The organism is Streptomyces sparsus, from assembly GCF_054776295.1.
On sequence record NZ_BAAHCA010000004.1, the window covers coordinates 1 to 52,915 of the forward strand.

General features: G+C 68.4%; 46 protein-coding genes and 5 pseudogenes. 10 read left to right on the plus strand and 41 right to left on the minus strand.

What is annotated here, in order from left to right; translation table 11 throughout:
- Positions 1 to 501, plus strand: a 501-nt coding sequence (locus ACYVE9_RS00825; RefSeq protein ID WP_461025711.1) for a phosphotransferase, incomplete at its 5' end; no start/stop codon positions are given.
- Between the two features lie 260 nt (positions 502 to 761).
- Positions 762 to 1,580, plus strand: a complete 819-nt coding sequence (locus tag ACYVE9_RS00830; RefSeq protein ID WP_461025751.1) for a hypothetical protein — start codon at positions 762 to 764, stop codon at positions 1,578 to 1,580.
- A 925-nt stretch (positions 1,581 to 2,505) separates the two neighbouring features.
- Here the strand turns inward: ACYVE9_RS00830 and ACYVE9_RS00835 are convergent.
- From ACYVE9_RS00835 to ACYVE9_RS00890, 12 genes and pseudogenes are all read right to left on the minus strand, one after another.
- Positions 2,506 to 3,099, minus strand: a complete 594-nt coding sequence (locus ACYVE9_RS00835; protein ID WP_461025712.1) for an isochorismatase family protein — start codon at positions 3,097 to 3,099, stop codon at positions 2,506 to 2,508.
- A gap of 103 nt (positions 3,100 to 3,202) precedes the next feature.
- Positions 3,203 to 3,884 (minus strand): annotated as a pseudogene (locus ACYVE9_RS00840) (HNH endonuclease family protein).
- A 367-nt stretch (positions 3,885 to 4,251) separates the two neighbouring features.
- Positions 4,252 to 4,812, minus strand: a complete 561-nt coding sequence (locus ACYVE9_RS00845) for a hypothetical protein (protein WP_461025713.1) — start codon at positions 4,810 to 4,812, stop codon at positions 4,252 to 4,254.
- Between the two features lie 95 nt (positions 4,813 to 4,907).
- On the minus strand, positions 4,908 to 5,777 hold the full coding sequence (locus ACYVE9_RS00850) for a terpene synthase family protein (protein WP_461025714.1): 870 nt from the start codon (positions 5,775 to 5,777) through the stop codon (positions 4,908 to 4,910).
- Positions 5,778 to 6,189: 412 nt separating this feature from the next.
- Entirely contained in the window at positions 6,190 to 6,630 is a 441-nt protein-coding gene (locus ACYVE9_RS00855) for a hypothetical protein (RefSeq protein ID WP_461025752.1), read from the minus strand.
- Positions 6,546 to 6,899, minus strand: a pseudogene (locus tag ACYVE9_RS00860) (beta-ketoacyl synthase N-terminal-like domain-containing protein); the annotation flags it as partial. The gene ACYVE9_RS00855 and the pseudogene ACYVE9_RS00860, both read right to left, overlap by 85 nt.
- Positions 6,785 to 7,057, minus strand: coding sequence for an acyl carrier protein (locus ACYVE9_RS00865; RefSeq protein WP_461025715.1), 273 nt, complete (start codon positions 7,055 to 7,057; stop codon positions 6,785 to 6,787). The pseudogene ACYVE9_RS00860 and the gene ACYVE9_RS00865, both read right to left, overlap by 115 nt.
- Positions 7,018 to 8,139 (minus strand): beta-ketoacyl-ACP synthase 3, encoded by a 1,122-nt coding sequence (locus ACYVE9_RS00870; protein ID WP_461025716.1) that lies wholly within the window; start codon positions 8,137 to 8,139, stop codon positions 7,018 to 7,020. The genes ACYVE9_RS00865 and ACYVE9_RS00870 overlap by 40 nt, the downstream gene beginning before the upstream one ends.
- 38 nt (positions 8,140 to 8,177) lie before the next feature.
- Positions 8,178 to 9,020, minus strand: coding sequence for an SDR family NAD(P)-dependent oxidoreductase (locus ACYVE9_RS00875; protein ID WP_461025717.1), 843 nt, complete (start codon positions 9,018 to 9,020; stop codon positions 8,178 to 8,180).
- A 17-nt stretch (positions 9,021 to 9,037) separates the two neighbouring features.
- On the minus strand, positions 9,038 to 10,075 hold the full coding sequence (locus tag ACYVE9_RS00880; protein WP_461025753.1) for a 3-oxoacyl-ACP synthase III family protein: 1,038 nt from the start codon (positions 10,073 to 10,075) through the stop codon (positions 9,038 to 9,040).
- 26 nt (positions 10,076 to 10,101) lie between these two features.
- Positions 10,102 to 11,625: an acyl-CoA dehydrogenase family protein gene (locus ACYVE9_RS00885; protein ID WP_461025718.1), complete on the minus strand. Its 1,524-nt coding sequence runs from the start codon at positions 11,623 to 11,625 to the stop codon at positions 10,102 to 10,104.
- A 353-nt stretch (positions 11,626 to 11,978) separates the two neighbouring features.
- On the minus strand, positions 11,979 to 12,743 hold the full coding sequence (locus ACYVE9_RS00890; RefSeq protein ID WP_461025719.1) for an acyltransferase domain-containing protein: 765 nt from the start codon (positions 12,741 to 12,743) through the stop codon (positions 11,979 to 11,981).
- A 798-nt stretch (positions 12,744 to 13,541) separates the two neighbouring features.
- On the opposite strand from ACYVE9_RS00890, the gene ACYVE9_RS00895 reads away from it, so the two are divergent.
- Both ACYVE9_RS00895 and ACYVE9_RS00900 read left to right on the plus strand, forming a co-directional pair.
- Positions 13,542 to 14,585, plus strand: coding sequence for a hypothetical protein (locus ACYVE9_RS00895; RefSeq protein WP_461025720.1), 1,044 nt, complete (start codon positions 13,542 to 13,544; stop codon positions 14,583 to 14,585).
- A gap of 541 nt (positions 14,586 to 15,126) precedes the next feature.
- On the plus strand, positions 15,127 to 15,966 hold the full coding sequence (locus tag ACYVE9_RS00900) for a hypothetical protein (protein WP_461025721.1): 840 nt from the start codon (positions 15,127 to 15,129) through the stop codon (positions 15,964 to 15,966).
- Between the two features lie 502 nt (positions 15,967 to 16,468).
- Here ACYVE9_RS00900 and ACYVE9_RS00905 read toward each other — a convergent pair.
- From ACYVE9_RS00905 to ACYVE9_RS00920, 4 genes are all read right to left on the minus strand, one after another.
- Positions 16,469 to 17,533 carry an IS3 family transposase gene (locus ACYVE9_RS00905; RefSeq protein ID WP_461025722.1) on the minus strand — a complete coding sequence of 355 codons (1,065 nt, stop codon included), beginning with the start codon at positions 17,531 to 17,533 and terminating at the stop codon, positions 16,469 to 16,471.
- 20 nt (positions 17,534 to 17,553) lie between these two features.
- Positions 17,554 to 18,267 (minus strand): HAD family hydrolase, encoded by a 714-nt coding sequence (locus ACYVE9_RS00910; RefSeq protein WP_461025723.1) that lies wholly within the window; start codon positions 18,265 to 18,267, stop codon positions 17,554 to 17,556.
- Positions 18,264 to 19,733 carry a hypothetical protein gene (locus tag ACYVE9_RS00915; protein ID WP_461025724.1) on the minus strand — a complete coding sequence of 490 codons (1,470 nt, stop codon included), beginning with the start codon at positions 19,731 to 19,733 and terminating at the stop codon, positions 18,264 to 18,266. The genes ACYVE9_RS00910 and ACYVE9_RS00915 overlap by 4 nt, the downstream gene beginning before the upstream one ends.
- Before the next feature lie 107 nt (positions 19,734 to 19,840).
- Positions 19,841 to 20,278 carry a hypothetical protein gene (locus tag ACYVE9_RS00920; protein WP_461025725.1) on the minus strand — a complete coding sequence of 146 codons (438 nt, stop codon included), beginning with the start codon at positions 20,276 to 20,278 and terminating at the stop codon, positions 19,841 to 19,843.
- 837 nt (positions 20,279 to 21,115) lie between these two features.
- Between ACYVE9_RS00920 and ACYVE9_RS00925 the strand changes: the two genes are divergently transcribed.
- Positions 21,116 to 22,474 (plus strand): tetratricopeptide repeat protein, encoded by a 1,359-nt coding sequence (locus ACYVE9_RS00925; RefSeq protein WP_461025726.1) that lies wholly within the window; start codon positions 21,116 to 21,118, stop codon positions 22,472 to 22,474.
- A gap of 969 nt (positions 22,475 to 23,443) precedes the next feature.
- Here ACYVE9_RS00925 and ACYVE9_RS00930 read toward each other — a convergent pair.
- The 9 genes from ACYVE9_RS00930 to ACYVE9_RS00970 form a co-directional block, all read right to left on the minus strand.
- Positions 23,444 to 24,547, minus strand: coding sequence for a polyprenyl synthetase family protein (locus ACYVE9_RS00930; RefSeq protein WP_461025727.1), 1,104 nt, complete (start codon positions 24,545 to 24,547; stop codon positions 23,444 to 23,446).
- Positions 24,548 to 24,634: 87 nt separating this feature from the next.
- The gene (locus tag ACYVE9_RS00935; protein WP_461025728.1) at positions 24,635 to 25,816 is read right to left on the minus strand and encodes a hydroxymethylglutaryl-CoA synthase; all 1,182 of its coding nucleotides are present in this window, start codon (positions 25,814 to 25,816) and stop codon (positions 24,635 to 24,637) included.
- Positions 25,806 to 26,894 carry a hydroxymethylglutaryl-CoA reductase gene (locus tag ACYVE9_RS00940; protein ID WP_461025754.1) on the minus strand — a complete coding sequence of 363 codons (1,089 nt, stop codon included), beginning with the start codon at positions 26,892 to 26,894 and terminating at the stop codon, positions 25,806 to 25,808. The genes ACYVE9_RS00935 and ACYVE9_RS00940 overlap by 11 nt, the downstream gene beginning before the upstream one ends.
- Before the next feature lie 2 nt (positions 26,895 to 26,896).
- Complete coding sequence (gene fni, locus ACYVE9_RS00945) at positions 26,897 to 27,967, minus strand: type 2 isopentenyl-diphosphate Delta-isomerase (RefSeq protein ID WP_461025729.1); 1,071 nt, start codon at positions 27,965 to 27,967, stop codon at positions 26,897 to 26,899.
- On the minus strand, positions 27,964 to 29,142 hold the full coding sequence (locus ACYVE9_RS00950) for a phosphomevalonate kinase (protein WP_461025730.1): 1,179 nt from the start codon (positions 29,140 to 29,142) through the stop codon (positions 27,964 to 27,966). The genes fni and ACYVE9_RS00950 overlap by 4 nt, the downstream gene beginning before the upstream one ends.
- Positions 29,139 to 30,140: a diphosphomevalonate decarboxylase gene (mvaD, locus tag ACYVE9_RS00955; protein WP_461025731.1), complete on the minus strand. Its 1,002-nt coding sequence runs from the start codon at positions 30,138 to 30,140 to the stop codon at positions 29,139 to 29,141. The genes ACYVE9_RS00950 and mvaD overlap by 4 nt, the downstream gene beginning before the upstream one ends.
- On the minus strand, positions 30,137 to 31,357 hold the full coding sequence (mvk, locus tag ACYVE9_RS00960) for a mevalonate kinase (RefSeq protein WP_461025732.1): 1,221 nt from the start codon (positions 31,355 to 31,357) through the stop codon (positions 30,137 to 30,139). The genes mvaD and mvk overlap by 4 nt, the downstream gene beginning before the upstream one ends.
- A gap of 106 nt (positions 31,358 to 31,463) precedes the next feature.
- Entirely contained in the window at positions 31,464 to 31,697 is a 234-nt protein-coding gene (locus ACYVE9_RS00965) for an acyl carrier protein (RefSeq protein ID WP_461025733.1), read from the minus strand.
- A gap of 78 nt (positions 31,698 to 31,775) precedes the next feature.
- Positions 31,776 to 32,813: a beta-ketoacyl-ACP synthase 3 gene (locus tag ACYVE9_RS00970; protein WP_461025734.1), complete on the minus strand. Its 1,038-nt coding sequence runs from the start codon at positions 32,811 to 32,813 to the stop codon at positions 31,776 to 31,778.
- Between the two features lie 630 nt (positions 32,814 to 33,443).
- Between ACYVE9_RS00970 and ACYVE9_RS00975 the strand changes: the two are divergent.
- From ACYVE9_RS00975 to ACYVE9_RS00985, 3 genes and pseudogenes are all read left to right on the plus strand, one after another.
- Positions 33,444 to 33,566: pseudogene (locus tag ACYVE9_RS00975) on the plus strand (IS5/IS1182 family transposase); the annotation flags it as partial.
- 381 nt (positions 33,567 to 33,947) lie between these two features.
- Positions 33,948 to 35,615 carry an ISAzo13 family transposase gene (locus tag ACYVE9_RS00980; protein ID WP_461025735.1) on the plus strand — a complete coding sequence of 556 codons (1,668 nt, stop codon included), beginning with the start codon at positions 33,948 to 33,950 and terminating at the stop codon, positions 35,613 to 35,615.
- A gap of 84 nt (positions 35,616 to 35,699) precedes the next feature.
- Positions 35,700 to 36,614, plus strand: a complete 915-nt coding sequence (locus ACYVE9_RS00985) for a transposase (RefSeq protein WP_461025755.1) — start codon at positions 35,700 to 35,702, stop codon at positions 36,612 to 36,614.
- A gap of 443 nt (positions 36,615 to 37,057) precedes the next feature.
- On the opposite strand, the gene ACYVE9_RS00990 is transcribed toward ACYVE9_RS00985, so the two are convergent.
- From ACYVE9_RS00990 to ACYVE9_RS01015, 6 genes are all read right to left on the minus strand, one after another.
- The gene (locus ACYVE9_RS00990) at positions 37,058 to 37,381 is read right to left on the minus strand and encodes a Tn3 family transposase (RefSeq protein WP_461025736.1); all 324 of its coding nucleotides are present in this window, start codon (positions 37,379 to 37,381) and stop codon (positions 37,058 to 37,060) included.
- Positions 37,378 to 37,578, minus strand: coding sequence for a hypothetical protein (locus ACYVE9_RS00995; RefSeq protein WP_461025737.1), 201 nt, complete (start codon positions 37,576 to 37,578; stop codon positions 37,378 to 37,380). The genes ACYVE9_RS00990 and ACYVE9_RS00995 overlap by 4 nt, the downstream gene beginning before the upstream one ends.
- Positions 37,579 to 37,601: 23 nt before the next feature.
- Positions 37,602 to 38,204 carry a hypothetical protein gene (locus ACYVE9_RS01000; RefSeq protein WP_461025738.1) on the minus strand — a complete coding sequence of 201 codons (603 nt, stop codon included), beginning with the start codon at positions 38,202 to 38,204 and terminating at the stop codon, positions 37,602 to 37,604.
- Between the two features lie 17 nt (positions 38,205 to 38,221).
- A complete protein-coding gene (locus ACYVE9_RS01005) occupies positions 38,222 to 38,476 on the minus strand; it encodes a hypothetical protein (RefSeq protein ID WP_461025739.1) in 255 nt (84 codons plus the stop codon).
- A gap of 188 nt (positions 38,477 to 38,664) precedes the next feature.
- Positions 38,665 to 38,844: a hypothetical protein gene (locus ACYVE9_RS01010; protein WP_461025740.1), complete on the minus strand. Its 180-nt coding sequence runs from the start codon at positions 38,842 to 38,844 to the stop codon at positions 38,665 to 38,667.
- 499 nt (positions 38,845 to 39,343) lie between these two features.
- Positions 39,344 to 40,330: a terpene synthase family protein gene (locus ACYVE9_RS01015; protein ID WP_461025741.1), complete on the minus strand. Its 987-nt coding sequence runs from the start codon at positions 40,328 to 40,330 to the stop codon at positions 39,344 to 39,346.
- A 241-nt stretch (positions 40,331 to 40,571) separates the two neighbouring features.
- Here ACYVE9_RS01015 and ACYVE9_RS01020 point away from each other — a divergent pair, with 241 nt between their 5' ends.
- Entirely contained in the window at positions 40,572 to 40,934 is a 363-nt protein-coding gene (locus ACYVE9_RS01020; RefSeq protein ID WP_461025742.1) for a helix-turn-helix domain-containing protein, read from the plus strand.
- 204 nt (positions 40,935 to 41,138) lie between these two features.
- On the opposite strand, the pseudogene ACYVE9_RS01025 reads toward ACYVE9_RS01020, so the two are convergent.
- The 7 genes and pseudogenes from ACYVE9_RS01025 to ACYVE9_RS01055 all read right to left on the minus strand — a co-directional run.
- Positions 41,139 to 41,378 (minus strand): annotated as a pseudogene (locus tag ACYVE9_RS01025) (transposase); the annotation flags it as partial.
- Between the two features lie 335 nt (positions 41,379 to 41,713).
- Positions 41,714 to 42,799, minus strand: coding sequence for a DUF1295 domain-containing protein (locus ACYVE9_RS01030; RefSeq protein WP_461025743.1), 1,086 nt, complete (start codon positions 42,797 to 42,799; stop codon positions 41,714 to 41,716).
- Between the two features lie 15 nt (positions 42,800 to 42,814).
- Positions 42,815 to 43,711, minus strand: a complete 897-nt coding sequence (locus ACYVE9_RS01035) for a class I SAM-dependent methyltransferase (RefSeq protein WP_461025744.1) — start codon at positions 43,709 to 43,711, stop codon at positions 42,815 to 42,817.
- On the minus strand, positions 43,701 to 45,731 hold the full coding sequence (locus ACYVE9_RS01040) for a hypothetical protein (protein ID WP_461025745.1): 2,031 nt from the start codon (positions 45,729 to 45,731) through the stop codon (positions 43,701 to 43,703). The genes ACYVE9_RS01035 and ACYVE9_RS01040 overlap by 11 nt, the downstream gene beginning before the upstream one ends.
- 36 nt (positions 45,732 to 45,767) lie before the next feature.
- Positions 45,768 to 47,189: a cytochrome P450 gene (locus ACYVE9_RS01045; protein WP_461025746.1), complete on the minus strand. Its 1,422-nt coding sequence runs from the start codon at positions 47,187 to 47,189 to the stop codon at positions 45,768 to 45,770.
- Positions 47,180 to 48,442: an FAD-dependent monooxygenase gene (locus ACYVE9_RS01050; RefSeq protein ID WP_461025747.1), complete on the minus strand. Its 1,263-nt coding sequence runs from the start codon at positions 48,440 to 48,442 to the stop codon at positions 47,180 to 47,182. The genes ACYVE9_RS01045 and ACYVE9_RS01050 overlap by 10 nt, the downstream gene beginning before the upstream one ends.
- 277 nt (positions 48,443 to 48,719) lie before the next feature.
- Positions 48,720 to 49,519, minus strand: a protein-coding gene (locus ACYVE9_RS01055; protein WP_461025756.1) for an IS5 family transposase whose coding sequence is annotated in 2 segments (ribosomal slippage) — positions 48,720 to 49,181 and positions 49,184 to 49,519 — 798 coding nt in all. Because the reading frame shifts where the segments join, the coding sequence is not laid out codon by codon here.
- Positions 49,520 to 50,503: 984 nt separating this feature from the next.
- On the opposite strand from ACYVE9_RS01055, the gene ACYVE9_RS01060 reads away from it, so the two are divergent.
- Positions 50,504 to 50,779: a hypothetical protein gene (locus tag ACYVE9_RS01060; RefSeq protein WP_461025748.1), complete on the plus strand. Its 276-nt coding sequence runs from the start codon at positions 50,504 to 50,506 to the stop codon at positions 50,777 to 50,779.
- A gap of 145 nt (positions 50,780 to 50,924) precedes the next feature.
- On the opposite strand, the gene ACYVE9_RS01065 is transcribed toward ACYVE9_RS01060, so the two are convergent.
- The 3 genes and pseudogenes from ACYVE9_RS01065 to ACYVE9_RS01075 all read right to left on the minus strand — a co-directional run.
- Positions 50,925 to 51,992, minus strand: coding sequence for a terpene synthase family protein (locus ACYVE9_RS01065; protein WP_461025749.1), 1,068 nt, complete (start codon positions 51,990 to 51,992; stop codon positions 50,925 to 50,927).
- Positions 51,993 to 52,230: 238 nt separating this feature from the next.
- A complete protein-coding gene (locus ACYVE9_RS01070) occupies positions 52,231 to 52,368 on the minus strand; it encodes a hypothetical protein (RefSeq protein ID WP_461025750.1) in 138 nt (45 codons plus the stop codon).
- A gap of 259 nt (positions 52,369 to 52,627) precedes the next feature.
- Positions 52,628 to 52,915, minus strand: a pseudogene (locus ACYVE9_RS01075) (hypothetical protein); the annotation flags it as partial.

Below are 52,915 nucleotides of genomic sequence, written 5' to 3' on the forward strand. Positions count from 1 at the left end.
GCGGCGGGCGCCGCCATCCGGAAGCTGCACGACGCGCCGTTGCCGCCCCGACCCGGCCGGGCCGGGCGGAGCATGGTCGCGCTGGCGGCTGAACTCGACGAGGAGTGCGAGTCGCTCGTGGCCAACGGCCTCCTGCCCGCTGACCTGGTCACCCGCAACCGCCAGGTCGCCGAGGCCGCGCTCCGGCCGTGGACTCCGGCGTTCACCCACGGCGACCTGCAGATCGCACACGTCTTCCTCGACGGCGACGAGGTCACCGGCATCATCGACTGGTCCGAGGCGGGCCAGGGCGACGCCCAGTACGACCTCGCCACCTTCACGCTCGGACACGAGGAGCACCTCGATGACGTCATCGCCGGCTATGGCGCCGGCATCGACCTCGACGTGATCCACGCGTGGTGGTCGTTGCGAAGCCTGCTGGCAGTTCGCTGGCTGATCGAGCACGGCTTCGATCCCTTCGCGCCGGGCTGTGAGGTCGACGTGCTGAGATCCCGGATGTGAGGCTGCGCGGGCCCGACTGCTACGTATGCGTTCTGCATCGAGCAGGTCATCCCCTGGAGGGATCGCCCGCCCTCAAAAGCGAGGCACATCGAACCCCGGTGGCCGGATCTTGCCGGATTGGGTGCGGGCGTGGGCGGGGAGGCTGGCGACGGACCGGTCGTCCGTCGATTCGGGGGAGTGCCGTGGTGCGCAAGGGGTTACCGGCGACTGCACAGAAGGGCCTTCCCTTCGGCCGCAGGCCGGCGGGCGGCTTGGCTGACGTGCTGTGGGAGTGGTCGAAGTCCGGAACACGGCACGCAGCTCGCAACCGGCTGCTCAGGCGCCTCCCGGGGATCGGCTCCGATACGGCGTACCGGTTCGGGCTGGTGGAGCACCCCCACTACGCCTACGGGGTGCGCCGGGCTACCGAACTCGCCGCCCGCCTGGGACATCAGGGCGTCACCGTCATCGAGTTCGGGGTGGCCGGCGGCAACGGCCTCCTGGCGTTGGCCGAGCACGCCCGCTACTACAGCGCGGCCACCGGTGTAGCGGTGCGGGTGGTCGGTTTCGACGGCGGCCTGGGCATGCCCGCGACCGAAGATCCCAGGGATCTGCCTTACCTGTTCGGCCCCGGCTTCTACACGATGGACGAAGACCGGCTGCGCGCCCACCTCGGGGCAGCCGAGCTGGTGATCGGCGACCTCGCCGAAACCCTGCCAGGCTACCTCCGCTCCCGCGCGGAGGCGCTGCGCGAGCATCCCGTCGGCTTCGTCAGCCTCGACCTGGACTACTACTCCTCGACGACGGCCGCCCTCGACCTGTTCCGGGGGCCGGATCACGAGCACCTGCTGCCACGGGTCACCTGCTACCTCGACGACCTGCCAGGCACCATCGAGCAGATCGGCGAGGCCGCCGCGATCGCAGATCTCAACGCCGCCCACCCGGACCGGCCGACCGGGCGGGTCCTGGGCCTGCGTGCGTTCACCCCCTTCGACCCGCCGTGGGCTGACCAGATCTACGTCCACCACCGCCTGGACCACCCCGACTACGCATCTCTGGAGGTCGGCGCCACCGGCGACCAGCTACCGCTGCAAAAGTGACAGGTCTCGCTGCAGGGGAGCCCGCCGCACCGTCCCGGCTGGAGTGCGGTGCCGCTGCCGGGGGGCGTGAGCGGCGGTGGTCGCATCGTTTCGTGCGAGGGCCACTCCGACGGGAGACGCCCCATCGCCTGCACACGGCGACGGGGCGACGGGGCGAGGTCGGCTCAGCCGAGTCGGAAGTGCTGGTTGATGCCCTCCGCACAGTCCCACTGGACCAGGTAGGCGCCGTTCCGGGTGCTCGCGCCGCTCTGGCGGGAACCCGGCCAGGGCAGGGATTGGCTTGCGTGGCGCCCCCCGTTGGAGGGACGGGGTCTTCAGTCGAGAAGCTCCCGACCGGGCCCCGGCCTGCCGCTGCAACCCAAGCCCGCACGCATTCGCCACCCCGGGAACCCGCATACCGCCCGACAGATCGACCTGCGCGGGCTCCAGGTCCAGCCTCGCCCGAACGCGGAGACCGTCACTCAGGAGCCGCGATCGTCCTCAGTGCCAACTGCTGAAACGATGTGCGGGCCTACCAGCCAACCATCCGGCTGTCCTCAGCAGACGGCGCTCTTCCTGGGAAGGCCGGTGCAGCGGGAGTGTCGCAGCCGACCTCCGCCGCCCGCCCGCTGATTTCCCCATCCGCAGCGCGCCCCACCCTGGCGGACAGCCGTGCACCACGTAGTCGGACACCGCCGGGGTAGTCGGACACCGCCGGGCCGGCCCCGCCCCGCTGTCGCGTACCGCATCGGGGACCGCAGTGCCGCATTGACGGCGACCAAGCCGGCCTCAGCGACAAGACGCCAGGACCACTCACGCGCCCGCAAGCCGGCAGCATCAAAGCTGCCGGCTTGCGGGTAGGCCCCTGCGCACAATGCCCAAGGTCCCTGATCGGTTCGCTCGCCGGCGACGACGGGTGCGGCCCTTTTGCGTGCGCCGCGCCGGACTAACTCGGCACCGGAGCCTCACCGGACGTCTTGATACCTGCCTGGCGGAAGTCGTCCAGGGTGGAGGCGACGGTGTCGGAGGCGACGCCGACCGAGTAGTCCAGGCGCACCCGGGTGTTGAAGCCCGCCGCGACGGCGTCCAGCGCGGTGGCGCGCACGCAGTGGTCAATCGCGATGCCCACCACGTCGACGTCCGTGACGCCGCGGGCGCGCAGCCAGTCCGCCAGTGACGTGCCCTGCTTGTCCGCGCCTTCGAAGCCGCTCTTGGAGGCGCTGTAGGCGCCCTTGAAGAAGACGGCGTGGACCTTGCCGCCCGCGACGGTGGGGGCGAAGTTCGGGTGGAACTCGCAGCCCTTTTCCCCGGCCACGCAGTGGACGGGGAAGCTGTCCTTGAAGTCCGGGTTGCTCGAGAAGTGGCTGCCCGGGTCGATGTGGTGGTCGCGGGTGGCCACGATGTACTGGTAGTCACCGCCCGCGCTCTGCTCCACCAGGTGGGCGATCGCGGTGGCGATCTCCGCACCGCCCGGGACGGGGACGTTGCCGCCCTCGCAGAAGTCGTTCTGCACATCCACCACGATCAAGCCTCGGCTCATGACAAACACCTTTCACAATGGAACAACAAGGAGAACTGCTGGACCCGCCGGGCGGCCGAGAACGGGGCGCCCCCCGAGCACCGGTAGAGGTGGGCAGGTGCTGCTACCCGGCCGGGGTGTATTCGACGAGGGTGTCGTCGCAGGCCCCTTCGGCGAAGACCTTCAGCGCGTCGAGTTCCGCGGTGTCGGCGGTGAGTTGCCAGCGGAGTTTGGTCGCGACCCACTCGCCCAGGTACCGGCAGTGCGCGTCCGGAGCCGGCGGCAGCTACTGGGCCGGGTCCTGATCGGTTTTCTGCCGGTTCGTGCGGGCCGTCACCGCGACCAGCGAGGCCCCGCGCCTGGTCGTTTGCGTACGCCTTACGTCGGGCGGCTGTCCAGGTGCTGGCGCCGGAGTCCCAGGCTTCGGCGAGGGGGATCATGTGGTCGATGTCCAGGGCGCCGGGGTCGGTGACTTCGTGGTTGTCGTAGTAGGACAGCCACGTGCCGCCGGTCAGCTTGCACCCGGCCCCCACGGCCGGCGCGGTGGTCGCTTCGGCGAGCAGGACCTCGTTGCGGGTGCTGCACCCGTCGGCGAGGTCGCCGGAGTTCCGGTGCCGAAAGGCCGACCGGGTGTAGCCGGTGCGGACCTCCACGTCGGCCCGGACCAGGCCGACTGCATCGGCAAGCGTCGTCACCTCGGCAACCCGCGCCCCGTGAGCAGCCGGGGACGCCTGGGCCGGTGCCGAAGCCACGAGTGGAACGAGGGCGGGGGAAAGCGCGCCGACGCGCAGAAGGTTCTTGACCACACCCGCGTTCTACCGGCCTTCTCGCCCGTGGTGGGTGCTCAGCGGCACCTCGCTCACCCGCATGGACGTGGACATTCACCGCAGGAACGATTCACAGGCCCCACTCCGGCCGACAGCCATTCACCCACAGCGGCTGCACTCCACCAGTACCCATGCGCCGAGGAACGCGCCGCCACCGCGCCGAGGAGACCCCCTGATGGGGGGAGTTTGGCCTTCCCCGCCACTGGCCACCCCAGGGCGTGAGGGAGTCGACGGGCCCCTCACGCCGCAAGGGTTCGGCCAGTAGCTCTCCCGCGGTAGCCGGTGCTCGCAGCCTGCTTCTGCGCGCCAGCACCTGCACGGTGATGAGCACCGGCCCCACTCACTCTCACACGCCGAGTTCGTCAAGCACGGCTTGCTGTTCCACCGCCTGCTTCATCCCCGCGGCCTCCAGCTGGCGCAGGACGTCGGCGACGTCGTCGACGTCTGCGGTGAGGATGTTGTCGGTGAAGCGGATGAGGGTCACGGCGCCGCCCGGCGCATTGACCAGGCACTCGCCGTGGCAGAGGAGCTTCAGCAGGAGCCGGCCGAGTGCCGCTGCCAGGAAGGAGTGCGCGCACGGCTCCCCGTCGCAGTCGTCCACGGCGGTGACCGGGATGATGACGCGCGCGGCGACGTCCAGGAGCAGCCGGTGCAGCTCCGGGCCCGTGTCGTCGGCGACCGCGCAGGCCATGTCGATGTCGTCGGCCTGCATCGCCCGGATGTAGGCGAAGGTGTCGGCGACGTCTTCCGGCCCATGGGGGCGAGCGGCGTGATGACGGTGTTCTCGGGCGTGCTCGCGCAGGTGGAAGTCGTCCGGCAGCGACGCCCGTTCCACGACCCGGTCGAAGTCCTGGACAGCCCACACGCTCCGGTCGCCCCCGGCCCGGACCCTGTGCATGGGTGTCATCTCCGGCAGGGGAACCGGCGTCCCCGGCCAGAGCGTGGGACGACAACGTGGGCGTCACCGAGGTGGCGGCGCTGAGCGGGGCTGAGTTGGCATCCTCACGTTGTGCCGAATGCGTCGGTGGCCGTGTAGCGCAGAGTTTTTCGGCTCCAGTCGTAGTTCCCACGACTCATCGAGGCGAGGCAATCGCCATAGTGGGTCAAGCGGGCTCGCTCCTCAGGGGACAGGAGTAGTTGGTCTCCGATGGTTGGAAGCTGGGCCTGCCGCCGGGTGATCTCCTGAAGTGTCTGCTCGGCGAGGCGTATCAGCTCCGCAGTCGCTTCCGCGAGTGTGATGTCCCGGTTCCGGCGCGTCAAAGAGATCAGATTTCCGGTCACGTCTCCCAGCTCGGCCTCTCTTTCGAACGAGAAGGCATCGTTGACCATGACGCAGATCTCACCGTGCAGACGGCGCAGTTCACCGAGGGCGGGCAGATCCCACGCCTGTTCGGGCACGAGGCACCTCTCCAGGCGCTCTGCCAAGTCGCACCACACGTACGTTCCCAGGCTCCGGACTCTTTTTCTGAAGTACGAGCCGGGAGTGGTGACCGCATCACTCACACGGTCCTCGGCTTCTTGGACAAAGCCCGCAAAGGACATCTCCCAGCTATTGCGAAATCGGGTGCGCCAACCCGAAGGCATTCCGTCTGTGCTCCGCTGATCATCGAAGAGGGTGAACCACCCCAGGGTGTTCGCCCCCAGTTCCAGGTCGTGGCCAGTCGCCTCGGGGTATGCGTGGGCCGCGAGGGCCCCGATATCCCAGCTTCGGTACCGTCTCATTTCCTGTTTCGTGACGGCCAACCCCCAGGTGCCGACCCATCGCAGGTCGTGCTGGCGGACTTCTTTGATGTCCGGGCTCAGCCGAAGCTGGCCAGGGAAGGGAAGTTCGATTCTCTGCATCAGGAAGCCTCCCGGAATCAGGATGGTCATCGAGCCGAGGGAGTGCAACAAGCAGAACAGCTGCAACCTGCTGTACACGCTTGTACGAGGCCAGGCCGGTGGGAAAGCCAGGAGGAGGCCGGCAGCCTGGTCGAGAGCCCGGCCTACGGTAGTGAGGCGCTCCGGGGGCGCGGAACATTGTCGGCGCATACCGTGCGGGCCTCGATGCAGACCATCGGCGAACAACAAAGTGGTGGGTCCCGACCAGATCGTCTTCGTTCTCCTCTGCGTCAAGGAGCGGCGATTGCGAGCACCGCGTTCTGCCCGCCGAACCCGAGGGAATGGCTGAGCGCGAGGCGGACGGGGTCGCTGCGGCCGGATCCGCTGACGAGGTCGATGCCGGAGGTGTGCTCGTCGGGTTCGGAGAAGTTTGCGGTCGGTGGAATCTCGCCGTGGACGAGGGTCAGAACCGTGAGGCAGCCTCGATGGCCCCGGCGGCGCCCATGGTGTGTCCGAGGGAGCCTTTGGCCGAGGTGACCGGGGGGTGTCGGGGGAAGAGATCACGGATCACGGTGGCCTCTACTTTGTCGTTGAGGGGCGTACTGGTGCCGTGGGCATTGATGTGGTCGACATCCTCCGCACCCGCCCCGGCCTGTGCGAGGGATGTCCCGATGGCCGAGCGCAGGCCGGCCCCGTCCGGGTGCGGCGCGGTCGGATGGCAGGCATCGCTGGTCGAGCCGTGCCCTGCCAGGACGGCGAGCGGCCTGGCGGCGCGTTCCGCGGCGTGGTCCCTGCCCTCCAGGACGAGCAGGCCGCAGCCCTCCCCCTCTGATGCTGGGCCTCCAGCGTGCTGATGCCACCCGCCACCGTTCCGACGACGACTGCGACGCGGGCGGGGTCCCAGTCGGACGGGGACAGCCCCGCCGACGCGAGCGCCTCGCGCGCGGCGACGAGCGGGAAGCGGGTGCTGCGGTCCAGGCGCCACAACCGACCTGGGGCGGACGGAAGGGCTGGCACTCGACAGGAGAGGGACACAGGCAGGCCGTGCAGATCCTCCACTACGCCCTCCCGAGTCCGCGTCCGGACTCCTCCAGCAGGCCGGCGACCGTGCTGACCAGATCCTCGACGGTGAGGTCGGCGGACGCCGTGGAGTCGTCGATCGGCACGTCCCACTCCTCCTGGAGGCCGACGTAGAGCTCGAACACCGCCAGGGAGTCGAGCTCCAGGTCGCCGAGCGTGGCCTTCGAGGTGAGCCGATCGCTCGGTACCTCGAACTTCTCGGTGAGAACGGTCACGATGTGCTGGCGGACGAGGGTGTGTTCATGGTCCACGAGTGGCTCCTCGACAAGTCGTCGCTGCACAGGGGCGCGGTATCCAGTTCGATGTCCGGTGGTTCCTCGCGCGGCACCGCGACAGGCCACCGGAGTGCGACCGAAGCCCAGGTCAGACCGCCGCCGAAAGCGGTGAGAACGGTGCGCCCGGAGGGAGCGGCCGACGCGTGGACGTTGCCGTCGGCCATGACCAGGGGTATGGACGCGGCGGCGGTGTTGCCCAGCTCCCGGATGTTGCCGAACCGGTACGCGGGGGCGATGTCCAGCCGTTCGGCGACGGAGTCCAGGATGCGTTGGTTGGCCTGGTGGGCGATGAACGCCCGCACGGTGTCGGGTGCCCACTGGGCGCGCTTCAGGACGGCGCGGGTGGATTGGGTCATGCGGCGCACGGCGTGCGCGTAGACCGCTCGGCCCTGCATGCGGAAGTGGTGCGCGTCCGGTGCGGGCTGGGGCAGATGGCGGGGGTGGCGGGAGCCGCCGCCGGGCACGGTGATCAGGCTGCTTCCGCCGCCGTCGGCACCGAGGTCGGTGGCGATGACAGCTCCGGCGTCGCCGCGCGCGCCGGGGCGGAGCAGTACAGCGCCGGCGCCGTCGCCGAAGATCGGCGCGGTCTCCCGGTCCCTGGGGTCGACGAAGGTGGTGTAGGTGTCGGCTCCGATGACGAGCGGAGCCGAGCATGCCCCGCTGCGGACGAGTGCGGTCGCCACAGCGAGCGCGTACAGGAATCCCGAGCAGACGGCCGAGAGGTCGAAGGCGGCAACGGGCCCCAGGCCCAGGCGGTGGGCTACGACGGGCGCGGTCGCGGGGCACGGGTGGTCGGGGGTGGTCGTGGCCAGCAGCACCATGTCGGCGGGGATGCCTCCGTCGGAGGCGAGGGCCGCTCGCGCGGCGCCTGTGGCGAGGTCGCTGGTGGCTGTTCCGGGTTCGGCGTGTCGTCGGTGGACGATGCCGGTCCTGGAGCGGATCCAGCTGTCGTCGGTACGCAGATCACCACGTGCGATGACCGTACTGTTGTCGACGGTGCGATTCGGCAGGCAGGAGCCGATCCCCGTGATGACCGCGGTGCGGTCGTCGAGCGGCATGACGATCCTTTCGGCAGAGGGGTACCGGCGCACGTTGCTCAGGCCGGGGCGAACGGCGAAGGCGGTTTGGGGTGCCCGGCCAGGCCACTGTCGGGAACAGCGAGCCCGCCGTCGACGACCAGGGCGTGCCCGGTCACGAAGGACGAGGCGGAGGAAGCGAGGAACAGCGCCGGACCGACGACCTCCTCGACGTCTGCCCAACGGCCGGCCGGCACGTGGCTGGTGAGCCAGTCGGACAGTGGCCCCGTGCGGCTGGCGAACGACGTCATGTCAGTGCGGGTCCATCCGGGGCACAGGGCGTTGACCCGGATCCCCTGGCGCGCCCAGCCGACGGCCAGACTGCGGGCGAGGGACACCTGGGCGGCCTTGGTCGCGGCGTAGGCCTCCATCATGGGAGCGCCGACGAGCCCGGCTATGGACGACATGAGGATCAGGCTCGCGCGGTCGGACTGGGCCAGATGGCGGTGGGCCGCGCGGCACACGGCCGCGCTGGCGTTGAGGTTGACCGTGACGACCGTGTCCCAGTCCTCCTGGGAGGCATGTTGCAGCGGAACCAGCAGCGGCGACCCGTCCTCGGCGGTGGGGAGGGTACCGGCGTTGTGGACGACGATGTCGAGGCCGCCGAGCGCAGCCGCCGCCCGGTCCACCAGTTCGACTGCCAGCCCCGTGTCGGACAGGTCGCCGGCCAGAGCGACGGCCTTGCGTCCCCTGTCCTGTACGGCCCGGACGGACTCGTCCAGAGCCGGCAGGGTCCGGGCGGTCAGGGCCAGGTCGCAGCCGGCGTCGGCCAACCCCTCCGCGACAGCCCTGCCGATGCCGCGTGACGCCCCCGTCACGAGGGCATGTGCGCCGTCGAGGCGGAACAGATCAGGTGCGTTCATGGGGATTCTCCTTCGGGTCAGGGACGGCCGTACCCGGATGCGGGCACGGCTCGGGCAGCGGAAAGTTCGGGCCGCGTGATGGCCCCGTTCCACGTGAGCAGCGCGCTGCCCCAGGTCATGCCGGCACCGAACACGGCGAGAAGCACGCGCGAACCCGGCCGTAACCGGTGTTGCGCGGCGGCCGAGGCGAGGGCGTAGGGGGCGCTGGCAGCGCCGATGTTGCCCACCTCATCGCCGACGACCGTCAGGCGGTCAGGGGGGATGCCGAGTTCGTCGCCAATACGTCGCAGCAGCACGGGGTTGGGCTGGTGGGCCACGACCTGGTCGATGTCGTCCATGCTCAGGCCAGCGCGGTCGAGGGTGTCGGTGATCAGGCTGGGGAAGACGTCGGTGATGAAGCGACTGACGGTCCGCCCGTCCATGTGGATGTGGTGCTCGCCCTCGTGCACGGTGACGCTGCTTGCTGGCATCCGGCTGCCGCCGGCCGGTATCAACACGCGGTCGGCGAGGGTGCCGTCGGAGCCGAGCAAGAAGTGCTCGAACCCGTGCGGGGGCCCGACGGGGGCCATGATGGCGGCGGCTGCTCCGTCGGCGAACAGCACTGCTGTGCCCCGGTCGGAGGGGTCGAGGAACTTCGAGTAGGCCTCCACGCCGACCACCGCGGCGTACTGGAAGTCGCCGGCGTTCCGCAGCCAGTCGTGGGCCACCTTCACCGCGAACAGCCAGCCGGAGCAGGCCGCACTCACGTCGAAGGCGACAGCGTTCCGGGCCCCCACGGAAGCCTGGACGCGGCAGGCCGTCGAGGGACCCAACTCGTCAGGTGTCGACGTCGCACAGACCAGCAGCCCGATCTCGTCGACGCCGATGCCTGCGGCGGAGGCCGCCGAGCGGACCGCTCGTGCGGCCAGGTCGGAAGCGGCCTCGTCGGGCGCGGCCGCATGCCGCTTGCGCACCCCGGTGCGGTTCGCGATCCAGTCTGTCGTCACGCCGGCATCGCGCGCCACTTCGAAGTTCGTACGAATGCGCGAGGGTAGGTAGGTTCCCATACCGACCACTCCGATGCGGCGGTTGTTCCTGTCCGTCACGACGTACCTCCCTCAGCCCACCGCAGTGCGGAGGCAAGAGCCTTGTTGTAGTCGGGGGCTGCCAGCGGGGCCGGCGCGATGTCCTGTGGGTAGGTGAAGGCCTCGGTGAGCAGTGACAGATGGGGCAGCAGCTCGTCGCACACCCGGTCGGCGGCCGTAGACAGGGCCTCCATCTCAGAGGGCAGCAGGGTGCGTTGGGCAAGCAGTGAGCCGGCCCAGCGGCGTGCTGCGGTGATGCCGTGCAGCGCCGCCAGCGGAGCGAGAGCCCGGGAGAGCGAGGCCTCCTGTATTCGGCCGAGGACGCGGGTCATGTCCTCGGCCATGAGGCGCGCCGCGTGGAACTCGCCCAGCAGGCCGGCGTCCTCCAGTAGGGGGTTCCACAGGTCGATCGGGGTCGCCGCGGTCATGCTCCGGGTATCGCGCCGCTTTCTGAGGCGGGCTGTGAGCCGTTCTTCGTGCCGCTTGGCGACAGCCGGCCACCAGCCCGGGGACCCGGGGGGCTGAGGGGGTGGGGCGGACTCCGCGAGAGCCGGGGCCGGTGGTGCCTGGTCGGTGAGGAACTGGCCGACGTCGTAGAGAATGAGCTGGCTGTCCCCGCCGGCTGCGTCGAACGCGTGGTGGAAGCCGTGGTATGCGGCCAGGCCGTTGACATCGAGGTGGCCGGAGAAGCCGCAGCGACTCTGGCAGTCGGCAGCGATCCGGGCCGCGAGCCGTACGGAGGCTGCCTTGTACGTGGCCAGGGGGCGGCTGACGGCGGCCCACGGGCTGAACCCCATGGAGCCGGCTGCCCGTGGGGCGTCGGAGTCCGGTGCGGCTGAGGCCAGGGTTTCCGTCCACAGTTCCCGGGCCCGGTGCGCGGCGCAGGTCAGAGCGAGTGAGTCCGCCAGTGCGCCGAGTACCACCCGCTGCTGCGTACGGTAGGAGAGCAGAGGTGCACCGGGAGCCAAATGCCCCTGGGTGCCGCGTTGGCGGGCGTAGTTGACGGCCGATGCGGCTGCTTGCCGAGAGGTGGCGGCCGCCACCGAGGGCATGACTGCCCACAGTCCCTGACCCACCCGCAGGGTGCGCTGCAGTCGCTCGTCCGTGGAGGTCACCGGATCGCGGAAGGTGCCGTCGGAGCACAGCAGCGCTCCGTCGGCGAGCCAGTGGGCGTACGGTACGCGGACGTTTCGGAAGCGGACCTGTACGTAGTCCTGGGGGAGGGCGCCGAGATCCATGGTCGAGGACATCTCCACGCCGGGCAATGGTCCGTTTTCGTCGGTGAGATCCACCACGAACGCGAAGACACCGTGGTCGGAGCCCGCATGCGTCAACCGGGCGAGTACCACGGCCGTCTGGGGAACGTTCGGGGTTCCCGCGCCGCAGAACTTGGCGGCCGCCGGATCGGGTGTGTGGAGTAAGAACCTGCCCTCCGACGTATCGAATTCGGCGTGCGTGCGGGTGGCCAGGTGGCTGTTGGCCTGCCCTACCTCGGTGATCAGGTACAGACCCTTGGCGCGGCCGGACTCCAGTGCGGCCATACGGGCCTCCAGCGGCGCGGGGTCCGGGGCCAGTCTGCTGATTGATCCGAGGCAAAGCGTGTGGTGGACGAGAGCCGCAAGACACAGCGAGGGGTCGGCCACTGCCGTCCACGCGTGCAGGGCGCACAGGTGTGCGGGGGTGTCGAGGAGTCGGCGAGCGGGAGGCAGGCCTTTGCTCAGCGTTCTCAGGCGGTGCGAGGTGCGATCGCCGGGCCCGGGAGTCACCCCGTCCGGCGGCGGAAGCGCCCCGGCCAAGGCCTGGTGGAGTTCGGTCAAGAACCCCGGTTCGCAGGGGCCGTGAAGGAGGCGGCCGAGTTCGGTTTCGGCGGCCGTGAGTGGCGACGGAGAGGGCATCATCGTTCTCCAGGGCGGAAGTCGAGGGGGCGAGCCCAGGGGAAGTCGGGTTCGGCGAGTGGCGCGTGCACGGCGGCGGTCTGCCCGATCCGTGCGGAATCCGCGATCAGGACTCTCCTGGCGCTGTTGGTGAGGGCACATCCGGTGCCGGCCTCGAGGAGGAGGTTCGTGCCCTCCCGGACGGCTCGGAGCAGCACCTCCGGAACCGAGGCGGGGCGTACCAGGCAGTCGGCCAGCCGGCGCGGCAGGTCGTCCCCGGAGCGGTAAGTCCGCCCGGTCAGCGCCGAATACACGGGGAACCGGGGCACTCCCGTGTCGTAGGCCCGGAGGTTCTTCGTGAAGGTCTCGGCCGCGTCGGACAGTGCGGGATGGTGGGAGCTGAAGGGGAGCCGGAGGCGTGCGGTGGCGGCCCCGGCGTCCGCAGCTGCCTTCTCGACGCGGGCGAGTGATGCGAGGGGGCCCGCGACGACCACCGAGTGGTCGTCGTTGATCACGGCCACCACCACCGAGTTCTCCGCCCCTGCCCGATCGATGAGCTCCCGGGCGGTCCGGACCGTGCAGGCGATCAGGGTGAGTCCTCCCGGGCACGAGGTCAGAACGACCCCGAGGTCGTGTGCCGCGCGGGCCCCGTCGGCGAGTGAGAGTGCGCCGGCAGCGGTCAGGGCGGGTATCTCGCCGAAACTCACCCCGATCGCCGCCGACGGTTGTCCGTGAACCGAGCACAAGGCGTGGTGGACCGTCATGGACGCGGAGAAAGCAGCCATCTGCAACGTCCCGGGCGGCGCGTGTGAGAGGTTCCGTGCGGTAGGCGGGTCCGGTCCGGTGAGCCAGGGCCCGAGCGGGGGCAAGCCGCGTTCCCGTGCTACCGGGTCGAGTTGCGCGAAGACGTGATCAGCTGCCTTCCGGACGGCGGAGTGGGTGGTGACCGCTGCTACGAGCGTGCTCACGGAGAAGTCACCTTGGCCGGGGAACAAGTGCGCGCAGTTGAACTGCTCGGTCGGCGGTCGGGTGATCGGCGATTGGCTGGTGGGCATTGCAATCCTTCATTCCGGCAGGCGATGGGGGCACATAGGGGGCGCGTGCGAAGGCGTCGTGCGCTGTCCGTTGGCCACTGGACGAAGTCGTGAACGTGGCCACAACCTAAGTCTGCTTGTGCGTTCACTCGTGCAGCGGAATGTGTCGGTCCGGAGGCGTTGAACGTTTCCGGACGTTGAACGTCCGCTCAGGCCGGTGGTCAACCGATCGGGGGGAGCGTGCGCAGAGCGCGTACACCGAACCAGGTATTGCGCAGGCTCCTGACCGAGGCGGAATGGAGTGGTGCCCAACTGGCGAGAGAGGTGGTCGCGCTCGGCGGGGAGGAGGGGATGTCGCTGCACTACGACCGCACCGCGGTCGCCCACTGGTTGGCCGGCAGTCAGCCCCGGCCGCCTGTACCCGCGCTGGTTGCCGAGGCGCTCTCACGCCGTCTCGGCAGGACCGTCCTGATCCAGGACACTGGCCTTGCGGATGGTGCGTCCTGGGCGTACGAGGCGCTCCGGTGTCTGTCCGCGGAAGGAGGTGGCGTGGAGCACCTCAAGCACGCCCTAATGGCTGTCGACCGGCGCGAGGCCGGCCTGCTGGGCACCTACTCGATCGGTGCGCTGGCGATTCCCGCCTGGGGTAGGTTCGCCAAGGAACCCCCGCTACCGCAGCGGGATACCGGCCGGTCGGTCGACATGGCCGATGTGGCATCGGCCCAGGAGTTGCTCGCCGTGTTCTCCCGTTTCGACGCAGCCTTCGGTGCTGGGCAGGTCCGGGAACCGTTGCGGCGATACCTGACCACCACGATGCTGGATCGGCTGAAAACGGAGGCCAAACCGGGCGTTCGACGGGAGCTGTTCACGGTCGCGGCTCAACTGGCCTACCTGTGCGGGTTTATGTTCTTCGATTCGGGGCGCCAAGCAGAGGCTCAACACTTCTATCTGGCCAGTGTCAAACTGGCCCGTGAGGCCGGCGACAGGCTTGGCTACGCTCTGGCATTGCGGGGGCTGAGCGTCCAGGCCCACAGTATCCGCCATTTCGGAAATGCCCATGAGCTCGCTGAGCGTGCCGTGCAGATCGGAGCCCGCCACGCCCCGCCACACCAGCGTGCATTTCTGCTCGGGCAACTGGCCGTGACGCAGGCGTCTTTCGGCGAGCTCGAATTCGCCCGGCATCTGGTGGCCGCCGAACGCTTCCTCGAGCAGTCGTCGAGCAGTGGTCCGGGGATCGGCGTCTTCCATGCGGGGTCCCTGGCCCTGCAGCGTGCGGCTGTGGCCCGCTCTCAGGGGAACCTTCCAGAAGCAGTCAGGGAACTCGACCTTTCGCTGCGGTACCGGCCGGCGGAGGAACAGCGATCCCGCGCGATCTGCCTCGCGGAGTTGGCGGAAACCCGGTTGGAAATGGGGCACCTTGAACACGCGTGTCAGGTGTGGAACACCTTCCTTGACCTTCTTCCGTCCTTGAAAAGTGAGCGTATCGACAACAGGCTACGTGTTCTGATCGAACGAATACGCCCGCACGCCGCGAACCAAACGGCAGCAACGCTGCTGCGCCGTGCGCTGGAGGTCCGGAGGGAGACTTCGTGACATCGGACTGCCCGTCCCTTCAGCGGATGAGTGGGTCTGACCATCCGCGAGCAACAAGAAGGCTCCGCACGTCTATTCGTTAGGTTGTTTGTTTGGGTATTGACCAGGAAGGGGAAGTGGTGATGGCAGTTCCGTGGGTATGCGTAGTGTTGCTCGTACTCCACAACGACTGTCAGGAACGATGAACCGAAGCGTACTGCTCGAAGAATTGTGCTTACCCGGCCTTCGTGTCGCACCGGGAACACTCACCGTGGGTACGTCCTGGACGCACCCCGTTCGCGGGCCGGTTGATTGTCCAGCCCACCTCGTCCTCACCGCGCAGGCACGAAAGGCGGGCCTGGTGGCGTTCTCCCGGCCTCTTGCCGCACCCCTGGCACACGAGCGGACGACCCCGGCATCCCTCGTCTTCACCGTCTCCTACGAGAAGCCGGACGGAGGTCATGGCGGCCTGGCGGTCGCCGTCGACCACGCGGACGCGACAGCCGTGTCGTACGCGCGTCGGCAGGTGGAATCCTGGCGGGACGTCCTCCGCACGCGCCGAGTGCTCTACGTGCTGGCGGCGGGGGAGCAAGCCGGGGCGGGTCCGCGGCACTCCCTGCCCGTCCTGGTGCCTGCGCAGCACTCGGGTGGCGCGCGGTCGCCGCACAACGTGTGCGGTTGCCCGAGAAACGTCGTCTGCCCTTCGGCCGAGTACGCGCAACGCGCGCTGCGGCGCTTCCTGGACCGCGGTGACGAGGTGTTGGTGGTGGGAACCCCGCTCGACTCCGCCGCTGTGCGCGATGACATGGACGCGCGCGGACGGGTGATCCGGGTGGACACGTCGGGGCCTGCCGCGACCGTCCAGGTGGCGGATTCCGAACGCCTTTCCTTCGTTGTCGCCCCGGGGGCCGTCATGGCACAGGTGACTGACATCCTCACCGTGCTGCGCTCGCGGTTTCCACGGCTGAGGGGCCAGCACCCCGGGGAATGGTGCTATGCCATGGACAACCTCAACACGGCGGTTGTCTCCGCGCTCAACCAGTCCGACGTGTTGCTGGTCACCGGGTCGGAATCCTGCGCTATCGCGCGAACCGGTGTGGCCGAGGCGGCCAAAGCGGGGTTGCCGGTACGCAGTATCCCCTCACTGGCCCATCTGCGCCCCGAGGACGTCGACGTCAGCACGATCACCGTGCTCGACACGGACGGGCAGACCCGGGCGCTACAGCAGCTGGGACAGGTGCTCGGCGGACTGGGGCCGATCAGCCACATCCGGCGCCGGGTCCATTCCGATGATGTGTCGCTGACGCTCGCCCCACCCACTTCGGGCGGCGCGACGCCGGACGACCGTCGGCAGACCGGACCCGGTGGCGGCCGGAAGCCGAGCGAGACCACCCCTGACTGATCGGGCGCTACTCCTGGGTCCCCGCCGCGGAGCTGCCATGCAAGGGACCGTCGGGTCGGCGCTCCTCGCCCCGCCCGAGGCCACCAACGCCGATCGGGTCTCACCTGTGCAGCAGGCACCGCGGGTGGGGTTTGGCGAAACTGTTCCATCGGCGCAGGACACAGAAGGCCCACTCGTTGCCGTTTCCGGCCTGCGAGATGGGCCGCTGCCGGATCGTCGCCGGAGCAGTCGCGACGTGCGGCTGGACATGTCGGAACGAGCTGCGGTTGGGAGGAGCCGAACCACTTCGCCCAACGCAGGATGCCCATCCTGGAGCAGGGAGGCCGCCGGCCTCCCTCAGAGAGCGTCCGGCTCCCGTGAGGACAAAGGCGAGGAAACGCACGGCGGGAAGGTGGCGCGGCGCGGCCGAGTCCGCTGGGCCGAGCGAGGGGTCGGTAGGAGTCCGGTTTGCCGGTCACGCGTGACCGGCAGGGGCCGGGCCGACGCCGGGGATCAGCGGACACTATGTCCGTGTTCCCGCTATGGCTGCGGGGCCGCTTTGTGATGGATGGCGCCGGGCTGTGCGTCTGCTGCGGTGCCCAGGGACAGGTGGCAGTTCACCGTGCGCAGCGTGGTCTGCGGCAAGCCCCTCGACCCGGCAGTCATGGCACACACAGCCGACTCGGTCGGCGCACCCACCGCGAGCCCGTCGCCGGAGGGGCCTTGACTCCGAGTCCCGGACACGGGTTATGCGGCTTGTGCCAGCGTAGTTGGTGTGAGGTGGGGGCGTTCTCGGAAGCGATCGTTGTCCGAGGCGGGAGTGTCCGAGGCGGGAGTGTCGGCGGCGGGTGTTGTAGCGGTGGAGCCATCGGAGGGCGTCGAGTCGGGCCTCGTGCTCGGTTGGCCAGCTCTTTCGTCCCTTCAGGGTCTCGTGTTTGAAGGTCGCGTTGAAGGACTCGGCGAGCGCGTTGTCCGCTCTGGACCCGACCGCGCTCATGCTTCGCGGAACCCCTGCTGACCTGCAGGCTTCGGCGAAGACGGTGCTGGCGTACGGGCTCCGTGGTCCGTGTGCATGATCGATCCGGCGAGAGTGCCGCGGGTGCAGATCGCCGCTGCCAGGGCGTCGGTCACCAGGCGCGCGCATGCGGTCGGCGATCGCCCATCCGGCCAGACGGCGTGATGAGAGGTCGACGACGGTCGCCAGGTAGCAGAACTTCCCGCCCTCGATGGGCAGGTAGGTGATGTCGCCGACGTACTTCGTGTTCGGGGCCGTGGCGGTGAAGTTGCGTCCGATCAGGTCGGGCGCCCTGACGGCTGCCGGGTCGGAGTCGGTGGTGCGGTGCCGGCGGCGCAACCGGACCCCTTCGATTCCGCAGACCCGCATGATCCTGGAGACACGCTGGTGGTTGACCGCCTCGCCGCTCTCCTCGCGGAGCGCGGCGGTGGTTCGCGGGGCTCCGTAGGTGCCGTCCGACTCGTGGTGCACGGCCCGTATCCGGGCTGCCAGGCGGGCGTCGGCCGCCTGCCGGGCGGCCCGGTCCGGGGCCGTCCGCCGCCAGTAGTAGAAGCTCGAGGAGATCAAGTGCACCTCACAAGGCCGACTGGCGGTCAGCGATACCTCCGGGAGGTGAGGACCTCGGAGAGGGTGGTGCGGTCGGCGAGCGGCCAGCTGCAGGCATCGGCACGCCGTCGAAGGGCGGACGTCGGCTCGAAGGCGATGGGCCGGCCGACAAGGGATAGCAGACCGGCGTCCGCGGCGGAGTTGCCCACAGCGATCGATGCGGCCCAATCGACGGGAAAGACGCCGAAGGCCGCCCGGATCACATCCGGTTTTCTGCCGGCGACGGTGACCGCGATCCGTCCGGTGTAGACACCGTTCAGTTCTTCGAGCGAGGTGCCCCATGCCCTGGATACGAAGAGGTGGGTGGCGACCCGCCGGACCAGTTCCTGCGGGCCGACTGACAACAGCACCGGCGTGTAGCCCCGTTCGCGGAGCTCGGCGAGCAAGGGGCGTGCGAAGGAGAAGAGGACTGCACGCCGTAGTTGCCAGAGTTCATCGATGGCCCTCCGTACGGCGCCTACCGCGGTGCCCGCCAACATTGCGGCATACAGCTCGTAGGCGTGTCGGGCTGCCTGGGTGTCCTCCAGCCCGTCAGGGCCTAGCGATGCAAGATGGTCATGAAGGAGCTGGTGTCCCTCCAGACTGCCCAGACCTGTCTGTCGCAGGTGGTCGGGGAGCGGACCGGCTAACAGACCTTCGGCGAGAGTGCCGTCGATGTCGAAGATCGCCAGGCGCGTGCGGGGCCGACTGACACCTATCACTCCCGCTCCCGCATGCCGGCCCTGTCTGCGAGGGTTGCAAGGCCTGTGGTGACAAAGGCGTGCGTCTGGACGGGGTAGTGCGTGAGGAAGGGGCGGGGCCCAGCCAGGATGGGCGTGCCTGGCCAGGTGCCATCGGCAAGCTGGGTGTCGATCAGGAAGGCGAGGGAGCGGCGAATGACTCGTTCCGTATCGAGGTCCTGCGGGAGGCGGGCGATCGTGGCGAGGGCCAAGCCCGTGGCAGCGGGTGAGGAGTTGGATTGTCCCGCGAGCGCGGGCCAACCTCCGTCCGTGTTTTGTTGTTCGAGGAGTTGAGAGTAGGCGTGGCGGCTGCGGGGGGCAGCCGGGCCGAGCGCGGTACTGATCTCAGCTGTTGCATAGCTGAACGGCGTGTACCAGCCGGTGTTTCCCTCCGTTTGGCGGGCGAGCCACGTGAGGGCCGGAGTGGTGTCGACGATCGTGGTCGCATGGGCTGTGAGACCGGTGACGACATGGGCGACGACATCGGGTTCGACGATGGTGTCGTCGGCCGACTGCCAGGCGGTCCAGAGACCGTCTGGACGCTGGGTGCGTAACGCGAACCGTTCGGCGGCGGGCCAAACCTGCCGGCTGTGGGCGGTCTCCGCGAGGGCGATCAGCGCCGACCCTGTGGTGTCGTTGTCCGATTCGAGGCCCTGCATCGCCCCCCATCCACCATCAGGTGATTGGGCGCCGGCGATGAAGTCGAAGGCTGGCTCCAGGGCGTCGCGGCTGAACTGAGGGTGGCGGCGCAAAGCGCGCACCATGAGAGTGGTGTCCCAGACTTCAAGGGGGATGTAGCGCCATGTGCCGTCGTCGCGCTGCTGGCCGAGCAGATATTCCAGACATCGTCGCGCGGCTGGAGGTGGATCGGGCAGCTGGGAGAATGCCAGCAGGCAGAGCGCAGTGACGGCTGTCATGTTGCAAAGGGACCCGTCCAGGCACAGGGCTTCTTCGAGCCGGTCGACCAGGCTTGACGGTGTGGGCCGTCGGCATCTCGTCAATGCGATGATCTCGACCGAGTCGATGATTGCTTGGTGCCATTGCTTCAACCGTCGTCCCTGGGCGGCGGCCCGTAGCTCCGCGACCTGACTGATCAGTTCTGCGGCCGGGACCTCCGCCATCGCGGCGAACAGGAGAGAGCGTGTGGGGTTGAGCCCCGTGGGCAAGGAACGGGAGGGCGCCGATCCGGAGGCGAGCGCACAATCACGCAGCCAGGCCTCGACGTCGTGGACATCGGCGTCGTGCCGCTGGGGTGCAGCTTGGCGCAGCCAGCTCTGGGCCTTGGCGATGGGTTCTGGCGGTGCGATTCTCGCGCGGCTCAGAGCGATGGCGACCAAAGCGGTGTCGAAGATCCGCGCGTCTGGAAGCTCCATCCACGAACCATCGTTCCGCTGAAGGGCCACCGCGGTATCGACGGCACGGTCCAGTGCCCGGTGGGCTGCAGCCATCACAGGAATTGTGTCTGCGGGCCAGGGAGACGAGCCGGCACAGGCGACGGGCCTGGTAGCGGTATGACTCGGGTCAGTCAGCCCAGGGCGGGGAGTCGGCATCGTGTTCATGAGGCGCTCGGACCCATCGTGTCAGTGGCATTTGCGACGGATTCCGCAAGTGAAGCGGTCCATATCGGTGAGGCGACCGTCGCCTCGTTCGGTAGCTGATCGAGCTTGTTCGGGGCCGTTGCCACGTCGCCCAATTCGCCCGCAGGGTCGTGGGTGATCTGTTGACGAACATGGACGTGGTTCTTCCCCTGGGTGAAGAGTGGTTCGACCTTTTCGATGGCCGGTTTCGCTTCGGCGCACAACGAGCGCGGTGAGGCGAGCACCACCGCGCTCGGGCACACGGTGCTGGCCTGTGCAGCGACGGTCGCGTGGACCGTGCAGAAAGAGCCGGCACCGCGCGCCACCCCCGTTGCGGTCGGCATCGGCGCCGCGATGAGGGCCTTGTCGGTGGTACGCCCCCCGGGGGCAACCTCCCGCAGCAGCGTGCCAGCCACTCGTGCCCGACTCGGCGTCGGTATGCCGCGAATCGGAGACCGCACCGGACTCGCTTGGACCCGGTGGCCGGCCTGGGCCGGCGATCTAGCGAATAGCTGGGTGGGCGGACAGGGTGCTAACCGTCCGCCCACGTCGAAGACGTCGGTATCTATGCTCTTTGCGGATGTGGCCGAAATAGGTCGCACGGTCGACTCGTTCATCGTCGTCGGAGGCTCCTATCAGCTGCTGCGGTGGGTGATGACACGGACCGGGACGGTGAGGCCGCCGCGCGCGGTCGATGCCGTTGTCTGCGCCGCCCGACGAGACGCGTCTGCCGCCTGTCCGGTCCAGCAGAGCGACGGCCGGGCTCGCCCCCTGATGGTTTCGGGTACGGGCAGGGCGGCTGCCTTCGTGACGGAAATCTGGCCGGTGCCGGTGTCGGTGCCGGAGGCTATGGCGTAGTCGGCCTCGCAGGCTCCGCTGGGTCCGTTGACCGGGTTATGGTCGGCAAAGCCCGTTGCCTTCAGCCGCTCCTGGTGAAGGGCGGCCGCAGCCGCCTCCCATGGACGGACTCCTCATGGCGCGCTCCGCCGCCGCCGCGCCGCCGAGTTTGAGGCTCTGTGAGGACGTCGGCGTCCTCATCGGCATGGATAACCTCCCGCAACGGTTGACGGTGTGGTGACTGCCTTCGATTTCGTGACCCCAACAGGTTCGTGACTGCACGTCTTCTCTCGAACTACCCGCCGAGTGATAACCGAACGTGCTTCGACCTGGGCGGGGCGTGCACGCGTTGAACGGGCGCTTCCGCTCTCGGGGCGCCGGGAAGGTCACGTAGAGATTCCATCCTGGGAGGGCTTATGGCACGTCGGGAGCGTAACCATCGCTTAGCTGCCCTGCTGGCCGAAGCCGGCTGGAGCGCGGCGGATCTGGCGCGGACGGTAAACGCCCTGGGCGCGGCCCAATCCCTGGCTCTGCGCTACGACCGCACCGCCGTCGCCCATTGGCTCACCGGCTCCCGCCCCCGACCACCGGTCCCCGACCTGGTAGCCCTGGCCTTCAGCCGCCGCTGCAACCGCCTGGTCACCACCGCCGACACCGGACTCACCCAGACGCCCCAGGCATCCCACCCGTCCCAACCCCCCAAAGGCGGTGATGCCGTACACCATCTCGCTGCGCTGTGCCGTGAGGAGATCGACCCCACGCGTCGGGTCTTTCTGACCAGAACCGTGTACAGCCTGGCCGACGCGGGGGAGCCGCTGATGTGGAAACCTGCGGAGCCGCCCCCCGCCCGAATACGCAGTGCCGGCAGCGCCACGCCGGCTGATGCCCAGAGGCTGCAGGAGATGATCCCTCTCTTCGCGGAACTCACCGAACGCCACGGTGGTGCGCACCCACGCACCGCCCTGATCGCCTACCTCGCCGACGAGACCAGTCGCCTCCTGATCACCCGCACTGCCTCTGCCTCACTGCGCCGTGAGCTGTTCACCGGCGGCGCACAACTCACCCACCTGCTTGCTCGCATGAGTGAAGACGCCGGTTACCCAGGCCTGGCGCAGCGCTACTACACCACTGGGCTCGGCCTCGCCCGCGAAGCCGGTGACTCATGTCTGTACGCCGTGACCTTGCGCGCCATGAGCCTGCAGGCACTGCGCCTGGGGCACCACCAGCACGCGCGACATCTCATCGACACCGCGGTAGACGCAGTCGGTCGCCACGCTGAACCGGCCGCATCGGCTTTCGTGTTGAGCCAGCGCGCTCTCACTCACGCGTACCTGCACCTTCGGCATGCGGCAGTCAGCGACCTCGTCGCAGCGGAGAAGCAACATGACCGCGCCAGCACTCCGGCCGGCCCGTTCACCGACTACCCCAGGGCGGGCCTGGACTATCAAAGAGCCCAAACTCTCCTCGCCCTTGACGACTTGCCCGGAGCAACCCGGGCACTGTCATCAGCCCTGCAGGCGCGTCCCGACAGTGAGCGCCGCGCCAGAGCCCTCACCCACGCCGGTCTTGCGGACACCCTCTTGCGCACCGGCCAGTTGGAGGCCGCATGCGCCCACTGGCACGCCTTTCTCGACCACTACCCACACCTGCGGTCCGTCCGCGTAGCCCAGGCTTTCACGCAGATGCGAAAGGCCCTGCGGCCTCATCAGCACCAGCGCCATGCGGCAACCGTCCTGTACCACGCACGGAGGGTTCGCGCCCTGCCTGACCCGTGACGGGCGTCTTCCCGCCACACCGCTCGCCCATCTCTCCTCCGTGGAACTGGCGAAGGCACTACTGCATATGGCCTAACGTGAACCGTTTCTGCAGGTCGTCATCGTCACCAGTCGCTACCTGGGCCCTACTGAGTGTCCGAGCATTGCCCTCATGGACGACCCCTTCGCATACGGCTGCGCATACCCCCGCCCGTCACGGCAGTACGACGACACCTCTGTCACCAGCACGGTGGAAACCTCCGTCCATGATTTCCCTTGGGAGAACGGAAGGCTGCTACAGCCTGGCACTGTCGAGCACGCTGATGCTGTCAGCGTTCGTCCGGCACCGTTGGCACCCAGTTCCGGCGCTCGCCCCAGCACGATGAGTGCCTCACCGACTGCGGCCGGACAGGCACGGCAAGCCTCCGAGCGAGGCTCAGTGGGATCCCTGTCGGCCAACGGCGAGGCGACGGGCTATCGCGACCGTGTGCCCCTCCAGTGACCTGGCCTGCTTCTCGTCGAGCAGTCCTCGATTGCTCGCTGGCTTGAAGGTGCCAGGCTCTTGAGGTCGACTGCCTCATGGATGGGAATGCCGGGCAGTGGACGGCTGCGCTCGGGGACCGGCGCGGCATGAGAGTCGATGTCGACCACGCCCGGGGTCGCCGTGCAGCAGGCGACGCCCACACCCGAACGGGGGCGACCGACTACCACCTGTCGATGGGAGTCCTGCCCGTCGTGGCGGCGGGGCAGCCGTGCATGGGCGGCCTTCGCTCAGGCAGGGACAAAAGCCTGCCGGCTGTTCGAAACAGTGCGCACCCGCACCCGTCGCTCCTCCACAGCATGGACCGCTCTCGGCCTGGCACGCCGCACGGGACGCATAGCGCCCGCGCTTCACCCTGGCAGGACGTCATGCGACGTTCTTCCCGACACACCACCCCTCGTCCGGACCACCGCGCACAAACGTCGACCGACCCCACCAGCACAGAAAGTTCAGGAGACACGGTGGGTGGCGAAGTCGACCAAAGCCCGCAGGTGGAGTACTGCCGCGGGGGACAGCAGGCGGGTGGTCTTCAACAGATGCAGCACTCGGACACGTCGCTCTTCGATCATGTCCTCCACCTGTTGGCGGGCACCGCTGTCGGCGAGGATGCCCCGGATCTGCTCGGCGTCCGCCGTGCTGAGAGCGGCGTCTCCGAGGAGGCGGTGCAGCACGGCGGCCTGGTGCGGTGCCGCGCCCTGCAGGGCCAGAGCCATCAGCGTCGTGTGCTTGCCCTCGCGCAGGTCGTCCAGGTGCGACTTGCCTGTCTTCTGCGGGTCACCGAAAACACCCAGCAGGTCGTCGCGGAGTTGGAACGCCTCGCCCAGCGGCACAGCGAAGTCGCTCAGCGCGTGCAGCATGTCCGGGGGCGCGTCCGCGAGGGTGGCGCCGAGCAGGAGGGGATGCTCGATGGTGTAGCCGGCCGTCTTGTGACGCACGATGGCCATGGCGCGGTCCACGTCGTTGGTGGGCCGTCCGCCGGCGGTGACGTCGAGGATCTGGCCCTGCATGACGTCATGGCGCATCGTGTCCCAGACGCGGAGCCCGGCGCGCAGGCGGTCGTCGGTCAGGTCGGCGGTGTGCAGCAGCTCGTCGGCCCACATCTGGGCCAGGTCTCCGACCAGGACGGCGGCTCCCTCGCCGACGCGGCGGGCCAGGCTGTCGGAGCGGCCCTCTCGATAGCGGTCGGTGAGCGCGCGGTGGACGGTGGGGCGGCCGCGGCGGGTGTCGGAGGCGTCCATGACGTCGTCGTGGATGAGCGCGAAGGCGTGGAAGAGTTCCAGCGCGCAGGCAGCGTCGATGACTTCGTCGGGTACCAGGGCAGCACCGGTGGCTGCGTTCCATCCCAGGACGCACAGGAGCGGGCGGATGCGTTTGCCGCCGGCTCCCACGAAGTCGTTGAGGACGGTCGCGGCCAGTGGCGGCAATGTCTCGCCGCCGTCGCGCCGTGCGCGGTCGGCCAGAAAGGAGGCCAGCCGCTCGTTCACCCGGGTGCGGGCGGCGTCCAGGTCCACGGTACCGGCGTTCGGTGCGTAGGAGGTGGGGGTGAGGTTCATGAGGCGGTGCCTTCCTCGGTGGTGGCGGGCGTGGCCCTGTCCTGCGGGGCGATGTCCTGTTGCTGGTGATGGGGCGGAGCGCGGACGTCATCCCCCGGTGGGCTCGTAGAGGCGCTGGTGGGCGTCGATCCCGGCGAGGCGGTAGCGCCCACGGGTCTGGCGGGGCGACCGGTAGGTGTTGCCGTCTTTGGGGAGCTGCTCGGTGTGCAGGTCCAGGTAGGAGGCGTAGGTGAGAGGGGCTCGTGCTGTGAGGGCCTGTTGGTGGGCGGAGGTGTGCAGGGTGGTGCGGTAGTGGGGTTGGACGGTGGCGGTGAAGAACTCGGCGACGCTGCCCGAGCCGTAGCTGAACAGCCCGATCGTTTTGCCTTCGAGGGGGGTGTCACTGTCCAGGAGGGCGGCGAGGGCCAGGTAGAGGGAGGCGGTGTAGCTGTTGCCGACCAGCTCGTTGTAGGCGGTGGTGGGGGCGATGGCGTTGTGGACGGCTTCGGGCGTGGGTTGTGCGCCATGGGTCTGCAGGAGGTGGTGGTGGGCCTTGTGGGCCATGCGGGTGAAGGGCTGGTGGTAGCAGACGGTGTGGATCTTCTCCAGAGACAGCCCGTGGTGGGTCTGGTAGTCGTGCCAGGTGCTGTCGAGGGCGCGCAGGTAGGCGTCGAGCGAGGTTTTGCCGTTGACGAGGGGGGTGGTGCGGTAGGTGGGTCGCCAGAAGTCCATGGTGTCGTGGGTGTGGAGCCCGGAGGGGGCGTTGACGGTGGCCAGGGCGGGGTGGGCGGCGACGAGGAGTGCGGCTGCGGCGGCGCCTTGGGTGGCTTCGCCGGGGCTGTCGAGGTCGTAGCGGGCGATGTCGCTGGCCAGGACCAGGACGCGCTGGGTTGGGTCGGTGCGCACCAGGGCGCAGGCGAGTTGGAGGGCGGCGGTGGCGCCGTAGCAGGCCTGCTTGAGTTCGACGACGCGCACGCCCGGGTGCAGGCCGAGCAGGCGGTGGACGTAGATGCCGGCGGCTTTGGATTGGTCGATGCCGCTTTCGGTGGCGAAGAGCAGGGTGCGGATGGTGCCGCTGCCGTGGCGTTCGATGAGGGGGGCGGCGGCGTTGGCGGCGAGGGTGACGATGTCTTCGTCGACGGCCGGGATGCTCATGGCGCGCTGGCCGAGGCCGTAGTGGTACTTGGAGGGGTTGGCGCCGGTGTGCCGGGCGAGTTCGTCGTGGGTGAGGACCAGGCTGGTGGTGGCGAAGGACAGATCGTGGATGCCGACGGGCGGGTCAGTGGTCATGGCGGGCTCCGTTGCGGCGTTCAAGGCGGAGGTGGGCCCGCATCAGTTCGCCGGGGTTGGTTTGGGTGGCCATCAGGGAGAGTTCGCCGCACAGGACTGTGGCAGCCGCGAGGGCGGCGAGGCGGCGGGCGTTGTGCCCGGTGGGGCGCGGTTCGCGGCATCCCAGGTGGATGAGGGCTTCGTCAACGGCGGCAAAGGTTTTGCCGTTGCCGACGGTGCCGACGATGAGGTTTGGCAGGGTGCAGGAGAAGTACAGGTCGCCATCCCGGTCGGCTGCGTAGGTGATGCCTTGCGAGCCCTCGACGATATTGGCGGCGTCCTGGCCGGTGGCCAGGTAGAACGCGAGAAGCATGTTGGCGTAGTGGGCGTTGGCGGAGCGGATCCCACCGGCCAGGACGGTGCCGATAAGGTTTTTGTCCACGTTCAGTTGGGCGATCTTGCCGGCCGTGGTGCGCAGGTGCTGGGCGACGAGGGACTTCGGGAGGAGGATTTCGGCGGTGGTGTTCTTGCCGCGGCCGAGGATCCCGTTGATCGCGGTCGCTTTCTTGTCCGTGCAGTAGTTCCCGGAGATCGATCCGTAGGCGACGCCGGGTATGTGGGTGAGGAGATGGTTCAGGAGACGGTCGGCAGCCAGGGTGACCATGTTGTGACCGGCGGCGTCGCCGGTGGCGAATTCGAACCGGACGAACAGCAGGGGCCCGGTGATCTCGTGGCGCACTGCGAGGAGTTCGGCGTAGCGGCTGCTCTGCTGCGTCAGGGCCCGCAGCTCGTCGGTGCGGGCGTGGATGGCCTGGGCGGCCGTCCACGCGCCTTCGGCATCGGCGGCCCGGAGCAGGATGGAGCGGGTCATGCGGTCGTCGACGACGGTGACTTTGATACCGGCGTCGACCATTCGGGAGGTGCGTGCGCCTCGGGCGACCGAGGGCCACATCGGTGACTCGTAGGTGGCCAGGGGCACGTGCGTCTCGCCGGTCGCGGCGTTACCGGTGATGCGCAGGGGGCCGACCCAGCGGGTGGGGAGGGGAGTGGGGCCGTCGGCAGGTGGCGCCGGGACGGCGGGGGGATACGTGGGGTGGATGGTCACCGTGGGCTCTCCTTGGGCGTGAAGGGGGCAGGGGGATGGTCGAGGAAGCTGCGCAGGTTTCCGGTGATGTCCAGTTCGCAGGTGGTGAGCTGGTGGGGGTGGTGGGCCCCGAGGAGGGTCATCAGGGTGGTGAGGTGGTCGAGCCAGGTGGTGATCTGCTCGATGAGGGCGCCGGTGCCGTGGGTGATCAGGGTGGTGAGGAACGTGCCTGAAACCCCGACGGCTTCGGCTCCCAGAGCCAGGGCACGCGCCATGTCCAACGGGTGGCGTATTCCGCCGGAGGCGAGCAGGGGCAGACCGTGCTCTCGGGCGTCCAGGAGGGCGGCCGGGGTGCTCAGGCCCCACCCTTCGAGGTAGGCGTAGTCAGCGTGCGCGCGGCGCCCGTTCTCGATTCGGGCGAAATTGGTGCCGCCGCTTCCCGCGACGTCGGCGAACGCGACTCCCAGTTCGGCGAGCTGGGTGACGGTGCGTCCACTGAGGCCGAAGCCGACTTCCTTGATGATGACCGGGACGTCGACCGCCCGTGTGATGGCTTCGATTCCGGCGGGCCAGTGGCCGAAGGAGCGGTCTCCTTCGGGCATGACGCTCTCCTGGACCGTGTTGAGGTGGATCTGCAGGGCGTTGGCCTGCAGCAGGCCGACGGCGCGGCGGGCCTGTTCGGGTGTGGTGTCGGGGTTGACGTTGGCCATCACGAAGCCGTGCGGGTGTTGTGTGCGCACCGTGGTGAAGGTGTCGGCGGTCGCGGGGTCCTTGAGGTAGGGGCTCATCGAGCCGGTGGCGATGGCCAGACCCGTCTCTCTGGCGGCGGTGGCCAGGTCGCGGTTGATCTGCGCGGTCTTGGGGCTGCCCCCGGTCATGGCATTGATGTACAGCGGCGCCTGCCAGGTGTGGTCGGCGATGCGGGTGCGCAGGTCGACCCGATGGCGGTCGGTGCCGGCGAGGGCGTGATGTACGAAGCGGATGTCGTCGAACACGCTGGGTGGGAAAGGGGATGGGGTGGGGTGGACGGTGTCGGTGTGCTGGGCGACGGCCAGGCGGACATGGTCGTCCTTGCGTGAGGCGGTCATAAGGGGGTCCTCGGGGTCGGCACTGGTGGGGCGGGCAGCACGCAGGCGGGGTCCGGTCCGATGGCGTCCGGCAGGTGGGTGGCTTCTCGGGCGGCGGTGCGCACGGTCAGGGGCGTGAGGCCGGCGGTCTTCCAGAGGCGGTGCAGGGTGGCCGGTTCGGCGTGGGGCGGCAGCAGGGCGATACCGCAGTCCCCGCCGCCTGCGCCGGACGGCTTGCCGGAGCCGCCGGCGGCTTGGGCACCGTCGCACAGTGCGCCGAGAGCGGGGGTGAAGATCCCCAGGGACGTCTGCCCGTCAAGGTCGGCGAGGAGCGCTCGTGCGGCGTCGACGGCGTGGACGGCCGCCTGTTGATCGGCGCAGTCCAGGGCGTGGACGAGGTCGTCGACGAGGTGGTCGCTGTCGGTGAGGAACTGGTGGTGGGCGTCGCCGTTCCACCAGGTGGTGTCCTGCAGGCGGCCCACCTGGGCCGGGGTGGACGCCGGGCTGCCCGTCCAGCAGACCTGCAGGGCGACGGGCGGGGGTGGGAGCGGCCGCAGTGACAGGGCGGGCCAGCGTGCGCGCAGGGTGGCAGCGACACCGTGGCAGTGCACGGTGCGGCGGAGTTGTGCCCGGTCGGGTGCGGTGTAGCGGATCCAGCCGCCCCAGGTGCTGGCGGCAGCGTCGGCGCCAGAGGCGTGGGGGTCGGCGATGACGGTGGCGAGCAGGGCCAGCCGCAGCCGGAGTTCGGCGGTGAGGTGCAGGCCTCGGTAGTCGGTGAGGGCGTGGGTGGCGGCGGCGGTGACTGCGCCGGACGAGCCGAGGCCGATCTTGACGCCGTTTTCGTGCAGGTTTGATGTGACACCCAGTCGCACCGGCGTCAGGGGCAGTCCGAGGTCGGTGGTCAGTTCGTCCACGGTGGCCAGGACGGCGAGGAGATGCACGAAGGCCGCGGGCGGGGAGGCACTGGCGCCGGTGCCGCCGACGGGCGCCAGGCCGTGGCTCTTGCGGCGCAGCAACAACGGCCTGTCGAGGAGGTCGGTGAAAAGCTCGACGTCGGCGTGTTGGGCAGGAGCGACGGTGACGCTGACGTAGCGGTCGAGAGCTGCGACGACGGCGGGCCGACCTGCGGTAAGCACGGCGTATTCGCCGGCGATGAGGAGCTTGCCGGGCGCCCGGCGCACGAGGGGCGCGTTCACGGCAGGCTCACGGCGGTGAGGGTCGCGGCCGGCCCGGGGCGGGCGACGACCGTGGGGCACCCGGACACCGCCGTCAGTTCCTCGGCGAGACGCACCGCGTCGGCCGCGGGGCACAGGACTTTGACGTTGGGCCCGGCGTCCATCGTCGCCCAGGTCCGCTCTCCCCGGTCGCGCATGGCGCGCACCTGGTCGAGAAGGCGGTGGGAGGCGGTGGTGCGGTAGACGACGGGGGGCGTGGTGGATTCCATCGTGGCGTGCATGCCCAGGGCGTTGCGTTCGGCGATCGCCCCGACCCGTGGGAGATCGCCCTCCTGGAGAGCCGCACGCATGGCCGGGACGTCGTCGCGGGTTGCGGCGATCCAATCGCCGAACAGAGGCGAGGTGCGGACCGTACGGGCCATGGCGTCACGGCTGGAGGTCGCTTTGGTGCCGGTGTGCAGCAGTACCACGATCAGTGCCACGTCCAGTGGCACGTGGCGCAGGGGCTCGGCGTAGGACGTCTGGTCGGGGTTGGGGTCGGTGGGGTGGGCGGCGTGCCACCAGGCGAAGCCGCCGAAGACCGAGCGGCAGGCCGACCCCGAGCCGCGGCGCGCCAGCCGGGACAGTCCGGTCGGGCAGAGGCCGGCTTCGTAGGCGGTGGCGGCTGCCAGGGCCAAGGCGGCGAATCCGGCAGCCGAGGACGCCAGCCCTGCACCGACCGGCACCGTGTTGCGTGTCTCGACCGTGGCGGGCTCTGTGCGTCCCGTCAGGGTGCGCACCAGGGTGAGGAAAGCGGTGACGCGGTGCAGGGCCTCGGGGGTGGCAGGGCCTCCGTCGATGAGGACCGTGTCGTGTCTGCGGTGCGGGGTGAGGCGCACGGTCGTGGTGGTGGGAAAGATGTCGAGAGTCATCGACAGGCTGTCCGCCAGCGGCAGGATCAGGTCGTCGTCGCGTTTCCCCCAGTACTTGACCAGCGCGATGTTCGGGTGCGCGACAGCCGTCGCCCAGCCCGCGCTCATGTCGGCTCCTCTTCCTGGACGGCAGTGGTCCAGGTACGGATGGCCCCGTGCTGGGTGAGGTGGGAGGCCAGGGCGTCGGCGTCCGGCGCGCTGCGGGCCAGCGCGACGACGCACCCGCCCAGTCCGCCCCCACTCACTTTGGCTCCGAGGGAGCCGTGTGCGAGGGCGGCGTGCACAAGGCGGTCGAGGCGTGGGGTGCTCAGCCGCAGCTCGGACAGCATCTGATGGGTGTCGGTCAGGCAGCGGCCCAGGTCCTCAAGGCGTCCGTCCCGCAAAGCACGCAGGGCGTGTTCGGTGAGCGCGGTCGACCGGGCCAGGAACTGCTGTTGCCGTGGGGGCCGGGCATCGAAGGCGGTGCGCAGCATGGTGACGGCTTGGTGTGTGCTGCCGCAGGTGCCGCTGTCGGCGACGACGATCCAGGCATCGGTGCCGACCATTGGCGTGGTGGGGCGACCGCCACACAGCACCACCGGGCGGGTGCTGCCGGTGGTGAGGGCGTCGATGCCCGACGCATTGCCGTGGGCCGCCCGCTCGGCGAGCTGGACGAAGGCGAAGATTTCAGCGGCGTTCAAGTGCAGGCCCAGCAGAGCGTCGAGTGCCCCGGTCACCGCGCGGGCGACGGCGGCGCTGGCACCCAGTCCCCGGGCCGGCGGGATGGCGCTGGCCACCTCCATGTCCAGGTGCGGCGGGTCGGCTGCGCCGGCGCGCTGCCACAGGGCGTCGACGAGTCGCCGCAGGGCAGGAGGCACGTCGTGAGAGGTGAGGGGCTCTGCCGGTTTGGGCTCCCAACGGGAGGTCAGGCGCAGGCCTCCCGGTCCGGCGGGGCCCTCGACGCGATGCTGCACCGTGGCGCGGCAGGTCACTGTGGGCAGAGGGACGGCCACCGCGGGCGCACCGTACACGACGGCGTGCTCGCCCAGGAGAATGACCTTGGCATGCGCGGTGCCCGAAGCCGGGCCGTCTCGCACCGGCGCGGGACGGCCATCGGTCGGTGCAGGGCGCGTGTTCCGCGGGTGCTGTGTCCGCGCGGCGTCTCGTGCGGCGGTGGCGGGCACACGCGCGGAAGTGGAAGCTGCGCGCAGCGGGTTGATCGCACGGGCGTGGAGCGGCGCGGCCCTCTGGAAGATGGCGCGGGTGATCTCGGCCCAGCTCGGCAGTGTGGCCAGGCCTTCGGAGGTCGGCAGCGGCAGGGGAAGGTTCACGGCAAGGGGCCCCATTTCGGTGAGGGGGGCGGGCGTGGTGGCGGGCACGGGCGGGGCAGCGACCGGGCGCTGACCGGTACGGCGCCTCAGCGGCTACGCACGACGGGAAAGCCCATGGAAGTCAGGGCCCGGCGGCGATCTCGGCGCAGTGCGCGACGCTGGTTCCGTCGGCGTTGAGCAGATCCTCGTCGACGGGCCTGCCCACCATGTTCTCGATCTTCTGGGCGAGTTCGGTGATCTGGAGGGAGTCCAGGCCCAGGTCCTCCAGCAGTCGGCTGTCAGGCCGGACGCCGTCCAGGGGGCACTGAGCGAGGTCGGCGATCATGCTGCGGATGTCCTCGGTCAGAGTGTTCATGTCGGAGCTCATCCAATCCTCCAGAGGGTAGGGGCACCGTCGGTGCCCGGGGCGGGACAGAGGCGGGCGGGTGCTGCGTCAGGGGCAGAGAACGACCTGGGCGGCATAGGTGAGGCCGGCGCCGAAACCGAAGAGCAGGACCGGGTCGCCGCTGTGGATCTGTCCGCTCTGCCGCAGGGCGTGGAAGGCGAGGGGAACGGACGCGGCGCAGGTGTTGCCGGAGACGACCACGTCGGTCGCGGTCACCATGGCGGGGGCGTCGATGGCGTGGGCAAGGGCGTCGATGATGCGCAGGTTCGCCTGATGCGGGACGAACGCCTTCAACTCGCGCGGAGCGATCCCGGCACGTGCGCAGGCGCCCTCGATCGCGGGCAGCAACGCGTTGGTGGTCCAGCGGAACACTTTGTGGCCGGCCATCTCCATGTAGCCGCTCTCAGCGGAGATCGCGATCAGGGCGGCGCGGTGGCCGTCGCTGCCCCAGGCGATGGGGAAGATCTCGGGCTGCTCGGCACGAGCCACGAGCGCGGCGGCGGCGCCGTCAGCGAAGATCGGGCCAGTAGCCCGGTCCGTGGCCGAGATCCAGTCGCTCATGCGTTCCGAGGCGACAACAAGCACCTGACGGGCGGTACCGGCACGGACGAGGGCATCGGCGATGGCCAGCGCATGACTGAAACCGGAGCAGGCAGCGTTCACATCGAATCCCGCTGCCGCTGTGCACCCGACGCGGGCGGCCACTGAGGCCGCCCCGTTGGGCATCGGGGTAGGCATCGAACAGGTCGCCAGAATGACCACGTCGACATCGGCGGCGGTGGCGCCCGCGTCCGCGAGGGCCTTCTCGGCGGCCGCAGCCGCCATGGCCACCACCGTTTCGCCGCCGTCGGCGTGACGGCGTTCGCGCACACCGACGCGCTGCTCGATCCACTGGGAATCCACGCCTGCGCGGTTGGCGGCTGAGTCGTTGGTGACGACCGTCGCCGGGCGGTAAGTCCCGAGCCCGGCGATCCGGGCGCCGGTGCTGGGGGTGGCAGCACATTCGGCAACGGTGACGACGGTACGTTCCTGGTCCAAATTCATTTCGGGCTCCTGCGTTGGGTGACTGGACCGGGGCAGGTCCACTTCCCGCGAAGGGGTGGGCGTCTTGAGGCGGTGCTGGCCCTGGACGAAAAGTAGCCAGAGCCTCCGCCGTGCCTGCCGTAGCAGCGTCTAGGAGCAAGGGCCCACGTCAATTCGCGGTGGGGTCGAGGGCGAAGAAGGCCGTAGTAGAACGACTGTCCGGCGACCCGAGGCCCACACTCACCGGGCAGGCCGGAAAGCGTGAACGCGTTGATTCAGGGCCCGGGGAGCGAGTCCCCCATTGGCCCCGGTCACCAGCCGGGGGCGGGACGGAGTCCACCTGGGTCGGGGCGAAGAAAGCGCATGTCAGCACCGCCAGGCGCCGCGTCCGCAGGAGGAGGGAAGAGGCTCAAGGCCACAGTGGGGGCAGAATCCTGGGCTGGGGGACGGTGCCGTATGGCGCTCCCTGCTTGAGCGGTGTTGCAGGCGACGCAGTAGCCTCCGGCATCGGCTGAGTCGTCGCGGGGTGCTGGGTGGCCAATCCTCCGGAGTCACCTGAAGGCAGACGCATGACAGCCACACCCGGTATCCCTGGAACTTCTACGAACGACCGGAATCAAGCCGAGAAAGAAGGTAAGGACTGCATGACCACCGGTCACAGCCCATACCGTTCGCGGAATTCCCAGCACCGGCGAGCGCGCCTTCGCCCAGCTCAAGTCCTGGCGCATCATGCGCAGAGCACGCGGCTCAATCCGACGTGTCAGCCGCACCGGCCAGGCCATTCAATCCCTGCTGACCTGCGACTATTCAGGATGAAAGAGGTTCACTGTCCCGCTTCCGTGATGTTCCGCCACAAGGCTGTATGAGTAAACTGCCAACGCATTCACGGCTGCCACGCGGCGAAACCTTTCCTTCTACCGTGACGTCTGGTCCACTGAAGAAGGGGTACAGCTGTCTATCAAGTGAGAGTCGTCCACTGAGAAGGAGGGGGTGAAATCGACGCCGCCTGACTGAAAGGTTTTCCTCACGGTCGGAGCGGCCTCAATTCCGGACATTCTGGTCGACGGAGTCCTGAACTGGTTGATCGAACCCGGATACGCCGACATCGAGACAGTCAAAACCGCCGCCGAATCGACTCCCTTAGGGCTCGCAGAGAATCAAGGTGTTGCTTCCCGCAGTTCGGCTCGTTGGTGTGGTATGCGCATATCTGGCGAGGTCCGTAATCAACTCGGCCTGAAGTTCGCGGTGTTGTCTCCACATCTGGATGAGAGGCAGCGCCGTCTGCTGATGGGGGCCGAGGCCCGGATCCTGGGCCACGGCGGGATCCGGGCGGTCGCCCAGGCGGCCGGGGTCAGCGAGACCACAGTCCGCAAGGGCGTGGACGAGTTGGAGGCCGGGGCGGAACCGCTGGGCCGGGTCCGCCGCCCAGGTGGCGGGCGCAAGCGGGCGGCCGAGGTGGATCCAGAATTGCGGCCCGCGCTGTTGGCGCTGGTCGAGCCCGACATGCGCGGCGATCCGATGTCGCCGCTGCGCTGGACGACGAAGTCCACCCGCAGACTCGCCGACGAGCTCACCAGGCAGGGCCACCGCATCTCGGCGGATACCGTCGCCGACCTTCTACGGGAGGAGGGATTGAGCCTCCAGGCCAACGCCAAGACCCTAGAGGGCAGGCAGCATCCCGACCGGGATGCCCAGTTCCACTACATCAACGACCGGGCCAAGGAGCACATCGCTGCCGGCGACCTGGTGATCAGCGTGGACACCAAGAAGAAGGAACTGGTCGGCCACTACAGGAACGGGGGCCGTGAATGGGCGCCGAAGGGAGCTCCGGCCCAGGTCAAGACCCATGACTTCCTGGACCGGCAGGGACCCGGCAAGGCGATCCCATACGGGATCTACGACGTCGCCGCGAACACCGGCTGGGTCAGCGTCGGCACCGACCACGACACGGCAGCCTTCGCCGTCGCCTCGATCCGCCGCTGGTGGCAAGCCCGTGGCAATCATCACTACCCTCGGGCCGCCCGGCTGCTGATCACCGCGGACGCGGGCGGCTCCAACGGATACCGCACCCGCGCCTGGAAGACCGAACTTGCCACCCTGGCCGCCGAGACGGGCCTGGAGGTCACGGTCTGCCACATGCCGCCGGGCACCTCGAAGTGGAACAAGATCGAGCACCGGCTGTTCTCCCACATCTCCATGAACTGGCGCGGCAGGCCCCTGACCAGCCACGACGTCATCGTGAACAGCATCAAGGCGACCACTACCCACACTGGGCTCAGAGTCCACGCGGAACTCGACCCGGGCACCTACGACACCGGCATCAAGATCACCGACACAGACATCGACGCACTACCCATGCACCGCCACCGCTTCCACGGCGACTGGAACTACACCCTCCATCCACAACACGGCTACACGGCCGGCGCGGCCGAGGGCCTGCCGCCAAAGTCCCGCGCTGGCGGTCAGCGCAACCCGGAACTGACCGGCATGACCGAAGCGGCACTGGACGAGCTCGTCGACCAGCTGTCCCACAAACTGGATGAGCTACGTGAACGCGGGCGGTCACAGCAGCGAGGAGGAGACCGTATCCGGGCTCGCGGAGCCGGCGCCAAGGACAAGCTGACCACCCCCGACAGAGTCCTGGCCACCGTCCTCTACCTGCGCAAACTCGGAACACGAGACCTGATCGCCCAGCTCTTCGGCGTCAACGCCAGCACCATCACCAGAGCCGTTCACCAAATCCAGCCCCTTCTCGCCGACCACGGCTGCACCGTTCGACCCTCGACAGCCAGGTTCCGCACACCCGCCGACGTCACCGCGTTCCTCACGAACAGCAACCCCACAGAGATCAAGTCAGCATGTTGATTCTCTGCGAGCCCTTACGAGTTGGTGCGTGATAACGGGTGAGGCGTCGTGCCGGGCAGGTGGCATGATCCGGGTGTGGCGATCATGGTCAATCGTGCGGTGCTGGCACGTCGGCTGTTCACCGGGATCTCTCGACAGCATCTCGCCTGCCTGGTGCGGGAGTTGGCCGCGCCGTGGCAGGCCGGACGTGAGGGTCGACTTCATGCTGTACGAGGCGGGGCCCGGAAACGGGCCGCGGGCGCCGGAGCCCGTCACCAACTGGTGTTCGTCGACCGGCTGGTGGTCACGCTGATCCATCTGCGGTACGACCTGCCGCATTCGGTGCTGGGCCTGCTGTTCGGCGTCGATCGCTCCACCATCACCCGCGCGATCGCAGAGATACGTCACCTCCAGGCCGAGCGGGGATGCGCGGTCCCCGACCGTCCCGGCCTGCGTCTTCGGACACTGACGGACGTGTTCGCCTACGCCCAGGCCGAAGGCGTCGAGCTGCGGCTGGACGCCACCGAGATCCAGGTCCGCAGGCCGCCCGCCAACCGCGGCGGTCGCCGGGCGTTCGTGTCGGGCAAGAAGAAGCAGAACACGATGAAGGCCACCGTGATCGCCGACTGGCGAGGCCGCACGCTATGGACCGATTCCCTGCGCCCTGGACGTATGCACGATGCCACGGCCGCCCGCAACGAGGGCATCGCTGTCTGCTTCCAGCACTTCCCCGACGCCGAGGTCCTCTTGGACGACGGTTACCTGGGCCTGAGCCGCGACCACCGCGGGCACGCGGTCACACCACCCAGAAACCCGCGCCCTGGAGCACTGCCCGGCAGAGTCCAACAGTGGGAACGCGACCGCTACTGGCACTCCTCCGACCGCATCACCGTCGAACACGCCCTCGCCGACCACAAACGCTGGAAACAACTGACGCGCTGGACCCACCGCCGCGACCGTATGCCCGACACCTACCGCGCCATCGCCGGCCTCGTCTCCGACCGCACCATCAACATCTGAAAACAGGCCACGACCGAGCTAAACACGCCTCACCCGTTATCACGCACCAACTGGTTACATCTCAGCCCTGGTCGAGGTGCTCAGGAAACCGGAGCAGATGGCGTAGCGCAGCGGGGGCGCGGAAGTGCGCGCAGCGATATCACCCCGCTGCCTCACGAGTACCGGTCGGCCTCACGGCGACTCCGCTGCGGCTATGTAGTCGCAGACCCGCACGAGCAGACCTGCGCCGGGACGCATCGAGACCACGGTGTACGGGTTGCGCCCCCGGACTCGCCGATATGCAGGCGGGGTCCGGAGTTGGAAGAGCGGCGCGAGGGCCTGCGGCGTGTTCTGCGGAAGGCGGCCGAGGCCACCGGCCAGGTGCCGCGTACGCTGCCCCCGCGCCGGCTCACATTCAAGCCGGTACCCGCCACCAGTGCCTGCCAGAGAGGGATCGCCCGGACTCACCTGTCCGCGCGCTCCTCGGCTGGCTCCCCCTCGCCTGCAGGGCGGGGGCCGGGCACCGGGACCGCAGCGAGATCGAGGCGGACAGCCATGTCGAGGTTCACCTCCCCGTACGGGCGCACATGGAACCAGAACAACGGAGTCAGGCCGCGCCGGTCGGCGGGGGTGAGCAGGTCGGCCCACTCCGGTTCGTCCACGTCTTGGAGCATGAGGGTGTTCACGTAGACCAGGGCCGATTGCAGGATTCGCAGGCACACGACGAACATCTCCTGTTCGTCGCGCCGGTTCGAGGCGATCTCTCCGCCCTTGCCGTAGGCGATCACGGAGTTCGCAGCGCGGCAAGCCGGTCGCCGTCCCGCAGATTCCTCGACCACTCGACGTTGCGCCAGGACTCGCGCTCGACCCACAGCTCGGTCCGCATGTCCAGGATGTGCGGTCCGATCACGTCGACCAGGTGCAAGCACGCCGTCAGCAGCGGCCGCAGGACCTCGTCGTCCAGGGGCTCCGTCTTGATCGTCACCTGGGGCCGGGACGGTGCCCCGGTCACGACGCGGAGCGATCGTGCGCCCAGGGCCGGGAACCTGGCCGGTGCCGGTCGGCTGACAGCAGCTCGCCGTAGTCGGTGATGTCCTGCATGGCCGACACCACCGTCCGCAGCGAGCCGCCGGGCTTGTTCCGCAGGACAGCGCCGGTCTCCTTCTCCCGAGCGACGCCGTACTCGCGCAGGAACGCCTCGCAGTGGCCCTGGGTGACTGCGGCGAGTGTGGTGATCCGGCGCTCGTGCAGCCATTTCAGCCAGAACGTGAGGTGGTAGACGCGGGCATAGATGGTGAGGGGGTGGCGCGGGAGCCGGCGGGCCCTCGGCAAGGCAAGGACGCGCTCGTCCTGGGTAGCGATCCATGCCAGGGCGAGTTCCTTGGCGATCACACGCCAGGGCCGGTGGGTGATGCGGTCGAACAGCATGCGCTTCTCCGTCACCTTCATCTGCACCGGTGCATCGGCCCAGCCGACGAACGACCACACGTCGTACTCAAAGAGAGGCCGCGGGCAGCCGCCCAGCCAGTTCAGACGGTCGGTGTCGGCGATGTCGGCGCCGGCGAACACCGACGGGACCGCAGGCTGCGCGGAGACAGGAAGCAGGCTCACGACGTGGTCTCCTCGGCTCACAGCGGTAGCTCGGCGTCCTCGTCACCGACGTCGCGCTGTGCCGCCGCGATGGCGGCGTTCTCGAACCGCGGCAGGATGCCCGCCGACGGGCGGTGGGCGTAAGGAGCGAAGACGGCGGCGAACTGCTCGCGCGGCATCTGGCGGAACTGCCGCGCGAAGAAGGCCTTCAGCCGCAGCAGTTTCGGCAGGTGACGCGGGGGCGAACAGCGCCAGCGGGCAGAGCAGGCAGACCCAGGGCCGGGGCCGGACACGGCTGCCCCTTTGGTCCGTGAGGCCGGCGAAGTGGTCGGCGCAGGCCCCGCTGAACACGTCCCGCTCACCCGACAGCAACTCGGCCAAGGCGCCCTCGGCCAGCCCGAGGCGGCGTGCTTCCTCCGGCAGCCCGGCGTCGGCCGCCTCGTCCGACCAGCGGGGCACTCGCGCGCCGCAGCAGATCGCCCTACGCGTCTCGGGTGATCTCCTCGACCACCGCGTTCTGCGCCGGGGTCGCGGCCGACAGGTAGTGATCACCCTCGACCTGAGGCGAGTGGTTCGGATCGACCGTGGCCCGCAGGGACCACTGCCGCTGACCTCCCTGCCGGGCAGCGCAGCGGCCGCGCTGCCCCCACGCCTCGCCCACCTCGGCCCGCTCAGCTCCGGAGGACTCTGTTGCTGAATTCGTCAGCCGGTGAGTTGGTAGCTGAGGCGATCGAGTCAGCTGGTGCGGGGTTGTTGTAGTGGGCTGGTGGTCCACCAGGCGTCGAGGCGGACAATGTTGAGGGCGGTGACGGAGAAGGCATGTTGGAGGGTGGCTTCCGGCAGGCCGCGGTAGCGCCTGGCGGATGCCGGTGATGTTGAGGGCCTGATTGACGGTGCCCTCGACGCCCGCGCGGAGGGCGTACTTGTTTCGCCAGGACTCGGAGTGCTGCTCGGCGCGGGCCGCGGTGGTGTGTTCGTGGAGTTCACGGGGGGCGCAGGGTGAACATGCGGGTGCCGCGGATCGAGTTGGTGCAGTTGACCTGGGTGGCGCAGGAGTGACCGGGTGTCCGCCGACGAGAAGGCGCGCACCGTGGGGGAGCCGTGGCGGTCGAGGATGAGGCGTGTCTGCGGGATCTTGCGGGTGCCGTGCAGGCGTAGTATCATCCGCGGCTCGTTACGGGGTCGGTCTGTCGTGGGCTGGTCGAGGTCCATGTGACGCTGACGCCGATCATGTGGTTCATGGTGCTGATCTGGTGTTGCAGTGCGAGACGTTCATCGTCGGTGGCGCCTTCTCCGAGCTGCTGCACGGTCGAGCGAAGCGCTACGAACTCGTCAAGCCGTTGTTGGAGGAGGTCTCCGGCGATTTTGTAGGCGGTGGGACGGTCGCAGTGGTGTAGTTGCTCCAGGAGGAAGATGGCGTTGACGGGGATGTCCCTGATCGACTCCTTGTCCACGGAGTAGTAGTCATTGGCGTAGATGGTGACATCCAGCCAGGTGCGCACCAGGTGACGAAATTCGGGGGCGTGGAAGAGGTGGTCAGGCAGCACGAGGCCGCTGGTGGTTTCCGCGAGATCGAGGATGGCGGTGAAGCCGACGGTCCGGCGCCGTAGCGCAAGGTAGGAGTCGAGGCCGTCGAAGGTTCGCCCGGCGTGGTATTCGGCGGTCTGCTGCCCCCATGCGAGCAGCAGATCCGTCCAGGTCTCGCGGGCGCGGGTGCGCCAGTGTTCGGGCATGGGCTTCTGCTCGCGTTGCCAGAGGTCGTTGAAGGTGGTAACCAGAGGGTGGTGGTGATCTTTCCGTGTTTGTTTGGCCGGTGGGGGATTCAGGATCTCGAGCACTTCGCTGATTCGCTGCGCTGTTTCGCGAGGGTCGGTGGTGGAGTCGTCTACGAAGTCGTCGAAGGTGATGATCCAGCTTGTCGTGTCGAGAGCTAAGCTCTGAGCCTCTCCGGTGGCGTCTGGGTAGATCCGTGCGGTGCCTTCTGCGATCTGGAACGAGAGATAGCGTTCGGCACCTGACTTGTGCAGCAGACCGTGGTCGGTCAACCAGGACAGGTTATGCGCGCGGGCTGCAGCCATGTCTTGACTTGTTCGAGCTGGCGGAATGTGCAGACGGAAGCGGCGGCTGGTGTGGGGCTGACGATCCATGGTGTCCTCCTGGGAAGCGCGTCCATCATTTTCGTTGGGTCAGAAGGTGCATGTGTCGGGTGGTGGTTGCCTTCGATTTCGTGACCCCGACAGGTTCGTGTCTGCACGCCTTCTCTCGGACTACCCGCCGAACAGTTACTGAACGTGATTCGACCCGAGCGAGGCGTGCACGCGTTGAACGGGCGCTTCTGTCCTCGGGGCGCCAGGAAGTGGGCGTAGAGATTCCATCCTGGGAGGGCTTATGGCACGTCGGGAGCGTAACCATCGCTTAGCTGCGCTGCTGGCCGAAGCCGGCTGGAGCGCGGCGGATCTGGCGCGGACGGTCAACGCTCTGGTCGTAGCCCAGAGTGTGGCTCTGCGCTACGACCGCACCGCCGTCGCCCATTGGCTCACCGGCTCCCGCCCCCGACCACCGGTCCCCGACCTGGTAGCCCTGGCCTTCAGCCGCCGCTGCAACCGCCTGGTCACCACCGCCGACACCGGACTCACCCAGACCTCTCAGGGGCTTCCCACCCGTCCCAACCCCCCAAAGGCGGTGATGCCGTACACCGTCTCGCTGCGCTGTGCCGTGAGGAGATCGACCCCACGCGTCGGGTCTTTCTGACCAGAACCGTGTACAGCCTGGCCGACGCGTGGGAGCCGCTGATGGTGACGTTCGGATCTAGATGAGGCGGCGGTCCGCCCTGCTCGAATTACTTCCAACGGGTTACCTATCGGTGTGCTGCACAACGCGCGCTACACCGGGTGTCAGCGGCCGTCAGGCGGTCAGGTCGTAGTTGAGATGGGCGAAGATTCCCTAATCGCGTCAGGCCGTGTAGTAGGCGTAGACGGTGCCGTGGCTGGGGAAGTCGTGCGGGAGGTATTTCCAGGGGATTCCCGTGCGGTTGATGTACAGGATCGCGTTGAGCACATCACGTAAAGCGACCTCGGCTGGCTGGCCGGTGGGTCTGCGTTCGAGTCGGGCATTGCCCCAGGCCCTCAACGTCGGCTCGATCAGGGCCCTCCGGGCGTCGGACAGGTCACTGGGGTACGGCTTGCGCTCGCTCAGGGCGCAGCCTGAGCATGGGCATGGCGAAAGATCTTGTTCCGGCGGCAACCAGGAGGTTGTGAGGGATCTTGAAACCAGACGGGTTTCGCTGGCGAAAGGCGGATGAGACGGGCAGGGAGACTCTCGCTGCACCAGGCAGCATTCTCCACCTACGGCAAGAACCGTATCGAATTAGGGCAGACGCAATTGCTACTTAATGACCCTGACCTGGTTGAACACCTTCTAAGAGACAGGTCCTACTGGGCGGTCGACCTGTCGTAGGCGTGGGGCGCCGGGCCAAGCGAAAATCGGCAGAAATCGCCTTCCTGTCCTGGAGTGTCTCCCGTAATCGCTATTCAATAGAGAAACGGGATCATACGAAATCTTGCTTTTTGACAGTACTGGTCCCATAGGGGGCCGTATTTCGTGCTGCAGCGCCGGTCATCGCGGCGGGCCCGGTGCCAGAACAGGAGAGCCAGAAAGGCGAGTACAGTGTAGGGAGCCCAAGCACCTGGCCCGCACAGGATGGTCCAGCTGACGTAGACGAAAAATTCTCCGGTGTAGTTCAACTTGCGTCCGATGCCCCAGAATCCGGAGACCAGGAGGCGTCCGTCGAGCGTCTGGGCGGGGCGTCCCCAGATTCGCGCGGTGCTGTCTTCCTTGAATCGGTGCTTCTGCCCGTTGGCCCCGCGGAACATCCAACCGCCTAGCAGGAACAGCAGGATGGAGATGGAAGCGAGCCATCCGGATAGTGGATCGTCTATGGTGGTCAACTGCCGCCCCGGCAGGCTGTAGAAGAACGGAACCAGAACAAGATCGCCCCAGACCAGCGTCCATCCGAAGCGTTCGGCCACTACGTCCCAGGTGTGCAGGATGACGCCTTCGAACTGGAAATAGTTGGCGATGTAGAGGAAGAAGAGCACTTGATACAGGGCCATCCGGCCGCTGACCGATCCGTGGTCGACGTATTGCCCAGCCAGGAATGAGACGTTGAGAAGGAAGAGACCGATGAGGGAGGGCCGGTAGAAGAAAAGCTTGACATCGATGCCAGCGTAGCGGGGGTTGAGTTCCAGCCCGAACACGTAGCCGCGGATGGTGGCAACCAGACTTCTGTCCTGGAATTGTCTGCACCTGCGCCTTCGTTCCAGGGCGTAGATGCTTCCTGCCGCCAAGAAAGCGATGAGGTTGGCAGCGGCGAAGAGTTCCCAGGTGTGCCGCGCCGGGTAGGTCAGCCCTTGCGGATCCTTCCACCATATTGCCAGCACCGCTAGGACCGTCAGAACAAAGAGGGCCAGTCCGTTGAGGCGGTACCGCAGCCTTCCACCGTCGTCGAGCACAGCTCCCTTCGCCAGAGTTCCGGGCAGCCAGCGGGAACCTGCTAGCAGTAGGCCGATGAAACCGACCACCACTGCGCAGGCGAGGGCGAGGTCACGCCAAGGCATACTTTTCGCTCCCCATCAGAGCGAGTCTCCTGGAGTTTTCGAATGCCCGGGCCTTTTGGCTTCCCAGTAGCCCACAGAGAAGTAGCCGAGCCGGGCGGAACGGCAGAGAGCGCGCAGGCCGGCGCGCATGAAGTCGGTGAGAGGGTCGGTCATTTCTGCGGCTATCATCTCGAACTCCTCGACTAGCGACCAGGTGTGGTCCATATCCTCGACCTCAGGTGTGATGGCGATGTCACCGAAGCCGGCGTGAGCGAGGTAGGCGTCGAGCTGGGTGGGCGTGGTCAGGCCGGGGATGCCGTGGTGGCGGCAGATGGGCTCGATGAACTCCTCGCTCTCCTGCGGAGAGAGGCCATCGGAGTTTAGCCAGTCGTAGCCGACGTAGACGCCACCAGGTTTGAGGACCCGCCACGCCTCGGCGTGGACCCGTTGCTTGTCGGGACTGTGACAGATCGCGTCGAATGTATAACAGACGTCGAAGGACTCCGCGGGGAAGGGAAGAGCGCTGACGTCGCCTTCCAAAAAGGTGAGCAAGGAGCGGCAGTCCAATTGCGCCCGGCGCTGGTGCGCCTTCTCGACACGCACCCGGCTCAGGTCGATGCCGACAACGTGCGCTCCTGAGTGCTGGGCAATGGTGACGGCCGGGCCGCCGGTTCCGCTGCACAAGTCAAGGGCACGCCGACCGGGTACCAGACCCGCGCGGTCAGCGAGCCCCTGCTCAGCACGGGCTTGTGCCGCATCCAGAGATTCCCCGGCTCCCATGGGCGGGAAGTGCTGGGATTCACCCCAACCGGCCTGGCACAGATCCGTGACAAGCTCGTAGTAGGTGGTCACCATTTGTTTACTGTGCCGGTAGCGGGCGTCGGTGCGGGCGACGAGGCGTTCCAGGCGTTGGAAGCTGGTATCAATGCTCATGAGCTGCTCCGGAGGGCCGAGGGTAGGCAGGGAGGGCGAACGGGTGGGGCGAGGGGGACTTCGTCTGAGTGGTCAGCCATCGACCCAGGGCCCACAGGGGGAAGTACTCCCGGTACAGGCGGTAGTCCAGCATCGCGGTGCCGAAGAAGACGCCGGTCGCCGCGCTTTGCTGCCAGGTACCGTTAGGGCGCTGGTGACGGCACAGCCAGTCGATGCCGGAAAGCACGGAACGGTTCTGTCCGCCGCTCAGCGGCAGCAGAGTGAGCAGGGCCCAGGCAGTGCTGACGGGCTGGCTAACGTGACCGGGCACGTACTCGTTGGTCAGGCAGCCGCTGGAGTGCTCCGCCCACCCGCCGTCGGGGAGTTGGATGCTCTCGAGCCACCAGGCGGCTTTGACGAAGCTGGGGTGGTTACGGGGCGGCCCTGTGGCCAACAGACCGCGCGCGGCGAACAGCGTGCCGTAGATCCTGTTCACCCCCCAGGCCGCTGGCCAGGACCCGTCGGAGGACTGCGTGCGTAGCAAGAACGCCCGGGCTTGACCGAGAGCCCTTGTACATGCGGCGCGTAGGGCGACATCGCCGTGGTCCCGCAGCAGGGAGAGCGCGACGGCCGCGGATCCGGTGCACTCGGTGTAGGAGTCCTCGACCATGCAGCGGGTGAACATTTCTGCCGGGTTGAGACGCTCGAGGAACCGTGGCCCGCGGCGTGGTTCGTAGGTCCCGAACCCTCCGTCGCGATTCTGCCGGGCCAGCAGAAACGATGCCGCCGCGGAGGTGTCGCAGCCGGGCGGTAGCCCGCCCGTGAGCTTGGCGGAAGTGAAGAGGGCACCGACAGCCTCTGCCGTGCAGTCGCTGACCGCCCAGCGATGCCCGCCCTCGGAGAAGCACCAACCGCCCAAGGCCGGCGACCGGCCGGTGGTGGGCGGGGTGGGGACCTCCTCGGCGACTTGTGCCGCCTGTAGGAACCGGGTGGCACGGATGACGGCGTCGGCCGTTCCGGTGCTCGGTACGCCATCGGCGAGGAGCGCCTCAACGGCGAAGGAGGTGTCCCAGGTGTGCGAGCGCGCCCCCGCATAGCGGGTCCCGGAGTCCGGGTCCGTCCAGCGCCAGTAGTCGAAGGCGGCCAAGGACCGTTCGATCTCCTTGTCCGGGGCTCCGTGGGCAGCAAGAACGAGGATGTCCAGGAGCCCGTTGACCGGGGACAGGCCAATACGGTCGGTGACCCCGTGCTCATGCCGTACGCGACGATGGCAGCGGTCTAGGGCGCGTCGGCGGAGTCGCAGCCAATGATGTCCCTCGTACCAGTACTGCACGCGTTGAACTAGACGCAACGGCACGGTGGCGGGCATGCTTGCATCGCCGCCGATGCGATGCCGGTCGGCCGGGCGTGTGGGGCGGGAGAACAGCTCGGTGCGCAACGCATCGGTGACGTCGTCAGCCGGGCCTGTGAACTGGGTGCCGTACAAGAACGCCATGGCCTGGGCGATGGAGCGTGTGTGGCAGTAGAGCCGGTCGGGATGGAGCGGGAACCAGCGCGGCAGCAGGAACAGCTCAGGCAGCACCGGGTGCATGGCGCGGTGGTCGTAGAGGCCGAGCAGTCCGAGCCAGAACTTGCCCCAGGTCGCGATCGCGATGACTCCGTCCGGCTGTGCGGTGAGCCATTGGCGGGCGGGGCGGCATAGGGCGTGGTCGGGGGGGAGGCCGAGCAGGCGTAGTGCGACGTAGCCCAGGGCGGTGCAGTACAGCGACTCAGACGTTGCGGCAGGGTGCATCGGCCAGCCCGCCCCGGTGCGCGTGCGGGAGTAGTGACGAATGATCAATCCGCGCTCCGCTGGGGGCACGGGGCGGCACAGCAGGTGCCGGGCGATGACGTACTGGGAGAGTGTCGCGGTGTTCCAGACCATCTCTCCCTCCCAGGCGCCGGAGTCCCGTTGCAGTGACAACAAACGTTCGCGGGCCTGGTAGTGGGCATGGCGTGCGTCCGTCGTCAGAGAGGCCAAGGAGGGTGCGGGCCGGGGCACGAGGGTGGCTCCTTCCGTACGCCAACGGGGCAGGGCTCAGAGGCGCGGCAGGTTGCGCCGGCTATAGCGAAGTCGGCAGGGGCTGCCCGGGGTGGCGACGAAGGTGGTGGAGTACACCGGTCGGTGGGGTGCTCCGATCAATTCCAGGTCGAAGTGGCGCAGCAAGAAGCTCCAGATTGCTTTGATCTCCTGGTAGGCGAAGCCGAGGCCGATGCACCGGTGGTTTCCGCCGCTGAACGCGATCAGGCTGTAGGGGCGTTGGTGTTCCTCGCGGCCGGCGGCGTAGCGGGTGGGGTCGCAGCGCGCCGGGTCGTTAAAGAGGCTTTCCATACGGTGTGCCACCGCGGGGGACAGCATGACAAGGGTGCCGGCAGGGATGTGATGGCCTTCCAGGACGAAGTCGCTTCGCGCCTTGCGCATGATGATCATGTCGGGTGGATAGAGCCGCTCCGCCTCGCGAATGCAGTGCCCCATCACTTCCATGCCGTGCAGCCGTTCCGCGGTCAGCCGGCTTCCGGAAGACATGACACGGCGCTGTTCCTCCAGGACCTCTTTCAGGCTTCCTGCCTGATCCAGGAGCACTACACCGGCCCATGCCGCGAGTGCTGCGCTGGTGTGCACACCAGCGAACATCGCGGCGATCAGGATTCCGGTCACGGTGTCGTCCGGCACTGGCTGCCCGCCCGGGGTGCGTGCCTCCAGTACAGACTGCAGCAGATCGTGGTGGCTGCTCGCCATGGGCGCGTGTCGGCGCTTGTCGATGGCCCGCTGCACTTCATCCGCGAGTCGGCGCCGGGCGCGGTCACGGCGCCGGAAGGCGGGCAGGGGCAGCCGAGCGCTGAGCAGTCCGGCCAGGCGAATGCCACCGGCCAAATCCTCGAAGAGAGCGACCGTCTCGCGTCCCAGGGCCCGGTGGACCTCCGGGCCGAGCAGGCAGCGGCTCATCACAGCGGCCACGATCTCGGTCACGGCTGGCACCAGCTCGATCTCGCCTTCGTCCCCCCAGCGCCGGGTCCTGCATTCGATCTCCGCCTCCATCGCAGGCGGATAGCGCCGCAGGTATGCACCGCCCAGATGGGGGGCGAGGTAGCCCATCTGGAGGGCCATCTTCTCGGGCTCGGCGTCGAAGGCGATTCCCGGCCCGAAGATCGGTTTCATGAAGGGGTAGGCGTCGCCCGGGTTCAGAACGTGGTCATCTGCCTTGAGCACCGCTTCGTGCACCGATGCCCCGCACCCGAACACGGTCGGCTGGCCCAGCAGCCGGAACCGGAAAAGGTCACCTGCTCGCCGCCTGCCTCCGCTGAGGAAAGCGATCGGATCTTTGCCGAAGGCTATCGAGTGCCCCAGCCACCCAGCTCCGCCGGGCAGCGCTGGAATTGATGTCCACGGCTTGACGGCTGTCTGTGAAGCTGCTGGAGGCATGCTCATCATCCTGCTACGGGCCACACTTACCCGCATGCTGACCGGTACGGGGGGTGAGAGCGGCCCAACCAGGCGCCCCAGGCGGCAATGTCGAAGGCGCGCCGCGGCAGCGTTGTGGCTCTCTGCCCTGCACCGCCACTGGCCGTCCGCGCGGCGACCCGGGCGAAGGTGTGAGCTACCGACAACTTCCGGGTGTCCAGCAGGGCCAACTGGTGCATCGCCTCACCCGCGCGTTCCGTTCCGCGGGACCACTCGGCGAACAGACTTGTACGCAGGTCCGCCGACAGCGCATCCGGTGACAGAAAGAGCCGACCTAGCACTGCGGAGACGTGTTCGGCGCTCCACGTGGCGCATCGGCTACGACGGCGGTATTCGCTCAAGTTAGCCGCTTCCGCCAAGTGTGAGGCATCCAGCAGGGCCAGCGACAGACCATGCGCGGCCAACGGGTGGTTGTGCCCGACCGCGTCGCCCACCAGCGCACAACGGCGACGACCCTGAAAGATGCGCGGCCGGTAGGCATTGGACGCCCACTGGACCAGCCTCGCCGTCAGAGCGCCCCGGGCCGCGGTACGCAGCTCCCTGGGCAGGTGGGGAAGGTACTCCTCGACAAGATGCCTCAGGAGCTCGCTCGCCGCAGGGCCGGGAGTAGGGATGTCGAAGGTGATCCGGATCCGGTCAGGGGTCAGGCGAAAGAGCATGATCGGCCCCGGAGCGCCTAGGAACACATGCCCGTAGTCCTCGGTGGGCAAGGTGGCGAGCCGGAGAGTGATCCCCGCGGTGCGACTCAGTCGGACGGACGCTGCCTCGCCGGGCCGCAGCGAGGCGCGTACCGCCGAGGAGCGGCCATCCGCGCCTACGACCAGAGCGGCCCGCATGCAGCCGTAGGTCGTCTGCACCAGACCGTCCTCCGTAGCCGCCAGCACCCGGTGCCCTCGCAGTAGCGTGATACTGGGGTGGGCGAGGGCCGCCTGCCGCAACTTCATGGTCAAGGTGGCATGAGGCATGCTCCAGGCCACCGACCCTGCATGCTCGAGAACGATCGGAGTTTCGCCGCCGGGGGAATGGATGATAAAGCCGCGGTTCTGCGTGCAGTCACTGCTGTCGAAGTCGACACCCAGCTGGCGGAGAATGCGGACCCCGGCGGGATGAACCCATTCGCCTGCGATCGCGCGGTGCTGGGAGCGCAGCGGGTCGATCATCACGACCCTGGCGCCACGCTCGGCGAGGTGCAAAGCGCTGGCACAACCCGCAGGGCCGGCACCGGCGGTCACGACGTCAGGGCTGTTCAAAGTCGGATGTCCTCTCGCGCGGAGCAACAGCTCTCAGCGTTACAGAATCGCCCCTACGCCGCATTTGCGCGATAGCTTCCCTATCAGGATTCAGCGCCTGCGTGCCGCCCGCAGCCTGCCTGGCCCCGCCGGCGCCCGCGTCCTGGGCTGCGCGCTACACCTGGCCGGCCGTGGGGACAGCGCCCAGTTCTGGTGGCCGTACGCCGTCGCAGCCGGCGACCACCCGGCCGCCTACTGCCTCTACCTCCACCCACGGTGAGGGCCATAAGAATTCATCTCATTTGGTGAGTCTGTGGTAGCAGATGAGGGTGGAGTCGATGCTGGTGAAGGCGGGGAAGTGGTCAGCGTTGCGTTCGGAGCGTCGGTGGAGGCGGCGGAAGCCGGCGAGCCAGGCCATGGTGCGTTCGATGGTCCACCGGTGGCGGCCCAGCCGCTGCGACGTTTCGACGCCTTTCCGAGCGATGCGGTGGGTGATGCCGCGCTCGTGTATCCAACGACGCAGGTGGGAGAAGTCGTAGCCCTTGTCGGTGTGGAGCTTGCCCGGTCTGCGTCGCCGGCGTCCACGGCGGGACCGGATGGGCGGTATGCCCTTCACTAGCGGGATCAGCGCCTGGCTGTCGTGCAGGTTCGCGCCTGAGATACCGACGGACAGGGGCAGACCGGTCCGCTCGGTGATGAGCTGGATCTTCGACCCGTACTTGCCCCGGTCGACAGGATTCGGACCCGTCAGGTCCCCCTTTTCAAGGCCCGCATGTTCACCGAGCCGATCGCGCAGCGGGTCCAGTCCAACTCGCCGCGGGCGCCGAGTTCGTCGAGGACTAGGCGGTGGAGCTTCGCCCACACCCTGGCCTTGGTCCACTCGGCGAAACGCCGATGAGCCGTCGCTCCCGACGGCCCGAACGACGCAGACGGCAACTGCTGCCACGTGCAGCCTGACGTGGCCACGAACACGATCGCGGCTAGCACCTCCCGGTCACCGTGACGTCGTCGACCACCGCCCTGAGGACGAGACGGCGCCTCCGGCACCACCCGCTGGAACAACTCCCACAACTCATCCGGCACCAGCCGCTCAACGATCCCCACAAACCACAGCCTACCGAGCCAGCCAAATGAGATGAGTTCTAGGCCCACTGGTGGTACGACCTGTCTGACTTGGTCTTGGAACCGATGGACGCGACCGGCACCGAGACCGAACGCGCGATCGCGCTGCGGATGCTGCGAGCGCTGCGGCGCGAGCGGGCGGTCTCCTAGACCCTCGGTGCGGTCCTGGCCTACGTCCGGGCCGCCATGGGGTCCGTCGACGACGGCCTCGACCTGCCCCTGCCCGACGACGACTTCCCCGACCGCATTGAAGCCCTCCTCACCCACGACCACACCCATCCCAACGTCCCACCCGCCCCCGTGGCCCGGCCGCTGCCGGCGCCGACGCCATCACGGAGGCCAACACCGACGCCAACGCCGTCGTGCACTCGTAACCGGCGCAGCGATGCCTGCACCGGCCCGGACACCGTCAGCGCATCGTCGCGCGGCACAGCTCCATCAGCGCGTCGTCGAGCCGCCCGCTGCCCAGGTCGCACGCCATCCCGGCGTTACCCGGGGCGGCGGGCCGGGGCACCTGTGGGCGTACATCCTGCGGACCGGGCACGGCGGGCGGCGGCACCCGGAGCGGCGGGGCTGAAGGGTGCACCGGCTGGGCAGGGGACTGCACGGCCGACCTGTGCGGAACCGGCCTGTCCGGTGCCTTCGAGTGTGGTCCTGGCGGCCGACCGGCCGGAAGTGCCGTGCCCGGCTGTCGCGGGCGAGGGGGGGACGCGGTGTCGTCGTGCACAGCATCGTGCGCGGCAGGGGCGAGCTGAGCGCTTCCTTGGCCTGCCCTTGCGGTACGGGCCAGCCTTCCGCGCTGGGCTTGGCGGGGGTGGAAGGCGCCGGGCTGCGCGTCTGCTGCGGCGCCCCGGTGCACCCGGACAGCAACGCCACCAACACCAGCCCGCCCGTGCAGCACGTCGTTGGCGCCGCTCGAGGAGAGCCGCAGTGTCGGTGGTGGCTGGGAGGGTGGGCGACATGGACAGCAACGACGAGCAGCTGCTGCGCGGCCGGGTCTACGGCACCGACCACGACGACGATCCGAGCCCGCGGCCGGGTCGGACCTATGTCGAGCTGGTGGGCGGGCCGCTGGACGCGCTGCTGCTCGACGTCACCGGCTGGACGCCGGAAGAGATCAGCACCGGTGTCGCCCTCCTCACCGAGCTGGGCCAGTACGGTGCCGGCGGGCGGGCGCTCTACGACCCGCGCCCCGGCGACCCGACCCGCTTCGACTGGTCCGGCGACACTCCCTGACCGGCGGCCGACGTCGGGACACGAGGGTCCTGATCCCTCCCGTTTGACGGCCCGCCCACCGTCCTGGTGGACGGGCCGTCCTGAGTGCTGTCACCGAAGGCATGGCACACGCCTCCTCCGTGAACCGGTTCGAGTTGTTCGGCCTTCAACGAGGCATCTTCAGCCTTGAGAGGGCAGCAAAGTCCACACCGTCGATGCAGCCTGCGTCGCAGGCCATGTTCTGAAACGCTTGAAACTTGACAGAGTGAGGAACGAGTTCCCGCATTCGGTATCTTTCGTCGCACAGATGCCAGCGAATATATCCACGAACGAAATCCTGAACCGTGCCCCACACCGTTGCGGATCGGCAGTCCTGAGCCACCCCCAGCAGCTTCCGGGTTGCTCTTGCGGCGTCGTCGGCGATCCTCTGGAGGGCCGTTTCGAGGCAAGCCCCCTCAGTAGTGCAGATATTTTCCACCAGTGAAATATCTCCCTCGGGATCGTCGATTTCCTTATAGAAGGAGAACAGGTCATTGACCAGTGCGACGACGGGTTCGATCTGGGCGATGACAGTGACAATATCCTCAAACTGCTTCTGCTCGTCGAAATCTGCGGCAGGGAAGAGCGCTGCCCCCGAGAAGTCACCCAGTCCGTTCAAGCGCCGAAGGAACATCGGGTAGTCACTCGCGCCCGGCAGCCCTTTGAACTTGCGGCTTTCGATCCAGAAGCCCTGAGTCAGCTCCAGATTGCTCTTGATCATGGTGAGCTGCGCATATGGCCCATAGTGGCCGAGTAGCCGGGGGAAAAACGAGAAGAGTGACCTGAACCTAGGATGCGCCTGCTCCCGGCCACGGAGGAGATCGCAGGCGAATGACCCCATGAGGGGTGAATCCGCCAGGGCCGGTCCTTCTCGCGGATCATCCTCCAGGATCACATAAGTGAAGTAGATGTTCAGTGGCACCATGGCGTCCCGCGGGAGGTTACCCCAGCCGAAAACCGTCATCCGGGTGATTGTCCGCACGATGCAGGTCAGCCATTCATGATCAAAAGGTACTCCCCGAATGTCTATTTGGCCCGTGAAGTGCTCCATCGTCTCCTGGAACACATCACAAAGCGCCTGCATGCGATCTTCGCTGGGAACTTCTAGATCGTGATACTCGACCTCTCCGAGGAAATCCGTGAGCAGTTCGGTATACCGTTTCGCGGACATATCCACGCTCGCTCCCAAGAGCACGAGACCCATACTCCTTGCCCGTCCCCTCCAGTCAGCCAGACGGACGCCCCGAGGGCACCGGCCAGGATCGCGCGATGTGTGACCGCGTTGAACGTTTGTGAATATTTGCACCTACCGCTCGTGCTGCCCGTCCGAGGCAGTACGACGACCTGTCGCTCAAACAGCGGCGGGAAGAACCGTGCTGTGCGGCCCGGGCGGTGCGGGCGGGCGCGCCGTTGAGGGGCCCTGGTTGCGCCGTTCAGGTGGGCGGCGTCTGGGTGAGGCGGTCGGCGGGCCGGCACTGGGCGCACTGCTCGAGGACGTCGGTCAGGGTGAGGTCGGTGAGTGCGGTGCGGGCTTCGCTGGGGGTGAGGACGTGGCCGCCGGGATGCTGCACGCGGCGTGGTGGAGCACGGCGGTCCGGGACATGTCGCGTGTCTCGCGCTTGAGCCGGTAGTTGGTCTGACTCCCCGCGGTGACCTGGCGGATGCGGTCCTGGACGGCCGTGAGCTCCAGGCGCGGCCATGTCTCCAGGACCTGGAGCCGGTCGGGGCTGGCGTGCTGCTGCCGCCTACCTGAATCGTCTATGTGTTCGATTTTAGGGGGCGGCGCCCCGAACGGGGAGGACGGGGTGCCGCGCGGGCGGCTGAAGCGACCTACCGGCCACCGCCCTCACCCACCCAACGACGCTCGGCCGCCCCGGTGACGCCCGCCGCGTCGAACCGCTGCCCCCGGCGGGCGCGCGGTTCAGCGATGCGCGGTAGTGGGCGGGGTGGTGGGGTGCAGCCGGTCGTGGACGTCGGTGAGGGCTCCGGCCGGGCCGGGGACGCGTTCGCGTAGGTCGGCCAGGACCGAGCCGCAGCTCGCAGCCACCCCCGGGTGGCTCCGGGGTAGTCGCCCGCGAGGTGAGCGAGATCGGCCCGCACCTCTCCCCAGTGCAACGC

Bases quoted from the DNA above. Each gene is read 5' to 3' on its own strand.
- ACYVE9_RS00870 (WP_461025716.1), bottom strand. From the start codon at position 8,139: ATGCCGCTCGACGACCGCACCGCGGTCATCACGGGGATCGGCTCCTGC.
- ACYVE9_RS00930 (WP_461025727.1), bottom strand. From the start codon at position 24,547: ATGAACCTCACCCCCACCTCCTACGCACCGAACGCCGGTACCGTGGAC.
- ACYVE9_RS00935 (WP_461025728.1), bottom strand. From the start codon at position 25,816: ATGACCACTGACCCGCCCGTCGGCATCCACGATCTGTCCTTCGCCACC.
- mvk (WP_461025732.1), bottom strand. From the start codon at position 31,357: ATGGGGCCCCTTGCCGTGAACCTTCCCCTGCCGCTGCCGACCTCCGAA.
- ACYVE9_RS00890 (WP_461025719.1), bottom strand. From the start codon at position 12,743: ATGGCTGCTTTCTCCGCGTCCATGACGGTCCACCACGCCTTGTGCTCG.
- ACYVE9_RS00835 (WP_461025712.1), bottom strand. From the start codon at position 3,099: ATGAGCCGAGGCTTGATCGTGGTGGATGTGCAGAACGACTTCTGCGAG.
- ACYVE9_RS01035 (WP_461025744.1), bottom strand. From the start codon at position 43,711: ATGAGCATTGATACCAGCTTCCAACGCCTGGAACGCCTCGTCGCCCGC.
- ACYVE9_RS00845 (WP_461025713.1), bottom strand. From the start codon at position 4,812: ATGACACCCATGCACAGGGTCCGGGCCGGGGGCGACCGGAGCGTGTGG.
- ACYVE9_RS00875 (WP_461025717.1), bottom strand. From the start codon at position 9,020: ATGAACGCACCTGATCTGTTCCGCCTCGACGGCGCACATGCCCTCGTG.
- ACYVE9_RS00985 (WP_461025755.1), top strand. From the start codon at position 35,700: ATGGTCAATCGTGCGGTGCTGGCACGTCGGCTGTTCACCGGGATCTCT.
- ACYVE9_RS00965 (WP_461025733.1), bottom strand. From the start codon at position 31,697: ATGAACACTCTGACCGAGGACATCCGCAGCATGATCGCCGACCTCGCT.
- ACYVE9_RS00915 (WP_461025724.1), bottom strand. From the start codon at position 19,733: ATGGCTGCAGCCCACCGGGCACTGGACCGTGCCGTCGATACCGCGGTG.
- mvaD (WP_461025731.1), bottom strand. From the start codon at position 30,140: ATGAGCGCGGGCTGGGCGACGGCTGTCGCGCACCCGAACATCGCGCTG.
- ACYVE9_RS00925 (WP_461025726.1), top strand. From the start codon at position 21,116: ATGGCACGTCGGGAGCGTAACCATCGCTTAGCTGCCCTGCTGGCCGAA.
- ACYVE9_RS01015 (WP_461025741.1), bottom strand. From the start codon at position 40,330: ATGGATCGTCAGCCCCACACCAGCCGCCGCTTCCGTCTGCACATTCCG.
- ACYVE9_RS01020 (WP_461025742.1), top strand. From the start codon at position 40,572: ATGGCACGTCGGGAGCGTAACCATCGCTTAGCTGCGCTGCTGGCCGAA.
- ACYVE9_RS00885 (WP_461025718.1), bottom strand. From the start codon at position 11,625: ATGGCCGCACTGGAGTCCGGCCGCGCCAAGGGTCTGTACCTGATCACC.
- ACYVE9_RS01060 (WP_461025748.1), top strand. From the start codon at position 50,504: ATGGACAGCAACGACGAGCAGCTGCTGCGCGGCCGGGTCTACGGCACC.
- ACYVE9_RS01030 (WP_461025743.1), bottom strand. From the start codon at position 42,799: ATGCCTTGGCGTGACCTCGCCCTCGCCTGCGCAGTGGTGGTCGGTTTC.
- fni (WP_461025729.1), bottom strand. From the start codon at position 27,967: ATGACCGCCTCACGCAAGGACGACCATGTCCGCCTGGCCGTCGCCCAG.
- ACYVE9_RS00980 (WP_461025735.1), top strand. From the start codon at position 33,948: ATGCGCATATCTGGCGAGGTCCGTAATCAACTCGGCCTGAAGTTCGCG.
- ACYVE9_RS00850 (WP_461025714.1), bottom strand. From the start codon at position 5,777: ATGACCATCCTGATTCCGGGAGGCTTCCTGATGCAGAGAATCGAACTT.
- ACYVE9_RS01045 (WP_461025746.1), bottom strand. From the start codon at position 47,189: ATGCGGGTAAGTGTGGCCCGTAGCAGGATGATGAGCATGCCTCCAGCA.